This window comes from Mycolicibacterium canariasense (genome assembly GCF_002101555.1).
Taxonomy (GTDB): domain Bacteria; phylum Actinomycetota; class Actinomycetes; order Mycobacteriales; family Mycobacteriaceae; genus Mycobacterium; species Mycobacterium canariasense.
Genome location: NZ_LQOL01000042.1, coordinates 115344 through 172575, shown reverse-complemented (window position 1 = coordinate 172575; position 57232 = coordinate 115344). Strand labels below are relative to the sequence as shown.

Here is a 57232-nt window from a genome sequence, read left to right as displayed (position 1 = left end):
ACGACGTGCTCGGCGCGCTCGACGCCGTGACGGCTCCGCAGCGCTACCGGCGCCTGCAGGTCGCGCTGACCGAGGTGCGGGCGCTGGCGGTGCGTTCCGGGAACGGCGACCTCTGGGCATTGCTGGCCTCCGACCGGGTGGTGCTGGCGGAGATGACGGCGGCGGCCGAGGTGCTGCGCGCCGCCGGGTTGCCGGTCGGTGCGAACGCCGACGCCCGACGTTGGAGCCGTTACGGCCGGGGGCCGCTGAACGCGCTGCACCGCAGCTGCGCGAGCGCGCTGACCAGGGGATCGCTGCGGCTGGCGGCGCGCAGATGACCACCCCGGGGGCCGAGCAGGGCATTCCCGACGGGGTCGACCCGCCGGAGGTGACGCACCGCGACGTCGTGCTGGTCGCCGGCCCGTGGCTGGCCGGGGTGTCGGCGTTGGCCGCCGCCCTGCGGGCCCGGATGCCGGACCGGACCTTCGTCGAAACCGGTGACCTGCCGCCCGACCAGGCGCCCTCGGCGGTCGTCTTCGCGGTGTCCGCGGTCGCACCGCTGACCGAATCGGACGCGGTGTTGCTGGACGCCGCGGCCCGGCACACCGATCTGGTGATCGGGGCGGTGACCAAGACCGACGTCCATCGCGGCTGGCGGGCGGTGCTGGCCGCCGACCGCGATGCGGTGGCCGCCCGGTCGCCGCGCTATGCCGGCATGCCGTGGGTCGGCGTCGCCGCGGCACCCGAGGCGGGCGCACCGTCGCTCGACGAGCTGGTCGACGTGCTGTCCGACGGTCTCGCCGACACCGCTGCACTTCATCGAAACAGATTGCGGGCGTGGGAAACTCACCTCACCGAGCGAATCGGCGAGCTGTCCTGCGCGCACCGGCCGGACGGTCGGGCGGTGCGGCTGCGGGCCGAGCGGGACGAGCTGCTGCGGGCCGGGCGGCTGCAGCGGTCGCAGCGCAACATCGCCCTGCGCAGCCAGGTGCAACAGGCCCGGGTCCAATTGGGTTACTTCGCCAGGAACCGGTGTGCGTCGGTGCGCACCGAACTGTCCGAGGATGTGGCCGACTGGAACGGCCGGCGCGCCGAGCGGCTGGTGTCCTATGTGCAGCGGCGCTGCGCGGAGGTGGTCGGCGAGGTCGACGACGGCATCACCGAGCACCTGACCGACGTCGCCGCCGAGCTCGGCCTGTCCGTACCGGAGGTGCCGCCGGCCGCGTCGGTACCGGACGCCGGCGCCCCGGGACTGCGGTCCAGGACGCTGGAGACCCGACTGATGATGGTGCTCGGCGCGGGCTTCGGGCTGGGCGCCGCGTTCGCGGTCAGCAGGCTGTTCGCCGGGCTGGCGCCCGGGCTCACGGCGCTGGGCGTGGGGGTGGGCGCGGTCGCGGGCCTGCTGCTGACGGTGTGGGTGATCGGGATCCGCAGTGTGCTGCACGACCGGGCGGTGGCGGACCGCTGGATCGGCGAGGTCACCGGACGGCTGCGGGAAGCCACCGAGCAACGCGTCGCGCACCGGGTGCTGATGGCAGAGGTTCGGTTCACCGGGGAGGCCGCCGCCCAGGATGAACGTGCGGCTGCGGAACTGGCGCGCCGTATCGAGGAGATCGACGCCGAACTCCGCGATATCGCGGCGCTCACCGCGCGGTCGGCGGCCGTCGGTGAGCGCGAACTGCCACGGCTGCGCACCGCGCTGGCCAGGGTTTGCGCCGGGTTGGAAAGTGGGTAACAGAAAGAGGCAGTCAACTGGCGTATCTGAATCGTTCTTGTGAGTGATCGGACATTGTTCCGATTCACCACGGGTATGTCACGGGCGTTAACCTCTCCATAGGGACGACCGTGACCTATCAGTTATCGCCGATGCTACCGGCGCGTAACCTACGCAGGAGATATTAGATGACCTCAGCGACCATTCCCGGTCTCGACAGTGCACCGACCAAACATCAGGGGCTGTTGGCCTGGGTCCAGGAGGTTGCGGAACTGACGCAGCCGGACCGGGTGGTTTTCGCCGATGGCTCCGAAGAGGAATACGAACGCCTGACGGCCCAGCTGGTCGAGGTCGGCACCTTCCAGAAGCTCAACCCGGAAAAGCAGCCGAACTCCTACCTGGCGCTGTCCGACCCTTCCGATGTCGCCCGGGTGGAATCGCGCACGTTCATCTGTTCCGAGCGTGAGGTCGACGCCGGCCCCACCAACAACTGGATGGCGCCCGCCGAGATGCGCGGCATCATGACCGAGCTGTACCGCGGCAGCATGCGCGGCCGCACCATGTGGGTCGTGCCGTTCTGTATGGGCCCGCTGGACGCCGAGGATCCCAAGCTCGGCGTCGAGATCACCGACTCCGAGTACGTCGTGGTCTCGATGCGCACCATGACCCGGATGGGCGCGGCGGCGCTGGCCAAGATCGGCGACGACGGGTTCTTCGTCAAGGCACTGCACTCCATCGGCGCCCCGCTGGAGCCGGGCCAGCAGGACGTGCCCTGGCCGTGCAACGACACCAAGTACATCAGCCACTTCCCGGAGACCCGGGAGATCTGGAGCTTCGGGTCCGGCTACGGCGGTAACGCGCTGCTCGGCAAGAAGTGCTACTCGCTGCGGATCGCGTCGGCCATGGCCCACGACGAGGGCTGGCTCGCCGAGCACATGCTGATCCTCAAACTGATCTCGCCGGAGAACAAGGCGTACTACATCGCCGCGGCGTTCCCGTCGGCATGCGGTAAGACCAACCTCGCCATGCTGCAGCCCACCATCCCGGGCTGGCGCGCCGAGACCGTCGGCGACGACATCGCCTGGATGCGGTTCGGCAAGGACGGCCGGCTGTACGCCGTCAATCCCGAGTTCGGCTTCTTCGGCGTCGCGCCGGGCACCAACTGGTCGTCCAACCCGAACGCGATGAAGACCATCGCCGCCGGCAACACCGTCTTCACCAACGTCGCCAAGACCGACGACGGTGACGTCTGGTGGGAGGGCCTGGAGGGGGACCCCGACCACCTGATCGATTGGAAGGGCCAGGACTGGTACCGGGAGTCGGAAGACAAGGCCGCGCACCCGAATTCGCGCTACTGCACACCGATCTCGCAGTGCCCGTCGGTGGCCCCCGAGTGGGACGACCCGCAGGGTGTGCCGATCTCGGCGATCCTGTTCGGCGGCCGCCGCAAGACCACGGTGCCGCTGATCACCCAGGCCCGCGACTGGCAGCACGGGGTGTTCATCGGGGCCACCCTGGGCTCCGAGCAGACCGCCGCGGCCGAGGGCAAGGTCGGCACCGTCCGGCGCGACCCGATGGCCATGCTGCCGTTCCTCGGCTACAACGTGGGCGACTACTTCCAGCACTGGATCAACATCGGCAAGAACGCCGACGAGTCCAAGATGCCGAAGATCTTCTTCGTGAACTGGTTCCGCCGCGGCGACGACGGCCGCTTCCTGTGGCCGGGCTTCGGGGAGAACAGCCGCGTGCTCAAGTGGGCGGTCGAGCGGATCGAGCACAAGGCCGACGGCAAGTCGACCCCGATCGGCATCGTGCCCACCGCGGCCGACCTCGATCTGGCCGGCCTGGACGTGGATGCCGCCGATGTCGACGAGGCGCTGGCGGTCAACACCGAGGAATGGCGGGCGGAGCTGCCGCTGATCGAGGAGTGGTTCGAGTTCGTCGGTGAGAAGCTCCCGACGGGCATCAAGGACGAGTTCGACGCGCTGAAGACCCGGCTGGCCGAGTCGAACTGACGTCGCGACGCGCACACCACGACGCCCCCGGCCCAGGCCGGGGGCGTCGTGTTTGCTACGTTGCGGTCACTGGGTCGCTGTCACCGGTGTGGACCGGTGGCATCGGCGCCAGCGACCGGGAGTCGTTGCTGACCGCCGGTCGAACCGGCGCGATGCGGATGGTCGACAAACTGGCGGCGCTGCTACCTGGTGACCCGCCGTAGCGTGTCGGCGAGGGCGGCTCGATTCAGCGGCCGCGACACGTACCAGTAGAGCTGTCCGGCAAGACCTTTGGGTATGAACGTGGCTCGCTGGCGCACCCGCGTGCCGGACCCCTCCATGGGTTCGACGGTCCGTTCCAGCCATGCCGTGCCCGGTGTGCGGGTCTGCGCCCGCAAGCGCAGGAACTGACGGTCGGTGCTCTTGTCGACACGCCATCGGCTGCGTCCCGGCCCGACGGGGAACCGGCCGAACATGCCGGTGGCGCAACCGGCTAGGAGTTCATCCCAGATCTGGTCGACCGCCTTCGGGCAGTCCGCGCTGTGGGTTTCGGTGTAGATCACCTCACCGGCCCAGCCGGGGTCCGACGGCAGCGGGTCCGACGGCGCGCCCGTCGCGGACGTGGTGGCCCAGGTGGGGCGCCCTTCGCCGGTCGCCGCGAATCGCAGCGCCAATGCCACGGCCTGCCGGTAAGCGGTCGGCCCGCCGGGCGGCGGCGCGATGACGGTGTCGATATCGTGCTCGGTGGCAACGGCATTGGTGCTCAGCGACTCGATCAGGGCGCGCCCGATGCTGCGCGGGACCGGCGTCACCAGGTCGATCCACAAGCCGGCCAGCCGCGGTGTGAGGATGGGCAGCACCAGGATCCGGCGCCGTGCCAGACCGGCCACTTCGGCGTAGATCTGCATCATCTCGCCGTAGCGCAGCACGTCGGGTCCGCCGATGTCGTAGGTGCGACTGCGGGGCAGATCCGCGGTGGCGGCCTCGATCAGGTAGTGCAGCACATCGCGGACCGCAATGGGCTGTATGCGGTTGTTGACCCAGCGCGGTGTGGTCATCACCGGCAGCCGGTCCGTCAGGTGCCGGATCATCTCGAATGACGCCGAGCCGGACCCGATGACCACACCGGCTTGCAGCGCGATGGTGGGGACACCGGAATCGATCAGGATCTGCCCCACCTCGGTGCGTGAGCGCAGATGGGTCGACAGTGCCTCGGAATCGGCGTGCAGGCCACCCAGATACACGATGCGACCGACTCCCGCCCGCCGCGCCGCCTCGGCGACATTGTGGGCGCTGCGACGCTCCTGCTCGATGAATTCGCCGGCGCTGTTCATCGAATGCACCAGGTAGTAGAGGACGTCGACATCGCGCAACGGCGCCGCCAGGGTGGCCGGATCCGTCAGGTCGCCGCGGACGACTTGCACGTCGGCCGCCCACGGCACCGCCCGGACCTTGTCCGGGTCGCGGACCAGCACCCGCACCTGGTGGCCGGCGTCCACGAGCCGCGGCGTGAGGCGAGCGCCGATGTATCCGGTGGTCCCGGTGACCAGCACCCGAAGCGGTCTGTCGTCCGTCACTGGTCTCCTCGCCGGGCTTTCGGATCGAGCAAAGAATCAAGCAAACCGGTATGCCACGGTAACGCCGAACCGAAACCGGCACCTCGCCCGGACCGGGCGCGGTTGTGGTGGAGGCCACCTCTTGACAGGTGTCAAACGCGGCATCGTAGAGTCAGCCCATGCAGATCCGTGAAACCGCGCTCGCGACGCCCGACAAGCCGGCCGTAGTCCTCTACCCGGCCGGCACCGTGGTCACCTTCGGTCAGATGGAGGCCCGGGCGAATCAGCTCGCGCACTACTTCCGCGGCCGCGGCCTGCGGGAGGGCGACGCGGTCGCGATCCTGATGGAGAACACCGAACACATGCACACGATCATGTGGGCGGCGCGCCGGTGCGGCCTGTACTACGTACCGCTGAACACGCATCTGACCGCCGCCGAGGCGGCCTACATCATCGACAACAGCGCGGCCAAGGCGATCGTGGCGTCGGCCGCACTCCGGGACACCTGCGCCGCCCTGGCCGAGCACCTGCCGTCCGGGCTGCCCGACATCCTGCTGACCACCGCCGACGATCTGGACGGCTGGGCGCGCTACCCGCAGGCCGTCGCGGGTCTGCCCGAGACCCCGATCGCCGACGAGATCGAGGGCGATCTGCTGCAGTACTCGTCGGGCACCACCGGCCGCCCGAAGGGCATCAAGCGCGCGTTGCCGCACCTGCCGCCCTCGGAGGTGCCGGGCATGATGGCGATGCTCGTCGAGTACTGGATGGGGCCCGACGCCGTCTACCTCAGTCCGGCGCCGCTGTACCACACCGCCCCGTCGGTGTGGTCGCTCAACGCCCTCGCCGGTGGGTTGACCGTGGTGGTCATGGAGAAGTTCGACCCGGAGGGCACGCTCGAAGCGATCGCGAAACATGGTGTGACACATGGACAATTCGTCCCGGTGATGTTCACCAGGATGCTCAAGTTGCCGGCCTCGGTGCGCGAGTCCTACGACATCTCGTCGCTCAAGCGGGTCATGCACGCAGCGGCCCCGTGCCCGGTGGAGATCAAGAAACAGATGATCGACTGGTGGGGGCCGATCGTCGACGAGTACTACGCCTCCTCGGAAGCCATCGGCTCGACGCTCATCAGCGCCGAGGAGTGGCTCACCCACCCCGGTTCGGTGGGTAAGCCGATGGTCGGTGCCATCCACATCCTGGACGAGGACGGCAACGAGCTGCCGCCAGGACAACCCGGCGAGATCTACTTCGAGGGCGGCAACGACTTCGAATATCTCAACGATCCGGACAAGACGGCGTCCTCGCGCAACACAAACGGCTGGCTCACCGTCGGCGACATCGGCTATGTCGACGACGACGGGTACCTCTACCTGACCGACCGGCGGCACCACATGATCATCTCCGGCGGGGTGAACATCTACCCGCAGGAAGCCGAGAACATGCTCGTCACCCACCCCAAGGTGATGGACGCCGCGGTGTTCGGCATCCCCGACGACGAGATGGGCCAGGCCGTCAAGGGTGTGGTGCAGACCGTCGACCCGGCCGATGCCACCGAGGAATTCGGCCGGGAGCTGCTCGGCTGGCTGCGCGACAAGCTGGCGCACTACAAGTGCCCGCGGTCCATCTCGTTCGAGGCGCAGCTGCCCCGCACCGATACCGGCAAGCTCTACAAGCAGGAGCTGATAGACAAGTACTCGTGACCGAACTGGCGCTGCCCCCAGGCATTCTGGTGGGCATCGGCGCGGCCGCGGATCATCTGACCTTCACGCTCACCGAGCGCCCCTCCGACGACCCGCGGATGGTCACCGTCGCATCCGTGGAGCAGACCGTCGCCGAGTTGCGGCAGCGGTGCGCGCGCTGGCCGCACGCGGCGGCGGTGTGCGACGACGTGCTGCGGGCCCTGGACCCGGCGGCGCCGGCCTTCGGCGGGGTGATCACCGAATCGCTGGCGTACTCGACGCTGCAAGCCGGACCCGAGTTCGCCCGCTGGCTGGCCGAACGCGGCCCGGCGCAGCTGCCCGTGCTGCCGGACCCAGTGCAGGCGGAACGTGACGGCGGCACCCTGTACGTGCGATTCAACCGGGCGCGCCGGCACAACGCCTTCACCACCGACGCCCGCGCCGCCTTGCTGGAGGCACTCGAGGTGGCCCGCCTCGACGACAGCGTCACCGAGGTGGTGCTCTCCGGCAACGGCCGGTCCTTCTGCAGCGGCGGCGATCTGGCCGAGTTCGGCACCTTCGCCGATCCGGCGTCCGCGCACCTGGCCCGCACCCGGCACAGTCCCGCGCTGGTGCTCGACGAACTGACCGCCCGGCTCGGGGTGCGGTGCCGCGCGGTGGTACACGGCCAGGTGCTCGGCAGCGGCCTGGAAATGGCTGCCTACTGCGGTCAGGTGCGTTGTCACCCCGAAGCCGTTCTGGGCCTGCCCGAACTCGCGCTCGGGCTGATCCCCGGCGCGGGTGGCACCGTGAGCATCAGCCGGCGGATCGGCCGCTGGCGCACCGCCTACCTGGTGTTGTCGGGGCGGACCATCGATGCGGGCACGGCGCTGGAGTGGGGCCTGGTCGACGAGATCGGATGAACCTATATGTGCGCAATTGCGCACATATGCGGCATACTGGCCGGATGATCCTGCGCCACCCCGTCTTCCGGCGGCTCTACACCGCACAGGTGACGGCGCTGGCCGGGACCGGGCTGCTGACCGTCGCGCTCGGCCTGCTCGCCTTCGACCTGGCCGGCGGGGCGGCCGGTGCGGTGCTGAGCACCGCGCTGGCCATCAAGATGGTCGCGTACGTCTTCGCGGCTCCCGTCATGTCGGGTCTGACGGCCGGATTGCCCCGCAAGGCCGTGCTGGTCGGGGCCGATATCGTGCGCGCGGTGGTGGCCTTGGCGCTGCCCTGGGTGGATCAGGTGTGGCAGATCTATCTGCTGGTGTTCGTGCTGCAAGCAGCGTCGGCGACGTTCACCCCGACGTTCCAGGCCGTGATCGCCGATGTGCTGCCCGACGAACGCCAGTACACCCGCGCCCTGGCGTTGTCCCGGCTGGCCTATGACCTGGAAGCGCTGCTCAGCCCGCTGCTGGCCGCGGCGCTGCTCACCGTCGTCAGCTACCACGGGTTGTTCGCGGGCACCGGTGCCGGGTTCCTGGTGTCGCTGGTGCTGGTGCTGGGCACCGCGATCCCGCGCCACCCGGCCACCGGCGCCTCCGCGCCGCTATTGTCCCGGATCTCGGTGGGTACCCGGATCATGTTGCGCAGCAGGGAATTACGGTCACTGCTGGCGATGAACGTGGTGGCGGCGTCGGCCACCGGACTGGTGGTGGTCAACACCGTGGTGTACGTGCGCGGCCTGCTCGGCGGCGGAAACGCCGACGTGGCGCTGCTGCTGGCCTGCTACGGCGCCGGGTCGATGACGCTGGCCCTGCTGATTCCGGGCGTGCTGGGGCGGGTGGCCGACCGCACCGTGATGCTCGGCGGCGCGGCGCTGGCGGCAGCCGGGCTGCTCGCGACGGCTCTGGTGCTGGCGACCGGGTCGGTGGGCCGGCCCGTGTTGACGGCGTTGTGGATCGTCCTGGGCGCCGCGACGTCGATGATCACCACGCCGGCAGGTCGGCTGCTGCGCCGCAATGCTGGTGAACACCGCACGGCGGTGTTCACCGCGCAGTTCTCGCTGTCGCATGCCGGGTTCCTGATCACCTATCCGGTGGCCGGGTGGATCGGCGCGGCGGTGGATCAGGCGGCGGCGGCCGGGATTCTCGCTATTCTCGCTACATTCGCGGCGATCGTCGCGGTGCGGATGGCAGGGATGGCACGGAGGGCTGGGACGGCCGATGAGCAGGGATCCACTCCCGCGCGGGCCGAAGCCCTCGCTGGTCCATGAGGCTGCGCCGGACGGGCAGCGGCTCGATATCGCCAGCGAGACCTTCCGCATGCTGGCCGACCGCACCCGCCTGCACCTGTTGTGGCTGCTGGCGCAGGGCGAAGCCGATGTCACCGCGCTGGCCGAGGCGACCGGCGCGTCGCGCACCTCGATCAGTCAACACCTGGCCAAGTTGCGGTTCGCCCGGCTGGTCGAGACGCGCAAGGACGGCCGGCGGGTGTTCTACCGGCTGCGGGACGGGCATCTGAGCCGGCTGGTGCAGGAGGGCCTCAACCATGCCGACCATCGGGTGACCGGGGAGCCGGCACACCCCTGACCTAGAGTGCGAGCGTGAGCGCGCACGCCCCCGGTGGCCCGCATTTCGACGACCTGCACGTGGGCCAGGTCTTCGACACCGCTCCGTCGATGACGCTGACCTCGGGCGCAGCGGCGGCGCACCAGGCCATTGTGGGTGACCGGCTGCGGTTGTCCCTGGACGTCGAGCTCGCCAGGGCCGTCACCGGGCAGAGCGGCCCGCTGGCGCATCCCGCGCTGGTGTGCGATATCGCCATCGGTCAGTCCACCGTTGTCACCCAGCGGGTCAAGGCCAACCTGTTCTACCGCGGGCTGGCCTTTCACCGGTTTCCCGTCATCGGGGACACCTTGACCACCCGCACCGAAGTGGTCGGCCTGCGGCAGAACTCCGCCAAACCCGGCCGTGCCCCCACCGGGCTGGCCGCCCTGCGCATGACCACCGTGGATCAGGCCGGCCGCGCGGTGCTCGACTTCTACCGGTGCGCCATGCTGCCGCTGTCACCGGACGCTGCCGAGACCGGGTATGCCGACGACCTGGCCGCCATCGGCGCCGACCAGCCGGTCGCCCCGGACCCCACCGCCGGCTGGGACATGCGCGCCCTGGGCGGCACCGCGTTCGACACGGCCACGGTGGGCGCCGTCCTGGCGAGCACCGCGGACGTGGTGTCCAGCGCTCCTGAACTGGCCCGGCTGTCCTTGAACATCGCTGCCACACATCATGATCGGCGCCCCGGCGGCCGACGGCTGGTGTACGGCGGACACACCATCGGCCTGGCCTTGGCGCAGACCACCCGGCTGCTGCCGGATCTGGTCGTCGTGCTCGGCTGGGAGTCCTGCGATCACACCGGACCGGTGTACGAGAACGACACCGTCTTCAGCGAGCTGCACATCGAGGCCGCCGAACCGGTCGGGTCCGGCGTCCGGCTGGGTCTGCGTTCGGTGGTGTTCGCCGCCGCCACGGAGCCCGGTGCTCCGGACCGTCAGGTGCTGGACTGGCGTTTCACCGCTCTGCACCCCTGATCCGGCCCGTCGGGGCAAGATGGCGGGATGGTTCCGGTCGGTGCACCGCAGCAGGTCTGCGCGCATGCCCAGGAACAGGCCGATCGTTTCGCGGCGCGCACCGGTGTCGCCGTCGACGCCACGGCGCTGATCACCGGACGCGCGGCGCAGTTCGGTTGGGGGTCGCGGGGGCGCATCTCGGCCGGCGGCGCCACCCGGCTGCTGGGCGGCGCGGGCGGGTGGTGCGCGGTGACCCTGGCCCGCGCCGACGATAACGACGCGGTGCCCGCCCTCGTGGGTGCCGACCACGTCGGCGACCCGTGGGTGGCGCTGGGTACGTGGGTGCAGCGCCACGGTGCGGACGCGACGGTCGAACGGGCGCGGCTGTTGGGCCTGCCCGCCGGGCTGCTCGGCGAAACCGCCGCGGCGGCACCCCGAATCCGGGTGACCGGAGCCGCGTCGGCCCGGCCGCTCGCCGATCTGCTGGTCGCCGACCTGTCCTCGATGTGGGCCGGGCCGCTGTGCGGGCAGTTGCTGGCCTGCGCGGGCGCCACCGTGGTCAAGGTGGAGAGCCTGGCCCGCCCCGACGGCACCAGGGCGGGCCGGCAGGCCTTCTGCGACTGGATGAACGGTGGAAAGCTTTCGTATGCCGTCGATTTCGACGATGTCCGGGCGCTGCACCGACTGCTGTCGGTGGCCGACGTGGTGATCGAGGCGTCCCGGCCGGTTGCGCTGCGCCGACGCGGCCTCGGCCCGGGCACCGTTGCGCCGCGCGCCGGGCGGGTGTGGCTGCACATCACCGGGTACGGCACCGACGCGCCCGGTGCCGACTGGGTGGCCTTCGGCGACGACGCCGCGGTATCCGGCGGCCTGGTCGAATACGACAGCACGGGACCGGTTTTCGTTGGCGACGCCATCGCCGATCCGCTCACCGGCCTGTGCGCGGCGGACGCGGTGACCGAATCGCTGGGTCGGGGCGGCGGCGAGCTGATCGAGGTGTCGATGGCGGCGACGGCGGCCCGCTACACCGGTCTGACCGGTGAACCGTGCCGCGCCCCGGCGCCGCGGCCGGCCGCCCGCGCACCCGCACTCGGTGCCGACAACGCCCGGGTGCAGGCCATGATCGAGGAAAGGTGGTCCGTGTCATGCTGATTCGGCGTGCAACCCTGCTGGACGGCAGCGTCGTCGACATTCGGGTCGGCGCCCGGATCCAGGAGGTGGCGCCCGCATTGGCGCCCGTCGCGGGGGAACGGGTGCTCGATGCGGCGCTGGGACTGGTGCTCCCCGGCCTGCACGATCACCACGTGCACGTGCATTCGGCCGCCGCCGCAGCGGATTCGGTGCGGGTGGGCGTGGGCGAGGTGCACGACCGGGACGACCTCGCGCACGTGCTGGCCAGCGCCGCGGTGGGCGACGACGGCTGGATCAGGGCGGTCGGTTATCACGAGGCGGTGGCCGGTGCGCTGGACCGGCACGTGCTCGACACGCTGTCGCCGCCGGTGCCGGTGCGGATCCAGCATCGCAGCGGCGTGCTGTGGACGCTCAACTCGGTCGGTCTGGCGGCCGTCGGCCTGGCCGACCACCCCGACGGCCGGCTGCGCAGCGCCGACCGGTCCTGGTCGGACACCCTCAAGCGGCGTGACACGTCCGTCGATGTCCTCAGCGCTCGGCTGAGCGGTTACGGTGTCACCGAAATCACGGATGCCACACCGGATCTCGATGTCACCGACATGGTCCTGCTGGCCGAGGTGCACCGCCGTGGTGGCCTGCGCCAGCACGTCCACCATCTCGCCCCGGGTAAACGCATCCTGCACGACGACGACCTGGATCTCGGCGCGCTGACGGCCTGGATCGCGCGCAGGCATGAGCAGGACGCACCGGTGGCGCTGCACTGTGTGACCGCGGCGCAGCTGGTGGTGAGCCTGGCCGCCCTCGGCGACGCAGGCGTGCATCCCGGCGATCGGATCGAGCATGCCGCGGTGGTGCCCGACGACCAGCTCGAGGTGCTGGCCGCCCTCGGCGTCACCGTCGTGACCCAGCCCAACTTCGTTGCCGAGCGCGGTGACCAGTATCTGGCCGATGTGCCGGCCGACGAGCATCACCAGCTGTGGCGACTGGCCTCACTGCTGGAAGCCGGTGTCCCGGTGGCACTTTCCACCGATATGCCGTTCGGGGACGGCGACCCGTGGGCAGCCGTGCGGGCGGCGGTGTACCGCACCACCGCGTCGGGCGCCGTGTTGGGCCCGGGCGAGCGGATCGACGCGCGCACGGCGCTGCAGCTGTTCCTGGGCACGGCGACGGCGCCCACCGCGGCCAGGGTCGTCGCGCCCGGCCAACCCGGCGATCTGTGCGTGCTCAGCGCCCCGCCGGAGGATGTGCTGCGTGATCTGGACGCAAAGCTGGTGGCCGCCACCGTGATCGACGGTGAGGTGATCAGCCCGTCTGGCGTTGCAGCATGATCGAGGCTGGCTCGGCATCGGCCCCGGTCACGCCGCGGCCCTGCGCGGTGACCGCCAGTGCGGTGCGGTCCCCGCGGAACAGGTCGCGGGAGTACTCGTAGGGGGTGCCGTTCTGGTCGTGCGTGACGCGGGTGATGAGCAGCAGTGCGGCCTTGGGTTTGATGCCCAGCAGCGCCGCCTCGTCGTCGGTGGCGCTCACCGCCTCGATGCGTTCGACGGCGCGGCCGGCGGTCAGGCCGTACTCGGACTCCAGGATCTCGTACAGTGAGCCACGCAGCGGTTGTTCGAGCAGACCGGGCACGGTGTCGGCCGGAAATTGGGCGTGCTCCAACGAGATCGGTGATCCGTCGGCCAGCCGTACCCGCTGCACCTCGACGACGTAATCGGTGGACCCGAGCTTGAGGGCATGCTGGGTGACATGGTCGGGGATCCCGATCTTCGTGGACAGCACCCGGGTGCCGGCGACATAGCCCTGATGGGCCAGGAACGCCGGCACGCCCACCACATCGGCCAGGTTGCGTTCCACTTGTCCGTGGCTGATGAAGATACCTCCGGCCCGCCCGATCACCCGGTGTACCAGGCCGGCTTCCTCCAGTGCGGCGAGCACCTGACGCAGACTGGACCGGCTGGTGCCGTAACGCTCGGCCAGATCGCGTTCGCTGCCCAGCTTGGAGCCGGGGGTGCCGGTATTGACGTCTCCCACGATCCGGCGCCGCAACTCTTCGCTGTGAGTTGCCACCGCGCGCCTCCTTGCTCAGCCGTGATATCCCAACGGTCTCATCGGTATAGCCAATTCTAACGGTACGTGTGTCAGAGTTCGGCGATAGCGAGGCGCGATTCGGGCAGTATCTGGCCGCCACCGACCACCGGCAGGCGGTGCGCAGACCATGTGGTGCACCGGCCGGACAGGATCCGCGGCCGGCACCGCTACGGACCGATCGACTGGATCATGTTCGAGGACAGCGCAGTTCGGGACCAGCGGCGAACGCGCGCCGCAGTGTCGCCACCTGGCTTTCGAAGAATCCTTGCGACACTGCGGTTTTGGGGGCTATCGCGTCGAAGCCGTGGAAGGCCCTATCCACCACCTGCACCTCGACCGGTACCCCGGCCTCGCGCGGTCGCCGGCACAACCGGTCGTCCTGGGCGGGATTGCCCAACACGTAGCCGCCGCCGTGGATCCACAACAAGGCCGGGCCGGGCCGGGACGCCTGCTGCGGGCGATGCAACCGCACCCGCACGCCGGAACTCAGCATCAACACCTCGACCCCATTGGGCGCGGTGCGCCCCAACCGGCGGGACAGGTATTGCATCACCGGAGTGGTGCGGGCGGTGACCGGTTGGCGCGGTATGAGCCGCGCGATACGGGCCAGATCGGGGTGATACACGGCAGCGGGTACGAGGCTCGGCACCCGCTCAGTATTACGACAGGGTCGTTTCGAACGCGATCCGGTCGCCGCGGTAGAGCGCACGAACCGTCTCGATCGGCACCCCGTCGGTATCCAGCGAGCGCCGGTTGAGCAACAACATCGGCATGGCCGTGGTGGTGTCCAGCAGCTCGGCCTCGCGGGGCGAGGCCAGTGCGGTCTCGATGCGCTCGGTGGCGGTGCCGAACACCACGCCGGTGGCCCGGATCGCCGCATACAGCGAGGTGGCCGGGTCGAATGTGGTGCGCAGTGACCGGAACCGCTTGGCGGCCAGGTAGGTGCTCTCCAACCCGATCCGGCGACCGTCGGCCAACAGGACGCGCTCTAGCCGCATGACGGTCGCGCCGGGACGGATCGCCAGCGCCGCGGCCAGTTCGGCGTCGGCCTCGATATCGGTCCAGTCCACCAGGAGGCGCCCGGGCACGCGGCCGCGTTCGGCGGCGCCCTCGGTGTAGGACCGCAACGACAGCGGCTGCACCAGTTTGGGGGCGGCCACGACGGTGCCCCGGCCCCGTCGTTCGATGCGGCCCTCCACCAGCAGTTCGTGGAGGGCCTGCCGGACGGTTTCCCGGGCCACCCCGAAGCGCAGGGCCAGCTCGCGTTCCGGGGGAACCGCGTCACCCTCGTGCAGGGCGGCCAGGATCCGGTCGAGGCCGGTGCGCACCATGTGTGGTTTGGGCACCGGCCTGGATGCCGGCCTCGATGCCGGCCTCGATACGGGGGTCATCGCTGCAGCACCCGCCGGGCCACGGCCACCACGTCGTCGACGGATGCGCCCCGGCCGTCCGGATCCTTGGCGGCGTCGTCATAACGGCGCAGCCGCAAGGCGTCCGGCCACCACGGATGCGTGGTGAAGGCGGGGTCGACGCCCGGGCCGCCCTGCTCCTGCAGCGACAGCGCCGACACTTCCGACAGTGCGTAGGACGGATCGGTGGCGGCCAGATAGCGCTTGGCTGCCACGTGCGCGCCGGCCAGCCAGCCCACCCGCGCACCGAATCGTGGGGTGAGCCAGTCCCTGGCCACCCGATCGTGCTCGGCGCCGGCCGCGACGAGGGGACTGTGCGCCAGGTCGTGCAGGGCGGCGGCGAGGACCAGCTCGTCGTCCGCGCCGTCGTCGAGCGCCCGGGCGGCGGCCTGTAATGCGTGGTCGAACTCGTCGACCGACTCCTCGTCCCACACCCCGCGCATCGAATGCAACACGGCGGTGACCTCATCGAGAATCCGCATGGCGCAACGATACCCCACTTTGGTCTATACCAATTGTTCACTCAGTATTCGCGCCGCCAACATGATCAGGTCGGGCACAGGTCGCGCGCGCAGGTCAGGGTCGACCACCATGCGCGTGACGATCATCGGCGGCGGCATCCTGGGCACCGCCCACGCCCTGGAAGCGGTGCAGCGCGGCCACACGGTGCTGCAGTTGGAGCGGGAGGTGCAGGCGCGCGGCGCGACCGTCCGCAATTTCGGCCTGGTGTGGGTGTCCGGGCGTTCGACCGCCGAGCTGGACGCGGCGCTGCGCTCGCGTGAACTGTGGGAGAAGCTCGGTGCCGAGATCCCCGGAATCGGTTTCCGGCCCACGGGTTCCATGACGTTGCTGCGTACCGAGGCGGAGCTGGCGGTGGCTCGGGCGGCCGCCGACCGGGGCGACGCCGAATATCGCGGGTTCACCCTGCTGGACCCGGACCGGGTCCGGGCGCTGAACCCGGCCCTGCGCGGCACCTTCCTGGGTGCGCTGCACTGCGCGCTCGATGCTGCCGTCGAATCGCGGCAGGCACTGCCGGCCATCCGCGAATACCTTTCCCGCACCGGGCGATACACCTTTGTACCCGGTGTGGAGGCGCGTTCGGTGGACAACCTGACGGTGCGTGACGACCGCGGCGAGCGGCACGGCGCCGACGTGGTGATGGTGTGTGCGGGTGCGGCACATGCCGGCCTGGTCCGCGAGCTCGCCGGCGACCTTCCCGTCCGCCGGGTGCGGCTGCAGATGATGCAGACCGAGCCGCTGGGGGAGCCCCTGACCACCGCGATCGCCGACGCCGACAGCTTCCGTTACTACCCCGGATTTGCCGGTCCGGCGCTGGATGCGCTGCGGCGCAGCGAACCTCAGCTTCCGGTGGCGGCCGCCGAGCACATGCAACTGCTGTGCGTGCAGCGCCAGCACGGGGGCCTGACCATCGGCGACACCCATGAATACGACGAACCATTCGCCTTCGACGTCACCGAGGCGCCGTACGCCTACCTGGCCGCGCGGGTCGAGGAGTTCCTCGGCCGGCCGCTGCCGGCCGTCCGGCAGCGCTGGGCCGGCGTCTACAGCCAGTGCGTCGACCCGCACCAACTGGTGTGCCGGACATCGCCCGAGGACAACGTGTGGGTGGTGACCGGGCCCGGCGGCCGGGGCATGACGCTGGGCCCCGCCATCGCCGAACAAACCGCCGATCTCATCGGACTGTAGGAGAACGTATGTCGGACAACCCGATCCAGGTCGCCGTGCTCGACATGGCCGGCACCACCGTGGCCGACGACGGCCTGGTGGTCCGGGCCTTCGAGGCGGCCGCCTCCGCGGCAGGCCTGCCCGCCGAGGGGCCCGAACGCGAACAGGCCCGCCGCTACGTGCTGGACACCATGGGGCAGTCCAAGATCGTGGTGTTCCGCGCGCTGTTCGGCACCGAGGAACGAGCGCAACGCGCCAACGCCGAATTCGAGCGCGCCTACGCCGAACTGATCGACAACGGCCACGCCACGCCGATCGACGGCGCCGCCGACGCCATCACCGACCTCCGCGCGGCCGGCATCAAGGTCGCGCTCACCACCGGCTTCTCCGGCACCACCCAGGACAAGCTGTTGGCGGCGCTGGGCTGGCAGCACCTGGCCGACCTCGCCCTGGCGCCGGGCGGCGGCATCCGCAGCCGCCCGTACCCGGACCTGGTCCTCACCGCCTTGATGCGACTCGATGCCGACGGCGTCGGCAACGTCGCCGTGCTCGGGGACACCAGCACCGATGTCGACAGCGCACTGCGGGCCGGCGCCGCCATCGCCGCCGGCACCCTCACCGGTGCCCACAGCGAGGAAGAACTGCGCGCCGCCGGCGCCACCCATGTGGTCGGCTCCGTCGTCGACTTCGCCGATCTGCTCCTGGCCACCCACCAATCGGAAGACCAATGATGAAACTGCGCAGTATCTTTCGCACCGCTGCGGTCACGATGACCGTCGCCGCCGCCACCCTGACCACCGCCTGCGGCGGCACCGGATCCAGCGGCTCGGCCGGCGGCACCACCCTGACCGTGTACAGCGCCGACGGGTTGGCCACCTGGTACAAGGGCCAGTTCGACAAGTTCACCAAGGACACCGGCATCGCGGTCAACCTGGTCGAGGCCGGATCCGGCGAAGTGGTCTCCCGGGTGGAGAAGGAACAGTCCAACCCGCAAGCCGACCTCCTGGTGACCCTCCCGCCGTTCATCCAGAAGGCCGACAAGTCTGGCCTGCTGGTGCCGAGCGGTGCCGACACGGCGGGAATCGCCGCGGATCAGGTGGGACCGGACGCCCGGTACGTGCCGATCGTCGACAACGCGTTGAGCTTCATCGCCAACCCGGCCTCCGATCCCGCCCCGGTCACCTGGGACGACCTGCTCAAGCCGGAGTTCAAGGGCAAGCTGCAGTACTCGACGCCGGGCCAGGCCGGTGACGGCACCGCCGTGCTGGTGTTGTTGCAGCACCTGCTCGGCAAGCCGGGAGCCCTGGACTACCTGAGCAAGTTGCAGGTCAACAACGTCGGCCCGTCGTCGTCCACCGGCAAGCTGCAGCCCAAGGTCAGCAACGGAGAACTGTTGGTGGCCAACGGCGATGTGCAGATGAATCTCGGATCGATCAAGGATGACGGGTCGAAATTCACCATCTTCATCCCGGCGCACAACGGCACCCGCACCACCGTCTCGCTGCCGTATGTGGCGGGCGTGACGAAGGGTGCACCGCACGCCGCGGACGCCAAGAAACTGCTCGGCTACCTGCTGTCCGACGAGGTGCAGAAGACCGTCGAACCCGACGCGTTGGGCATCCCGGTGCGCGACACCATCCGCACCGTCGCCGGCCAGACACCCGCACCGAACACCCCGGCCGCCGTGCTCAAGGACGTGCAGATCTGGGTGCCCGACTGGGACAGTGTGCTGGCCGACCTGGACGCCGACGTCGCGGCCTACCAGAAGGCGACCGGCAACTGATATGGCGCAGATCAAGGCGGCGGGACGGCACACCACCCGCGCCTCCGAGACCGCCGTCCCGGCGATCGTGTTCGACCGGGTCGGCGTGCGGTACGGCCGCGGTTCCGATGCCGCCCATGCGCTGATCGACTTCAACCTGCGGGTGGCTCCCGGCGAGACGGTGGCGCTGCTGGGACCCAGCGGGTCCGGGAAGTCGACCGCCCTGGGCGCGCTGGCCGGATTCGTCCGGCCGTCCTCCGGCGCCGTGCGCCTCGACGGGCGCGACATCACCGACCTGCCACCGGCCAAGCGCGGCATCGGGGTGGTGCTGCAGTCCTATGCCTTGTTCCCGCACATGCGCGTCGCCGACAACGTCGCGTTCGGGCTGCGGGCACAGCGCGTGCCGCGCGCCCAGATCGCCGACCGGGTCACCGAGGTGCTCGAGATGGTCGGCATGGCGGGGTACGGAAAGCGGCTGCCGCGTGAGCTTTCCGGCGGCCAACAGCAACGCGTCGCGATCGCCAGGGCGTTGGCCATCCGGCCCAGGGTGCTGCTGCTCGACGAACCACTGGCCGCCCTGGACGCGCAACTGCGCCAGTCGATGCTGGCCGAGCTGCAGCAGCTCAAGGAGTCGCTGCCCGACACCGCCATGCTGTATGTCACCCACGACCAGTCCGAGGCGCTGGCCCTGGCCGACCGCATCGTGGTGATGAACAACGCCCGGCTGATGGACGTGGACACCGCCGAGAACCTGTGGAGGCGGCCGCCCACCAGCTTCACCGCGGCCTTCCTCGGTGGGGCCAACCTGATTCCGTGCACCGTCGGCCGCGTCATCGGGACGTCGGCGTTGGTGACGGTGTCGCACAAGACGGTCAGCGCCGAAGCGCCGCAACCCGCCGCCGGCAGGATCGACTGGGCGCCGGGCACCGAGGCACTGTTGTGCATCCGTCCGCACGCGCTGCGCGTGGTCTCACTCGGTGAGCGGGATGCGTTGCGCGCCACAGTGAACGCGGTGGTGTGGCGGGGTGCGGTCACCCGGCTGGTGCTGGCCATCACCAGCATGCCCGATCAGCTCATCGAGATCGACGTGCCCGGGCACGCCCGGTTCCAGGTGGGCTCCGAAGTGGGCGTGCGGATTCCGGAGCCGGCCGGGGTGCTGGTGCAGGCCGGCTCGTGACCGCACATGCCGCAGAGCTGTCGGCGGAGCCGGTCGGGGTGCCGGCCACCCCCGCACCGGCACGCAACCGCGCGCACTGGTGGGTGCTGCCGCCCCTGCTGCTGGTGGTGCTGGTCGCGGTGTATCCGCTGCTGCGGGTGCTGGGGGAGTCGACCCGGCCCGGGACCTGGGCGCAGGTGCTGGGCTCGGCGCAGTTCCGTGATGCGTTGTGGCGCACCGTCGCGATAGCGGTGACCTCGACGCTGGGCTGTGTGGTGCTGGGTGCCTTCCTGGCCGTCGTGCTGGCGTTCGTGCCGTTTCCCGGCGCGCGGTTGGTCGGTCGACTCATCGACACCGTGCTGGCATTGCCCTCGTTCCTGATCACGTTGGCCTTCACCTTCCTGTACGGCACCGCGGGAGTGCTCAACACCGCGCTGGGCCTCGAGCTGAATGTCCTGTACACCCCGGCCGGGGTGATCGCCGCGGAGATCACCTTCTTCACCCCGTTCGTGGTGCGACCACTGCTGGCGGCGTTCGCCCTGATCCCGCCGGCACAGCTGAACATCGCGGCCAGCCTCGGGGCGTCACCGTGGCGGGTGCTGCGGGCGGTGGTGCTACCGGAAGCCAGGCCCGCGCTGATGGCCGGTGGCAGCCTGGTGTTGTTGTTGAGCCTCAACGAATTCGGCATCGTGCTGTTCACCGGCGCCAAGGGTGTGCTCACGCTACCCGTGCTCATCTACACGCGGGGCATCGTGACCTTCGACTTGCCCGGTGCGGCGGTGATCGCGACCGTCCAGGTGGTGCTCTCGCTGACGCTCTACCTCGCCTACCGAAAGGTCTTCGCGCGCATGACATCCGGAAGGGGCGGCCCCGATGCTGCTGTGGAACAGGCGAAGTAAGGGTGTGACGCTGGCCGTCTTCGGCGCGGTGGTGCTGGTGGTGTTCGTCGCCCCGCTGGCCACCGTGCTGGCGGCCGGGCTGGCAGGTTCGTGGACCGGTGCGCTGCCGTCGAGTCTGGGCGTCGCCCGGTTCGGCGCCGCGCTCAGCGGTGACAACCTGGCCAGCTTGTCGGTCAGCCTGCAGACCGCATTCGTCGCCGGTGCCGTCGCGCTGCTGGTCGGCACGTGGGCCGCGCTGGCCGCCCGGGACTGCCCGATGTGGTTGCGCCGCTGGACCGATGCGGTGTTCCACCTGCCGATCGCGGTACCGTCGGTGGCCATCGGTCTGGGCCTGCTCATCGCGTTCAACTCGCGGCCCCTGTTGTTGGGCGGCACCCGCTGGATCGTCATCGTGGCGCACGCGGTACTGGTGCTGGCCTTTGCGTTCAGCTCGGTGTCGGCGGCGCTGGAGCGGCTGGACCCGAGCTACCGGCAGGCCGCCGAGTCGCTGGGCGCCGGACCCGTCCGGGTGCTGGTGCAGGTGACGCTGCCGTTGTTGCTGCCGGCGCTCGGGGCCGCCGCCGGCCTGGCGGTGGCGTTGTCGATGGGCGAACTCGGAGCCACCATCATGGTGTACCCCGCGACGTGGAAGACGTTGCCGGTGACCATCTTCGGGCTCACCGACCGCGGCCAGGCGCTGCAGGCCGCCGCCTCGACCACCATCCTGCTGGTGGTGACGCTGCTGGCGCTGGTGCTGCTGGGCCGGATCCGCGGCCGCGCCGCACTGCGGTGACCCGTTTGTCAGGCGAGCGGCCGCGTCTGCACAGCGACGCGCCGCCAAATGCGAACATTTGGGGGCGCCCGCCTGCGGTCGATTACTTCAGCAGCGGATCGCGTGGCAGGCCGAGAATGCGTTCGGCGATGGTGTTGCGGGTGATCTCCGACGTGCCACCGGCGATCGTCATGGCCCGATTACCCAGATAGGCCCGGGCCAGCCGCGCCTCGGCACCCACAACCGCGGCCGGTCCGGCCAGTTCCATGCCGAGTTCGGTCAGCCGCTGGGTGTGCTCGGCCAACAGCAGTTTGGTGACATTACCTTCGGGCCCCGGCCCGGCGCCGACGATAGCGCGGCTCACCCGGCGCAGATTCAGCAGCGGCAGGGTGTGCGCCTCGGCGATCACCGCACCGGCCTGGCGCACATATTGGGCGGCAACCAACGGTGTTGCGGTGTCCAGCAATTCGATCAGGTCGTCGGGCGTGAAACCGGTAGGCGCGGACGAGCCGCCGCCGATCGAGATGCGTTCGTTGCCCAGCGTGGCCCGGGCCACCAGCCAGCCCTTGTTCACGTCACCGACCACATCGGCGTCCGGGACGAACACGTCGTCGAAGAACACCTCGTTGAAGTGCGCATCCCCGGTCAGGCCGCGCAGCGGATTGACCGTCACGCCGGGGGCGTTCATGTCGATCGCCATCATGGTGACACCGGCGTGCTTGGGTGCGGCCGGATCGGTGCGCACCGTGGCCAGACCCCACTGGCAGTGCTGCGCCAGGCTGGTCCACACCTTCTGGCCGGTGACCCGCCAACCGCCGTCCACCTTCTTGGCGGCCGTGCGCACGGCGGCGGCATCGGAGCCGGCCCCTGGTTCGGAGAACAGCTGGCACCACATCACCTGCCCGCGCAGCACCGGTTCCACCCAACGCTGCCGCTGTTCGTCCGTGCCGGCCTGGGCGATGGTCAGCGTCACCCAACCGGTGATGCCCATGTCCGGGATGTCGATATCCCGGAACTCTTCCTCGATCACCAGCTGTTCCAGCACGTCGGCCGCTCGGCCCCACGGTTTGGGCCAGTGCGGCACCAGGTATCCGGAGTCGACGAGGTGGTCGCGCTGGCGTTCGGCGGGCAGCGCCCGCACCGTGGCGGCGGTTTCGGCGGCCGCCGGGCGGAACCGCTCGGCCTCGGGTGGCACGCGCAGCGACGCGGAGCGGGCGGCGCCGCTGCGCTGGGCATCGACGATGTCGAGGAGGGGATCGGCGCCGTCACCGAGCAGCGTCGCCAGCGTGCGGGCCCGTCGCAGGTACAGATGTGCGTCGTGTTCCCAGGTGAAGCCGATACCGCCGTGCAGCTGAATATTGTTCTGCGCGTTGAACACCTGCGCGCGGATGGCGTGGGAGGCCGCGATGGCCGCCGGGAACCAGGCGGCGTCCAGGTCATCGGTGCGCGCTGCCGCCCAGGTGGCCGCGGTGGCCTGCTCGGCCTCGACGAGCATGTTCGCCGCGTGGTGTTTGACGGCCTGGAAGGTGCCGATGGTCCGGCCGAACTGTTCACGAACCTTCGCGTACTCGACCGCCATGTCCAACGTCGCCCAGCTGAGCCCGACCGCCTCGGCCGAGGCCAGGATTCTGAACACCGTGCGGGCCCGCCGGCCGGCACCGCGCAGCACCCGGTCGGCGGGGATCTCGGCCCCGCGCATCGACACCGCACCCACCGAGCGGGTGGTGTCCATCGGGTCGAGGGCGGTGACCGCGACACCGGCGGCGTCGGCGCGCACGATGACCAGGTCCGCGCCGGCCGCCAGGACCAGGATGTCGGCGTCGGGGGCGCCCAGCACGGCGGGCCAGGTGGCGGTGGCGGTGTGGTCGCCGCCCATCGACACCTTGATGTTCAGCCCGAGCGCGGCCGTCAGGCTACCGTCGGCGAGTCCCGGAATTAGTTGCCCGCGAACGGAATCCGGTGCACACCGGTCGATGACGACGGCCGCGGAGACGGTGGGCAGAAACGGCCCCGGCATCAGTGTGCGGCCGGCCACCTCGGCGACCACCGCCAGTTCGGCCAGCCCGTAACCCGAACCACCGAACTCCTCGGACAGCGCCAGCCCATTCCATCCGAGGTCCGCCCCGGCCGACCAGATATCGGTCGGGTGCGTGCCGGGAGCCTGCAGGGTCGCGCGGGCCGCCGCAAGACTGTGCGAGCGCGCCAGCTGACCCGCGGTCGCGTCGGCCAGCTCGCGGTGCTCGTCGGTGATGGCCAGCGCAGATCTGCTCATGATCAGCGAAGTTACTCCGGCGGCCGAAACCGACGAAAGTGACTCAGCTCACAATCGGGCACCGGGGTAGACAAGTCTGGCAAGTTGTCGCTTGGCTGCGGCGACGCGGGGGTACTCTCGCGCCATGACGGCACCTTCCGGTCCACGACGCCCAACTCCCAGCATGTGGAGCCGCGCGCGGTGGATGATGACCGCCAGCCCCGCCGATCACATGCTGGCGCTGACCGTCGCCTCGGCCTCGCTCCCGCTGGTCGGCAAGCGCCTGGAGCCGCTCGGTGCGGTCGCCGCGATGGGCGTGTGGGGTTTCCGGCATATGCCGGACTTCTTCGCCTCGTCGGCCAAGGCCTGGATGGCCCCCGGCGGCGCCGCGATCCGCAAAGCACAGCGCGACCAGACCGACGCCGTCGTCCGCGACGGGCTGCGCGAGGTGGTGCCCGCCGCCGACCTGGCGGCCGTCGACTTTCCCGCGCCCGAACAGCTGCCGCCGCTGTGGAACACCGTTGCCTACCGGCGCAGCGTCTACCGCACGTCGGTGCGCTACGGCGACAGCCCCACCCAGTTGATGGACGTATGGCGGCCCAAGGATCTGCCGTCCGAGCCAGCGCCGGTGCTGTTGTTCGTGCCGGGCGGGGCGTGGGTGCACGGCAGTCGGACGCTGCAGGGCTACGCACTGATGGCCCACCTGGCGGCGCAAGGCTGGGTGTGTCTGTCCATCGACTACCGGGTGGCCCCGCACCACCGGTGGCCCCGGCACATCCACGACGTCAAGGCGGCGATCGCGTGGGCGCGGGCCAATGTCGACAAATTCGGTGGTGATCGGGACTTCGTGGCCATCGCGGGCTGCTCGGCGGGCGGGCATCTGGCCGCGCTGGCCGGGCTGACCGCCGGTGATCCCGAGTTGCAGGGCGACCTACCCGAAGGGTCGGACACCTCGGTCGACGCGGTGATCGGGATCTACGGACGCTACGACTGGGAGGACCGCTCCACCACGGAACGGCTGCGCTTCGTCGACTTCCTGGAACGCGTGGTGGTCAAGCGCAAGATCGATCGGCACCCCGAGATCTTCCGCAAGGCCTCGCCGATCGCCCAGATCCACCGCGATGCACCGCCGTTCCTGGTGATCCACGGCAGCGGTGACACGGTCATCCCGGTGGAGCAGGCCCGCAGCTTCGTGGAACGGCTGCGTGGGGCGTCCCGCGCCGCGGTCGGTTATATCGAGTTGCCCGGGGCCGGGCATGCCTTCGATATGACCGACGGCGCCCGGACGGGGCCGATCGCCACGGCCATCGGCGTGTTCCTGTACCAGATACACCGAAACTCCCCGACAAGGCAGGCCAAAGCGGTTATATAGACGCCTCACGCGGGGAGGACGCCGGTGAAGAGGCTCAGTGGGTGGGACGCATTCCTGCTCTATACAGAAGCGCCGAATGTGCACATGCACACACTGAAGATCGCGGTGATCGCGCTCGACGACATCGGCGACCGCACGTTCGGGGTGCAGGAATTCCGCCAGGTCCTGCACGGCAGGCTCTACAAGCTGGACCCGTTCCGGTATCAGCTGGTGGACATCCCCTTCAAGTTCCACCACCCGATGTGGCGGGAGAACTGTGATGTCGACCTCGAGTACCACGTCCGTCCCTGGCGGGTGGCCGCCCCCGGCGGGCGGCGCGAACTCGACGAGGCCATCGGCCAGATCGCGAGCACCCCGCTGGACCGCAGCCGTCCGCTGTGGGAGATGTATTTCGTCGAGGGGCTCGCGAACGGGCGCATCGCGGTGGTCGGCAAGATCCATCACGCGCTGGCCGACGGCGTCGCCTCGGCGAATCTGCTGGCCCGCGGCATGGACCTGCAGGACGGACCGCAGCGGGACCGTGATTCGTATGCCACCGACCCGGCTCCGTCCCGGTCCGAGTTGGTGCGCTCGGCGTTCACCGACCACCTCCGCCAGATCGGCCGGCTGCCCGGTCTGATCAAGTACACCGCCGACGGGGTGGGTCGGGTTCGCCGCAGCAATCGCAAGTTCGGGCCGAAGCTGACCCGCCCGTTCACGCCGCCGCCGAGTTTCATGAACCACGTCCTCACCCCGGAGCGTCGCTTCGCCACCGCGACCTTGGCCCTCGCCGACGTCAAGTCGACCGGAAAGATGTTGGGCGCCACCATCAACGACATGGTGCTGGCCATGTCGTCGGGGGCGCTGCGGGCCTTGCAACTGCGCTACGAGGGCAAGGCCGATCATCCGCTGCTGGCCTCGGTGCCGATGAGTTTCGACTTCTCACCGGAGCGGATTTCGGGCAACAGGTTCACCGGCGTGTTGATGGCGCTGCCGGTGGACGTCGACGATCCGCTGGAACGGGTGCGGCGGGCCAGTGCGGACGCCGCGCTGGCGAAGGAGAGCAGTCAGCTCATCGGACCCGAACTGGTGGCGCGCTGGGCGTCGTACGTGCCGCCGGCCGCGGTCGAGGCGCTTTTCCGGCGGTTGTCGGACAAGGACGGCCAGAACAAGGTGCTCAATCTGAACATCTCGAACGTGCCAGGACCGCGGCAGCAGGGCAAGGTGGGTGGCGCGACCGTCACCGAAATCTATTCGGTCGGGCCGCTGACGGCGGCCAGCGGGCTGAACATCACGGTGTGGAGTTACGTGGATCAGCTCAACATCTCGGTGCTGTCGGATACCGCGACGGTGCACGATCCGCATGAGGTCACCGAGGCGATGGTGCAGGACTTTCGCGAGATACGCCGTGCGGCAGGTATTTCCGACAGTCTGACGGTCATCGAGACCGCCATGGTGTGAGCCGGCACTGCGCATACGCCAGAATGACTGCCATGGAACGGCTGATAATGCTGCGCGCCGGCGCCGCGACCGCGGTCATCATGGCGTCGATGGTGGCCGGCTGTTCGTACGGGCCCGCCAGTCCGCCGATGGCCGAGAGCAAGCCGGCCAACACCAGCACCGGTCCGGCGCTGGTATCGATCTTCCCCGGTACCGCCGCGCTGGGCACCCCGCTCACGGCGAAGGGGGCCACCGTGACGCCGCACGCCGACAACCTCACGGTGCTGCCCCTGGGCGGCGGTGACGACCTCGAGCTCGGCATCCAGGTGTCGATCACCGGTGTCACCGCGCCGATCGACACCATCGGACCCGACGGCGGGTTCCGGCTGTATGTCAGCAGTGGTGAGCAGATTCCGGCCACCCCGGCCGCTGTCCTCAAGCAGCCACCGCTGGCCTCGCCGGTCACCGCCGACGCGGACGGATGGGTGTTCTTCCGCATCAAGCCCGATACGCACGCGACCCAGCTGCAACTGCAGGCCGCGCCGGCTGGATACGGTCTGGCACCGCAGTCGATCGCGGTCTGGCTCATGCCGGACACGTTGCCCGGTGTCTCGCCGCCGCCGCCACCGCCACCGCCCGCCGTGGTCTGTCAACACACGTCGCTGTGCTGAACGCCGGCCGGGCGAGCACGTCGCCGGTCATGGTGCCCGACGCGGTCTCGACCCGGTCCGCCGTGTCGTCGTAGCACCCGAGGGATGGGCCGCGGTGGCGTCGGCGTTGGTGCTATCGGTGATCGGGTGCGCGTGCACCCGGCCGACGTCACCACGACAGAAACAGAGACGACAGAGACAATGACGACCACGTCGAACGTGAACCGCCCGGCCATTCTCGTCATCGGCACCGGAGAGCTCGGCGCCAGTGTGCTCGCCGCGCTCAACCGCCGTGTCAGCGAAGACCCGGGTATCGCATCGATTGCTGTGCTGTTGCGACCGTCCACGGCAACCCCGGACCCGCGCACCGAGGAGATGACCACGCTGGGCATCACCGTCGAGCACGCGGACGTCGCGACCGCATCCGTGGCCGAACTGGCCGCGGTCATGCGGCGCTATCACACCGTGATCAGCTGCGTGGGCTTCGCGGCCGGCCCGGGCACGCAGCGCAAACTCGCCCAAGCCGCCCTCACCGCGGGCGTATCGCGCTATTTCCCATGGCAATTCGGCGTCGATTACGACGAGATCGGCCGCGGCAGCGCCCAGCCCCTGTTCGACGAACAGCTCGACGTCCGCGACTTGCTGCGCCGTCAGAACGCCACCGAATGGGTGATCGTGTCGACCGGCATGTTCACCAGTTTCCTGTTCGAGCCGGCGTTCGGCGTGGTCGACTTGGCGGCGAATACCGTGCACGCGCTGGGCAGTTGGGACAACGAAGTCACCCTCACCACACCGGAGGACATCGGTGTGCTCACCGCCGATATCGTGTTCGCCGAACCCCGGATCCATGATGCGGTGGTCTACCTGGCCGGCGACACGATCAGTTATCGGGAACTGGCCGACATCGTCGAGCGGGTGCGCGGAGCGGCCGTCACCCGCCAGGTGTGGACGACGGGATTCCTCGCCGACCAGTTGCGCCGGCAGCCCGACGACACCATGCGCAAGTATCGCGCGGTGTTCGCCAGGAGCACCGGCGTCGCCTGGCCGAAAGCCCAGTCCTACAACGCCGCCCGGGGCATCGGCACCATCACCGCCGAGGAGTGGGCGAAGGCCAATCTGACGTGATGGGCGGGGTCGACCGTACGCCCTACCGCGCCGTCACCGGATCCAGGTGCTTGGACCAGCCCGACGCGCACGCCAGGGTGCACGTCGCCGCCAAGATTCCGACGGCGGTCAGCATCACCGGGTAGCTGAAGAAGTGCGCCAGCATCGCCAATGCCGCGGGGAGCAGGAAGCCGACGTAGGCCAGCGAGTAGTACACCCCGGAGATGCCGGCCAGCTCGTCGGGTTCGGCGATGCGCTGGATCTCCAACAGACCCGACACGATGGCGATGCCGTAGGCGCTGCCCAGCAGCATGGCCACCACCAGCGCGATGATCGGGGAGCGGGTGATCGCGGTGGCCACGGCGGCGAAGACGCCCGCGGCCATCAGCACCATGGACACCACGACTGCGCGGGCGCTGGATCGGTCGTCGAGTCGGCGCGCGATCGGTTGCACCAGCACACCGCACACCAGCGTCAGCGTGGTCAGTCCCGAGGTGTACAGCAGCGCCCACTGCCCGAGCCGCTCACTGACCAGTGCCGGCACGATGGCGTAGGCGATGGCGGCCGACCCGAAAATCCACGGCGCCATCGGAACGACGACGCGCAGGAATCTGCGATGAGCGGCGGCCGGCACCCGCAATCGGCTGGCCAGGGACGCGCCGGCACCGCTGGGCTCATGCCGGGTCTCCACCGCGCACCGGATCACCACGACCAGTCCGCCGACACAGAGCAGCGCCTGCGCGATGTAGGTCAGCACCAACGGCAGTGGGGCGAAGGCGGTGAGTACCCCGGCGCACAGCGGCCCGATACCCAGCCCCAGCGACAGCCAGATCGACGCCCGGCGGGCACCGGTCCCGGCGGAAGCCGAATCATAAGGCGGACGGGATAATTCAGTGATCCAGGCCGAGCCCACGGCCATCGCGATGCCCACCGCCAAACCACTGAGCAGCCGACCGCCGAACAGTGCCGCGAAACCCGCGTAGTCGCCGACGGCCAGGATGACGCTGCCCAGCGCCGAACTGACCAAACCCGCCACCATCACCGGCCGGCGGCCGTGCCGGTCCGACAGCGCCGAAGCGATCAGCAGTCCGGGCACCAGACCCAGCACATAGGCACCGAGCAGGATGTCGACGTCCACCCTGGTGTAGCCCGAGCGCTGCGCGTACGCGATGAGCAGCGGCGTGAACTGGTTGCCGCCCCAGCCGATACAGAAGACGGCCAGCGCGACGGCACGCCACGGTTTGATGTCGGCGCCGGAGCGCCTCCGGGGCTTGATGTCGGCGCCGGAGCGCCTCGGGGGCTTGATGTCGGCGCCGGAGCGCCTCGGGGGCTTGATGTCGGCGCCGGAGCGCCTCGGGGGTGCAATGCTCACAGCACCACCCCGTACGTCGTCTGCAGGTGTGCCAGCAGCAGCATCTCGAACTCGCCCAGGTCGCGCCGCCGGACCGCGTCGGCCAGTCGGGCGTGCTCGTCGATCAGCCGCGCCGCGCGTGCGGTATCGGAGCGCACCACCGATGCCATCATCCGGCGCTGCCGGTCCCGCAATGACCCGTAGAAGCGTTGTGCGATCGCGTTGCCGGCCGCCTCGACGATGCGGTGATGGAAGGCGTCGTCGGCGGCGGCGAACCGGTGTTCATCCCCGGCCGCGGCGCCCTCGCGCTGGGCGCTGATCAGGTCGGTCAACTCGGCGAACAATGCATCGACGGTGTCGGACGTCCGGCACAGGCGGCGCACCGCCGACGACTCCAGCGCCAGACGCATCTCCAGCAGATCGGTGGCTTCTCGCGGCGGCACCGGCACCACCACCGCGCCCCGGCGCGGCAGCAGTTCCAGCAGATCCTCGGCGGCCAGCCGCAGGAATGCCTCGTGTACGGGCGTCCGGCTCACCCCGAGGGCGGCGGCGACCTCCACCTCACTGAGCAGCTGTCCACCACGTACCGCACCGGACAGGATCTGGTCCTTGGTGGCCTGGTAGGCACGCTGCCCGCTGGAGTCTCCATCGCTCACGGGGACCCACCCTACCCTCCTTGCATGCAACCTTGCATGCAAGGAGGGTGTGATCTGGCGCGCGTGGCCGCGGTGGGCGCCCGGACGTCACTCGGGGCGGGTGGCCCGCGCCCAGTCCAGGAACCGCTCCACGGCCGAGGCGGTGTAGTGCCCGCGGGCCGACCCGAAGACGTCGAACGCATGCTGTGCATACGGAATCTCGGCGTAGATCACCGGCGCCTGCGACACCGCGCGCAACTTTTCGACGAACTCGCGCGCCTCCTCCACCGGGATCAGCGTGTCGTGGGTACCGTGCAGGACGAAGAACGGCGGGGCTTCCGGCCCGACATGGGTGATCGGAGAGGCGTCGAGATACAGTTGTCGGTTGTCGGTGAACGGCAGCTTGACGATCAGCCGCTCCAGCACCGACCCGAACTGCCGCCGCTCCGGGAACCCCTCGGTGATCCAGTCGTAGCGCCCGTAGATGGGCACGGCACCGGCCACCGAGGTGTCGGCGTCCTCGAAACCCGGTTGGTACGCCGGATCATTCGGGGTCAGCGCCGCCAGTGAGCTCAGGTGCCCGCCCGCCGAACCACCGGTGATGTACACGGCGTCCGGATCACCGCCGTAGGCGCCGATATTGGCCTTCACCCACGCCAGCGCGCGTTTGACGTCGACGATGTGCGCCGGCCACGCGTGCTTCGGGCTGATCCGGTAGCCGATGGACACGCAGATCCAGCCGTGGTCGGCCAGTTGGGACATCAGCGGATAGGCCTGCGGCCGGTTCATCCCGATCATCCATGCCCCGCCGGGGACCTGCAGCAGCACCGGCGCTTTCGCGTCCTTGGGGAGGTCCGTGCGCACCCAGATGTCCGCGACGTTGGAGCGGTAGGGGCCGTAGCGGACCGTCTTCTCCACGAACCGGCGCCGGGTCCGGCCGGTAGCCCACACCCCGCCCGGCCGCGGCGGTATCGGAGGGAACTGCGGGCCGAGCACCTCGCTGAGGGGGTCTTCGAAATACGGCCGGGACGTCACCGCGCGGCGATGCACCACCGCCAGCAGTACCCACGAAACAACCTTGAGCAGCAATGAAATCCGTCCCGAGGTCGATCGGTACTCGCCGCGCAGCGCGCGTCGCAGCGCACCGAGCGCCGATCCGGCGATCACCAGGGGCGCGTTCTCCGAAGTGGGCCAGCCGAAGGCGAACACCCCGATCGCAGGGTAGCCATGACGGGTCAGCGGGGTGAAGGCGTTGGTCGCGTTGACCAATTCGGCGACGGCGCCGAGCAGGGGGCGGCGGTTACCCACCGGCACGCTCCTGGAGTTCACGGCGCACGATCTTGCCGGTGCTGTTACGCGGCAATTCGTCGAGCAGCGTGATCTCGCGCGGCACCTTGTAGTTGGCCAGGTTGTCGCGCACGTATTGCTTCAGGTCCTCGGCCGTGACGCGACTGTCCCCGGACGGCACCACGAACGCCGCCAGTCGCTGGCCGAACTGTTCGTCGTCGACCCCGATCACCGCCGCCTCGGCGATGTCGGGATGCGCAACCAGCATCTTCTCCACCTCGATCGGATACACGTTCTCCCCGCCGGACACGATCATCTCGTCGTCGCGGCCCACCACGAACAGTCGGCCCGCGCCGTCGAGATACCCGATGTCACCGGAGTTCATGTATCCGTCGTGAAATGCCTTGGTGCTCCCGGAGGTGTAGCCGTCGAATTGGGTCGAATTGCGCACGTAGATGGTGCCCACCTCGCCGGTCGGCAGCTCCCGCAGATCGGCATCGAGGATGCGGATCGCGGTGCCCTCGGCGGGCTTACCCGCGGTGTCCGGGGCGGCGCGCAGGTCGGCCGGAGTGGCGGTGGCGATCATGCCGGCCTCGGTGGCGTTGTAGTTGTTGTAGATCACGTCACCGAACTGATCCATGAACTTGATGACGACATCGGGGCGCATCCGGGAACCCGACGCCGCGGCGAATCGCAGCGTGCGCCCGCTGTAGCGGTTGCGGATCTCGTCGGGCAGTTCGACGATACGGTCGAACATCACCGGCACCACGCACAATCCGGTGGCCCGGTGGGTGTCGATCAGGGCCAGGGTGGCCTCCGGGTCGAACTTGCGCCGGGTGACGATGGTGCAGGCCATCGACGCCGCGAAGGCCAGTTGGGAGAAGCCCCAGGCGTGGAACATCGGCGCCACGATGACGACGGTCTCCTCGGTGCGCCACGGCGTGCGATCCAGGATGGCCTTGAGCACCTCCGGTCCGCCGCCGGAATGCTTGGCGCCCTTCGGACTTCCGGTGGTGCCCGAGGTCAGCAGGATCACCTTGCTCTTCTCCTTGGCGCGCACCGGCGTCTTGCCGGCGTGGTCGCGGATCAGCTTCTCGACGGTGAGCGAGGGCTCGGCGGTGTCGGTCCAGGCGATCACGCGTGTGACATCCGGAGCCTGGGCCAGCGCCCGGTCCACGGTCGCGGTGAACTCCTCGTCGTAGATGACGGCATCGACGCGTTCCCGTGTCACCACCTCGGCCATGGCCGGGCCGGCGAACGAGGTGTTCAACAACAACACGTCGGCGCCGATCCGGTTGGCGGCGATCAGCGACTCGACGAAGCCACGGTGGTTGCGGGCCATGATGCCGACCACCTCGGGGTCGCCGATGGCCTGTAGCCCGGCGGCCAAAGCGTCCGCACGTCGGTCGATTTCACGCCAGGTGAGCGCCCCCAGCTCGTCGACCAAGCCGACCCGGTCCGGGCAGCGCTGCGCGGCGGCCGCGAATCCCGACGTGATGCTCATGTTCTCGCGGGCCATGGCCGCGGCGATGCGCAGGTATTTGTCCGGGCGCAGCGGGGCGATGACGCCGGCCCGCGCCATGGTGCCGAGCAGGCCGACGGTGTTGGTGAGGGGGTCGAGGAGGCCCATCCCGGTGGCCCTCTAGCCGATCACCGGCAAGCGGCGCTCGGCGGCCAGCCCGTCCAGCGCACGCTGCATCACGCGGCGGACGTGGGAATCCACCTCGTCGATGTCCGGGTGCTCGCCGAACTCCTGGTCGATGTGCACCGGTGGCAGCACCTGCATGACGATCTTGGAGGGCAGCGGCACGTTCAGCGGCAGCACCGCCGACAGGCCGAACGGGAAGCCGAAGGACAGCGGCACGACCTTGGCGCGCGCCAGCCGGGCGATGGGGCCCAGCGCCTTGGCGATCCCGGCGCCGCGGGTCAGGTACAGCTGGGTTTCCTGGCCGCCGATGCCGACCATCGGCACGATCGGGACGCCGGCGTTGATGGCGGCCCGCACGTAGCCCTGCCTGCCGTCGAAGTCGATCTTGGTGGCCGCGGAGGTCGGGCGGTAGACGTCGTAGTCCCCACCGGGGAACACCACCACGACCCCGCCGGACCGCAGCGCCGCGTCGGCGTTCTCATGGCTGGCCAGGATGAAGCCGGTCTTCTTGAAGAAGTCGGCGGTGGGCCCGATCATCATCATCGCGTGGCTGAGGGTGTACACCGGCCGTCCGTAGCCGAACCGCTCGTAGAAGTCCGCTGCGAAAACGGGCACATCCATGGGGAACAGGCCGCCCGAATGGTTGGACACCACCAGCGCGCCGCCCTCGGGGAAGTGCTCCAGGCCGCGCACCTCGAACCGGTGGTAGGCCTTCAGGAACGGCCGCAGCCAGCCCATCACCTTCGCGGTGAGGCCGGGATCGAACTTCGTGGTCTCGGTGGGATCGATATCCGTCGAGCTCATGAGGATCCTCCGCCGTCGCTGGCTGAAATTAGAACGTGTTCTAGTTTTGCATGAACGATGTCGGGCGGTCAAAGTCCAGCGGCGCCGAGCACCCGGTTCGGCTGTCCCGATCGTCACGTCCCACCATGAGAACATGGACGGAATCGACACCGCCGGTTACTTCGCCCGGATCAAGCTCGCCACCCCCGCGGCGCCCACCCTGGACGCGCTGCGCGACATCGTGGCCGCGCACAACCGGTCCATCCCGTTCGAGAACCTGGACCCGTTGATGGGCATCCCCGTGCACGATCTCAGCGCCGCAGCGCTCACGGCCAAGTTGGTGCACCGCCGCCGTGGCGGCTACTGCTACGAGAACAACGGCCTGCTGGCCTACGTGCTGGCGGACCTCGGATACGGGGTGGACCGGCTGGCCGGCCGGGTGGTGTGGATGCGGCCCCCGGATGCGCCGCTGACCGGGCTCACCCACAACGTGCTGGCGGTGACGGTGCCGGGGGAGACAGACCGCTTCCTGGTCGATGTCGGGTTCGGTGGGCAGACACTGTCCTCGCCGATCCGGCTGGTGGCCGGCCCCGTGCAGCAGACCCGCCACGAGCCGTACCGGCTGCTGGAACACCCCGAGGGATTCCAGTTGCAGACCCGGATCCGCGGCGAGTGGCTGCCGCTCTACCAATTCGGCCTGCGCCCGCAACCACTGATCGACCTGACGATCGGCAGTTGGTATTCGTCGACGTATCCGACCGCCGTGTTCGTCGTCGGGCTGTCCGCGGCGCTGGTCACCGACACCGCGCGATGGGGCCTGCGCGGCCGCCACCTGGCCATCCACCAGGGCGGCGACACCGAGAAGATCCGGCTGGCCACCGCGGCCGACGTGCTCGAGCAGCTCACCGGCCGCTTCGGGATCGACCTGTCCGGTCTCGGTGACGTCGAGGCGCGGGTCGCGCAGGTGTTGGACGACTGAAGCGCCGACCTCACGGGCAGCTGATCAGCACGTCCCACGGATCGTCGGCCGCCAGCGTCAACCGGCCCAGCCGCCGGGCCTGGGACGCGGTGCTACCGAACTCGTCGCTCCAAATGCGGGCCCGCATGGTGGCCGACCACAACTGGTGTTCGACGGTGACGCCGATGGCTCCGTGCAGCTGGTGGGCGATGGTGGTCACCGGGGTGACCGCACGCCCGACGGCGACCTTGGCGGCGGTCACCGCGTAGTCGGCCTGCGCTGCTGCGAAACCGTACTCGGTGACCGCCGCGGTCGCCAGATCGGTTGCCGCCCTGGCTCGTTCGATCTCACCGGCCATCGCGGCCAGGGAATGCTGGACGGCCTGGAACTTGCTGAGCGGGCGGCCGAACTGCACCCGCTGCGACGTGTGCGCGACGGTGAGTTCCAGTGCCGCGTCGAAGGTGCCGATGATCTGCACGCAGCGAGCCCACGCCCCGCGGCGCATCAGTTCGTCACCGACGGCGGCGTCCAGTCGGACCAGTGCAGCGGTGTCGTAGCGGACGGTGCCGCGCGGCTCGCCGGCCAGGTTGTACCCGACGTCGCCGATCTGCGGATCAGCGGGCAGCCCAACCGAAATCCCGTCACCGGACCGGTCGGCCACCACCATCGCAGAGTCCCGCGGCCACGGCACCTCGGCCGCGGTGCCGCCGGTACCGATCGCCAGCGTCAGCGGACCCGCTGCGGGCACCTCGATGCCGGCGCGTCCCGCCAACCAGCAAGCCAGCAGGTCGGTCTCGGCGATGGGCACCGCCGCGGCGCGGCGGGCCAGCCCGGCCAGCACCACCGCGGATTCGCCGGGGCCGGCTTCCTGCTGGGTGGTCAGCCGGGTGAGCCCGGTCTCCTCCAGGTTCTGCCACAGCTCGGCATCGAAAACCTCGGGGAGCCTGCGCTTCCCGAAATTCGCGTCATAGGACCGGCGGCCGATGTCATCGACCAGCTGCCGTAGTTCGTCGTCAGCCATCACGTCTTTCTGTTCTTCGCGCAGGCGCTCATCACGTCTTTCTGTTCTTCGCGCAGGCGCTCATCACGTCTTTCTGTTCTTCGCGCAGGCGCTCATCACCGCATCCCTAGGCCGCGGGCGATCACACCGCGCAGCACCTCGTTGGTTCCGCCGCGCAACGTGAACATCGGCGCATGCTGGCGCGCGGTGGCCAGTACCGAACGCAACCCGCCCGGATCGTCGACCGTCTCCAGCAGATCGGCGCACAGCTCCACCGACTCCTGCTCGAACCGCGTACCCAGGTCTTTCACCAGCGCGGCGCGGGTGGCCGCGTCACGGCCGGCGGCCAGATCACGCGCCACCGCCACCGACAGCTGCCGCAGCGACATCGCCCGGCCCATCAGATCGCCGACCGCGGCCGCGGTGCGGTCATCCACCTCGGGGCCCAGCGCGCGGAGCACCCCGAAGATCAGGACCGCCGTCGACAGGATCCGTTCGGGTCCACTGCGTTCGAAACCGAGCTCCGCGGTCACCTGATGCCAGCCGTCGCCCACCTCGCCCAGCACATCGTCGTCGCCGACGGCCACGTCCTCGAACGTCACCTCGTTGAAGTGGTGATGCCCGTCCAGCGTGATGATCGGGCTGATGGTCACCCCGGGCGCGTCGAGCATGACGATGAACTGGCTGAACCCGGCGTGCCGGTGGTCGGGGTCCGGCGGGCTGGTGCGAGCCAGCACGATGGCGAAATGCGCCCGGTGCCCGCCACTGGTCCACACCTTGGTGCCGTTGAGCCGCCACCCGTCCGCGGTGCGGGTGGCCTTCGTCGCGGTGGCCGCCAGATCGGAGCCGGCACCGTGCTCGCTCATCCCGATCGCTGAGTACAACCGGCCCGCCGCGATCCGCGGCAGCAACCGGCGGCGCTGCTCCTCGGATCCATAGGACAGCAGTGCCGGCGCCACCTGCCGGTCGGCGAACCAATGCGCGGCCACCGGGGCGCCCTGGCCGAGCAGCTCCTCGGTCACCACATACCTGTGCAGGAAACCCCGACCATGCCCGCCATATGCGGGTGGGATCGTCAGGCCGACGAAACCGGCGTCGGCCAGCCGCTCGCTGAAGGCGGCGTCCCAACTGGTCAACCAGGAGTCGATGGCGGGCACCCAGCCGTGGGTGGCCCGGTCGGAGGTGATGAAGTGCCGGACCGAAGCCCGCAGCTCGGCCAGCTCACCGTCGTTGGCGCACAGCGCATCGAATTCGCTCACTGGCACCGGAGTGTAGCCAACACGGTTGCGCAGAAAACGTCATGTCGCCCCGGCGGGTGGGACGGCCATACTCGGAAACCGTGAACGCACCTGGACGGGACCGGCTCCGCGAACTGCTCGACGCGGTGGTGGACGAGGCCAACGACGGGGTCGCGGGAATGGCCCGGGCCAGCTTCGTCTCGGAGTTTCACTTCTCCCGCGAGATCAGCAGGCTCACCGGGGAACCACCGGCGACCATGCGCCGGCGCATCATGCTGGAGCGGGCGGCCTGGCGGCTGCAACGTGGTCAGGGCGTGGCCGCGGTGGCGCTGGACGAGGGCTGGTCATCGCCCGAGGTGTTCTCCCGGGCCTTCCGCCGTGCGTTCGGCGTTCCCCCATCACAGGCCATCGAGGTCGGTTTCCGGCTGCCCGCGCCCAACGGCATGCACTTCCATCCACCGGCATCCCTGTGGCTGGACGCCCCGGCCGACACGCAGCCGCCGGCCGTGTCGGCCTTGATGGTGGCGCATGACATTGCCGATACCGCATACCTGATCGGGCAGGCCGGACACTTGACGGAAGAGCAATGGACGCATGAACTTTCACCGCAACAGGTGGTGCTGCCCTGGGACGGGGAGGAACCCAGCGTGGGTGCGGTGCTCGGTGCGGTGGTGTGGGCCAAACAGATGTGGCTGGCCAGCGTCGAGGGTGCCGACCTGCCGGATCGGCCCGCGCTGCGTTCGGCCGAGGAACTCGCCGCCGACCACGACGATATCGCCACCCGCTGGGCGGAGATGGTGCGTGACTACACCGCGCAGGGCCGGCTTGCCGATACCGTGATCGACGCGCTGTGCGACCCACCGGAGTCCTTCCAGCTGTACGGGATCATCGCGCACGTGCTCACCTACGCGGCGCATCGTCGGGAACTGGTGCGCGCCATGCTGGCTCGGATCGGTGTGAGCGTGCGCAGCGGCGATCCACTGGATTGGATGAGGAGGTAACCGAGGTGAAGACGATCTATTACACGGCATCCAGTCTGGACGGATTCGTCGTCGACGAGCGGGACAGCCTGGATTGGTTGACCAGCCGTGCCATCGACTCCGACGGTCCCTTCGGTTACGAGGCGTTCGCGAAATCCGTTGGGGCGCTGGTGATGGGATCGACAACCTACGAGTGGATCGTGCGTAATCACCCGGGCGGGTGGATGTACGAGCAACCCTCGTGGGTGCTGACCAGCCGCCCCGGCCGTGTCGTCGAGGGGCATCCGGTGCAGGTGTTCGACGGCGATGTCGCCGAGCTGCACCCCCAACTGCTGGCTGCGGCCGGAGATCTCGACGTGTGGGTGGTCGGCGGCGGCGTGGTGGCGGCGCAGTTCGTCGACGCCGGGCTGGTGGACGAGATGATCGTGAGCTACGCCCCATGCACGCTGGGGCGTGGTGCCCCGGTCCTGCCGCTGCGGTCGGAGTGGCGCCTGGTGGAGTCGGGCGTCAACGGCGACTTCGTCTGCACGCGCTTGGAGAAGGCCGGCTAGCGGCCAGGTACCCCGTATAGCCGGACGAATTCCCTTGACTTGAGCAGGAATTCGAGCTGCTGTCCAACCTGGTGCAGCGGTTCGGCGTTGCCCGCCGACCGGCACAATGCCACCGCCCCCTCCAGCGCGGCGATGCACATCACCGCCAGCGACTCGGCGTCGGCGAATTCGAATCCGTCGTTGCGGAAGGTCTGGGCCAGCGCGTCACGCCACCGCGCAAAGATTTCCCCTGCCGCCGAAGCCAGGACGGCCTGGTCCTCGGTGGTGCTGATCGCCGCCGCCATGACCGGGCAGCCCGCGGTGTAGGCACTGCCGGCCAGCGCACGTTCCCAGAAAGCGACGAACTGGCGCACCAGCGCCATCCCGCCACGGTCTGCGGCCGCGTCGATGACCTCGGTGATCGAGTCGCCCGCGTAGTTCAGCGCCTCGATGAGCAGCTGGTTACGGCCTTGCGGGAAGTGGTAGTAGACCGAGCCGCGAGGGGCACCGCTGCGGGCCAGCACCTCGTCGATGGTCAACCCGGCCGCTCCGCGTTCGCGCAGCACGTCGACCGCGGCGACCAGCATGGCGCGTCGGGTCGAACCGCGTTTGCGGGTCAGGCCGCCCGCTGCGGACGCCACTGCATGCCGCGCGGGTACAGCCGAGCCCGCACCCGGTTGAAGGTGTGACGAGGGCCGCCCACCTGATGTGCGCACCGGTGGCCGGCGACGTTGAGCTCGATGAGCAACATCGGTTGCCTCCAATCTATGGTCATGAGCATAGAAGACGACCACCACCGCGACAATCGCTGCCATGGGAAAAACGCCTGGTAGTGGGTTAACAATGCGTGAACACCTGTCAAGTCACATGACAGGCAGCAGCCAAGAATATGGTGCTGTGCATAATCGATGGGTGGCTCGCCGTTTGCCGGGGCATCTGGCGCGCGGGCCGTTAGGCTCGCGGCATGGGGCACTATCGCAGCAACGTGCGGGATGTCGAGTTCAACCTCTTCGAGGTGTACGAACTCGAAAAGGTATTGGCCACTGGCGAGTTCGGCGATCTTGATGGTGCGTCGGTGCGCGAGATGCTCGACGAGGCGGCCAGGCTCGCCGAAGGGCCATTGGCCGAAGCTTTCGCCGAGACCGACCGCCATCCCCCCACCTTCGACCCCGAATCACATGTGGTGAGCATCCCCGAGCCGTTCAAGAAGTCGCTGCGGGCCTGGCGGGACGGTGAATGGTTCCGGATCGGCCTGGACGAGGGTGTCGGGGGCGTCCCGGCCCCCGCGATGCTCTCCTGGGCGGTCGGCGAATTCGCCCTCGGCGCGCAGCCGGCGGCGTTCATGTACCTGGCCGGTCCGGTGCTGGCGAACATCCTCTTCGGTTTGGGCAACGAGCAGCAGCGCCGTTGGGCCGTGCAAGCCATGGAACGCAATTGGGGCGCCACCATGGTGCTCACCGAGCCCGATGCCGGATCCGACGTCGGTGCCGGCCGCACCAAGGCCGTTGCGCAGCCGGACGGCACCTGGCACCTGGACGGCGTGAAGCGGTTCATCACCAACGGTGATGCCGACGACCTGTTCGAGAACATGCTGCACATGGTGCTGGCCCGGCCCGAGGGGGCGGGGCCGGGTACCAAGGGACTGTCGTTGTTCGTCGTGCCGAAGTTCATCCCGGACCCGGAGACCGGCGCGCCGGGCGAACGCAACGGAGTCTTCGTCACCGGGCTTGAGCACAAGATGGGGCTGAAGGCATCGGCGACGTGCGAGCTGACCTTCGGGCAGCACGGTGTGCCCGCGGTCGGTTGGCTGGTGGGCGACACCCACAGCGGTATCGCGCAGATGTTCAAGATCATCGAGTACGCCCGAATGATGGTCGGCACCAAGGCGATATCCACCCTGTCCACCGGATACCTGAACGCGCTGGAATACGCCAAGACTCGCGTCCAGGGTGCCGATATGACGGAGATGACGAACAAGGCGGCGCCGCGCGTGACCATCGTGCACCATCCCGATGTGCGCCGGGCGTTGCTGACGCAGAAGGCCTATGCCGAGGGACTGCGCGCGCTGTACCTGTTCACCGCGGCGCACCAGGATCCCGCGGCGGCGGCCATCGTCTCCGGTGCCGATCCGTCGATGGCCGACCGGGTCAACGATCTGCTCCTGCCCATCGTCAAGGGGGTCGGGTCCGAGCGGGCTTACCAGTGCCTCACCGAATCGCTGCAAACCTTCGGCGGCTCAGGCTTTTTGCAGGATTACCCGATAGAGCAGTACATCCGGGATGCCAAGATCGACTCGCTGTACGAGGGCACCACGGCCATTCAGGCGCAGGACTTCTTCTTCCGCAAGATCGCCCGCGACCAGGGCGGTGCGCTGGCCCACGTCGTGGGCCGCATCCAGGCGTTCCTGGACCGGGACACCGCGCGCCCTGAGCTTGCGGACTGTCGGGCCCGGCTGCGGTCGGCATTGGCGGACGCGTCGGCGATGGTGACCGCGATGACCGGCTATCTGATGTCTTCCCAACAGAATTCGAGTGAGCTCTACCGGGTCGGCCTGTCCTCGGTGCCGTTCCTGCTGGCCGCCGGTGACCTGTTCATCGGGTGGCTGCTGTTGGAGCAGGCCGAGATTGCACTGAACGCGTTGGACACCGCCGGAGACCGGGACCGCGACTTCTACCTCGGCAAGGTCGGTGCGGCCGACTTCTTCGCCCGGCATGTGCTGCCGCGGTTGGCCGCGGACCGGGCGGTCATCGAGACGATGGAGCTGGCCCCGATGGAGCTGCCGGAGGGGGCGTTCTAGGCGCGATGACCCGATGAGCAAGTGGCTATCCAAGACGGCGGCCGGCGCGCTGACCGCCGCACTGCTCGCCACCGCGTGCGCGCACGAGAACGCGGCGGCGCCAACGACATCGACGACACCCGCCACCACGACAACCACGACGACGGACCAGACGGTCCTGCCCGGCGTCCCCGCCTTCCTGCCGCAGCCGCCGGCCAACCGCGGCCGACTCGACCTGATCGGTTACCGCACCGCGCCAGGACCGGACGGCAGCACCATCGCCACGGTGTACTTTCGCGCGCCGGCGGTGACCTCACAGCTGCCGCCGGGAATGACCGGCCCGCCGCCCTGCGATATCGCCCCGCACGTCACCGGTGCGGACACCGATCACGTCACCGTCGATATCGATCTGACGTTCTCGGCGAATTCGACTGCGGCCAACGCGATCATGGCCGACTGCTGGACCGGAGATGCGCACCAGCCGGTGGTGCGTTCGTACATGGTGGGTCCGGTGCCGGCCACGGCGAAACTGTTCACCGGGGCGCCGGCACCGGACACCCCGCTGCCGAAACTGACCGAACCGCCGCGGTAACAGGCCCGTCGAGAGTTACTCGGGGGTGTACCCGAACGGCAGCAGCACGCTCTTGGCCTGGGTGTAGGCCTCGATCCCTTCCGGGCCGTTCTCGCGGCCGATACCGGAGTTCTTGTACCCACCGAACGGTGCGCCCGGGTCGAATGCGTACATGTTCACCGCGTACGTCCCGGTGCGGATCTTCGACGCGATCTCGACCGCCTTGGCGAAATCCTGGGTGTAGACGCTGCCCGCCAGCCCGTACGGCGAATCGTTGGCGATGCGGACCGCGTCGTCCTCGGTGTCGTAGGCGATGACGGCCAGCACCGGCCCGAAGATCTCCTCCTGGGCGATGGTCATCGAGTTGTCGACATCGGCGAACACCGTCGGCTGCACGAACCAACCGGAATCCAGGCCCTCGGGGCGGCCGCCGCCGGCGACGATCCGGGCGCCCTCCTCGACGCCCTTCTTGATGTAGCCCTCGACCCGCTCGCGCTGCTTCTCGCTGATCAGGGGGCCGATCATGGACGCCGGATCATCGGGCATACCCACCTGCATGGCGCCGACCGCGGCGGCGAGCTTTTCCACCACCTCGTCGTAGCGCGAGCGCGGCGCCAGGATGCGGGTCTGGCCCACACAGGCCTGCCCGCAGTTCATCAGACCGGAGAACACCAGCATCGGCAGGGTCGAGTCCAGGTCGGCGTCCTCGAGGATGATCGCGGCGGACTTGCCGCCGAGTTCCAGCGTGCACGGCTTGAGTTTCTCGGCGGCGATCTTGCCGATCTCCTTGCCGACGGCACTGGACCCGGTGAAGGTCAACTTGTCCAACTCGGGGTTGTTGGTCAGCGCGCGTCCGGTGTCCGGCCCGCCCGGGACCACCGACAGGACCCCTTCCGGCAGACCGGCTTCGGCGAACACCTCGGCGAACAGGTTGGTGGTCAACGGGGTTTCGGCGGCGGGCTTGAGCACCACGGTGCAGCCGGCCAGCAGGGCGGGCCCCAACTTGTTACACGCCAGGAAGAACGGCACGTTCCAGGCGATGACGGCGCCGACCACCCCGACCGGCTCCTTGACCACCAGGGTCTGCCCGTAGACGCCGTCCCGGATGTCCTTCCACGCGAACTTGTCGGCCGCGCCGGCGAAGTACTGCAGCCCGGTCACGCCGGCGCCGAACTGCATCATGTCGACGATGGTCGGCGGCTGACCCGTCTCCAGCTTGAGCAGTTCCTTGAACTCCTCGGCACGCTCGTTGACCAGCTCCACGACCTTGGCCAGCACCGCCTGCCGCTCCTGGGGGGTCAGCCGCGGCCACGGGCCGTCGTCGAAGGCCTTGCGCGCCGCGGCGCACGCGGCGTTGACGTCGGCTTCGGCGGCCAGCGGAACCTGGCCGACCTTCTCGCCGGTGGCGGGCGAGAAGACCTCGATGATCTCGGAGGTCGACGGCTCGACCCACTGGCCGCCGATGAACAGCTTGTCCCAGTCGGTCCGGGCCAAGGTTGCGGTGCCCGCGGTAGTAGTGCTCTGTGTCATGGCCGTCACATTACCCAGTTCCGGGCCAAACGAGAACACGTTGCAATGGCGTTCTCAGGGCGCGCGCAACACCAGCACCAGATTGCTCACGGTGAATTCCCGCCAACCCGGGACCGCGGTCATCCACCACGCCCATCGTGGGTGGTAGCGGGGAAATGCGGCGACCAGCGCGCCCGTCGAACGAGCCCACGCCAACCCGTCCGCGGCGGACACCGCGAACAACGACGATCCGTAGTCGTTCTTCGGTCGATGCCCGTGTTTACGGGTGTACCGCTCGGCGGCGCGGCGGCCGCCCAGGTAATGCGTGAGGCCCATCTCGTGCCCCCCGAACGGGCCCAGCCACACCGTGTACGACAACACCACCAATCCGCCGGGGCGGGTCACCCGCAGCATCTCGTTGCCCAGCCGCCACGGATGCCGTACGTGCTCGGCGACGTTGGACGACAGACAGATGTCGACGCTGCCGTCGGCGAACGGCAGCGCCAGGCCCGACGCCCGGACGAACAGGCCGGTCCCAGGCTGGGCCGCCGGACCGGCGTGCATCTCCCGCGGGTCCGGCTCGACGCCGATATACGTCATCCCGGCGGCGTCGAACGCGGCCGAGAAGTAGCCCGGACCGCCACCGACGTCGCACACCGTGCGCCCGGCGGCAGGCGAACCGGTGCTGCCCGTCCACAGCTCGGCCACCATGGCGGCCGTGTCCGCGGCCAGCGCGCCGTAGAACCGGGCCGGATCGCTCTGCTCGAACCGGAACGCACCCAACAACCGCACCGACCGCCGCAGGGTGGCCCGCTCAGCGAACACATCGGTAGGACGCACCCGCTCAAACTACTCACCGGTACTCTCGACACGATGTCCGCGCGCCCACCCGTCCGTTCAGTACTGCTCTTGTGCTGGCGCGACACCGGTCACCCGCAAGGCGGCGGCAGCGAGGCCTATCTGCAGCGGATCGGCACCCAACTGGCCGCCGACGGAGTCGCGGTCACCATGCGCACGGCGCGCTATCCGGGCGCCCGGCGCCGCGAAGTGCTGGACGGGGTCACCGTCAGCCGCGGCGGTGGGCCCTACTCCGTCTACATCTGGGCCGGACTTGCCATGGTCTTGGCGCGAATCGGGCTGGGCCCGCTGCGCCGCGCGCGGCCCGACGTCGTCATCGACACCCAGAACGGCATCCCGTTCCTGGCCAGGCTCGCCTACGGCCGGCGATCGGTGGTGCTGGTACACCACTGCCACCGCGAACAGTGGCCGGTCGCCGGGCGCCGCACCGGCAGGTTCGGCTGGTTCGTCGAGTCGCGGCTCTCACCACGGCTGCACCGGCGCAATCAGTACGTCACCGTGTCGCTGCCCTCGGCCCGCGAACTCGTCGAACTGGGTGTCGGGAAGCACCGCATCGCGGTGGTACGCAACGGGCTGGACGCGGCCCCGCAGGGCAGCCTGGAGCAACCGCGGTCCGCGACGCCACGGGTGGCGGTGCTGTCGCGGCTGGTGCCGCACAAGCAGATCGAAGACGCGCTCGACGCGGTGGCCGCGCTACGGGCACGGATACCGGATCTGCACCTGGACATCGTCGGCGGCGGCTGGTGGCAGGACCGCCTGGTGCGCCACGCCACCCAGCTCGGCATCGCCGACGCCGTGACCTTCCACGGACACATTGCCGACGACGCCAAACATCAAGTGGTCCAACAATGTTGGGTACACCTGATGCCGTCGCGCAAGGAAGGCTGGGGGCTGGCCGTGGTCGAGGCGGCCCAGCACGGCGTCCCGACCATCGGGTACCGGTCCTCCGGCGGACTGACCGACTCGATCGTCGACGGCGTCACCGGCCTGCTGGTCGACGGCCCCGCCGAACTCACCGACGCCCTGGCCCGGCTGCTCACCGACCCGGTGCTGCGGATCGAGCTCGGCGCCAAGGCGCAGGTGCGCAGCACCGAGTTCTCCTGGAAGCAGAGCGCGGACGCGATGCGCGTGGTGCTGGAGTCGGTGCGTGCCGGCACCTACGTCAGCGGCGTGGTGTAGCGCCCTACTTCGGCGAGTTGCCGGGCAGGTTGCCGGGAGCCGCCGTCTGCGGGCCGGGCGCCTTCACCGTCGGTGTGAACAGGTTGCCGCCCGTCGGGCTGATGCTCTTCTCGGTCGGCTCCACCGGCGGCGCGCTGGTCGGCGCGGGAGTGGTGGTCGTGGTCGTCGTGGTGGTCGTGCTGGTGCTCGGTGCTTCCTTCTCACTGGTCGAGCACGCCACGCCAACGGTGGCCAGCGACGCCAGCAGCAGGCCGGCCGCGGTGCGGCGGATGATCGTCGCGTTCATGTGGAGCTCCTGTCGTCGTGCAGTGGATCGCGCTTGAACCTTAAACTGTGCAAACGCTGCGCGCGGACTGAAACTATCCCGGCCGCCGTGATGGCTCCGCGAGAGGCGTTTCGGGTCACCACAACCCCGCAGTCCGGGAGCGGCCATCGGGACACCGTCGACCGAAACGTGATATCGCCGGCGATGTCACGTTCTGGAATCGTCAGGCGCCTGCGATCGCCGCACGAGCGCAGACACTGCCACCACCCCGGCCCCCACCAGCAGCCCCAACCAGGCCAGGTGCGCGCCGATCAACAGCCCGCGCCCGGACGCGACAGGCGCGGTGCCGCCCACCCGGTACAGCGTGATATCGCCGTCGCGGTAGGCGACCGGCAGATTCAAAGCCGGCGATCCGGATTCGACCACCACCCAGCCGACACCGGCCGCGGCCAGCCGCTCCCGCGACGCGCCGCCGGCCAGCAGCGCGGTAATCGCCCGGCCGCGGGTGCCCTCCCCGGGCACGGTCCGCCCGCCGATCAGCAGGTCACCGCTGGACAGCACGTCGGCGGAGACCCAGCGCGGCAAGGGATCGAGCACCGGCGCGGGACCGGCCCACCCGAACTGCCGCATGCTGTCGGCCGGTAGCACCGCGACCGGACGGGGATCGGCGTTGATCAGCCGGGCTACCGCGGACCAGCCCGGCGGATAGTGCACCGCCCGCAGCTGCCCCGCCACCCCCCACCCCAGGTCGGGCAGCACGCCGATCAGCGCGGCGGCGCACACCACGGCCACCGCGCGGCCGTACCTGGCCACCCCCGCCCCCGCCAGCACGTAACCGGGCAACGCCAGTGCCACCCACTTCTGGCCGTCGCGCAGCACCCCCAACCCGGGGACCGCCCGGATCACCGTCTCGAGCAACGCCAGACCGGGCCCGGTCGCCGCCAGCGCCGGCAGCACCACCGCGACCACGGCCAGCACCAGCAGTGGTCGGGCCGCCCGGACCCGCAGCACCACCGGAAGCCCGACCGCGACCACCGCAACCAGTACGACCGTCGCCACCACGGCGAAAAGCGTTGTCCGCGAACCGGGCATCGCCTGCCCGTTCCAGATTCCGCCGAGACCGGCCAAGCTGCCCAGCGTCCCCAACCCGGGCTCGGCGCGCGCGGCGAACGCCCGAACCCCGCCACTGGCCGAGCCCGACAGCGACCCGGCCACCACCGACGCCGTCAGCCACGGCAGCGCGGCACCCGCCGACGCGGCCAGCGTCACCCCCACCGAGCGCCATCCCCGCGCGCACACCAGCGCCACCACCGCCGCCAGCATCAGCCCCGTCGGGGTCAGGCCCGCCAGGGCCAGCCAGAACACCAGCGCGGGCCAACTCTTCCGCAGGGCCGCCGACGCCACCCAGGGCAGGCAGCCGTACCCGACCAGCAGGCTCCAGTGCCCCTGCAACAAGCGTTCGGCGACATAGGGATTCCAGATCGCCAGCGTCACCGCCACGCCCTGACCGGCCACCCCGGTCGCCGGCAGCAGCACCGCCACCAGGCGGGCCGCACCCCAGCCGGCCAGCCACAGCCCGGCCACCAGCAGGACCTTGACCAGCACCCCGCCATCGATCACGGTCGACACGACGGCGACCAGGAAGTCCTGCGGCAGCGCGCGCGGGGCGGCCTCGGACAAACCGAGCGCGGCATCGGACAGATACGACCGCGGGGTGGACACCGCGTCGCGCAGCAGCAGATAACCCGGTCCCAGCAGCGGACCGGTGACGAGCAGGGCCAGCGCCAGCGCGTACGCCGGCACTACCGCATGCCGGGCTTTCAGACCGGTCGGTCCGGCGGCAGGTCGGTCGGTCGCCGGGTGGGGATCTTCTCGGTTTGCGCCTCGGCGGCCGGCATCGGACCGGATTCGTCGTCACGGCGGCTGAAGAACCCGCGATCCGATCCGTCCAGGCCGGGATCGATCAGGGCGGACTCGGCCCGCAACCCGAACGACCCGAGCAGCACGCCACCCACCAGCATCACCAAGCCCAGGCCGGCGAACGTGATCGGCAGGATCCGACTCCACAAGGCCAGGTTGTCGGCCTCGTCGCGCGCGGCGGAGACCTGGTTCTCCACCGTCGCCTCGGTGGAGGTCACGGTGTAGTCGGCGAACGTCACCTCCGGTTTGAGGGCGTCGCGTGAGTAGTAGTGAAAGGCGTGCTCTTTGGACTTGACGATGGTGCCGGTCACCGGGTCGACCCAGAACGTCCGCTGGGCGGCGTAGTAGCGGGTCATGGTGATGGGCGCGTAGGGATCCTCGGACGGCACGCCCCACTGCTGCGCGAGAGCGGTCACGGTGCTGTCGATGTCGTTGTCGTACAGCGACGCGTACTTGATCGGCTCGGCGAGCTTGCCGTCGGCGTCATAGCCCACGTTCTGGGTGAACCGGTAGGCGGTCAGCCCGTTGATGTCCTCTTCGCCGTCGTAGTTGGCGTCGAAGGCCTTCTGCGCGATCGGGTCGAAGTACGGGTAGGTCTTCTTCTCGGTGTCGAACGGGAAGCGGTAGGCCAGCCCCTCGTGCGGCAGCGCGATGTTGGTCGGCGGGTTCTGCTCCTCGATGGTGCGCGGCTTCTGCACGGCGCCGCCGGGGTTGGTGTCACTGGAGACCGCCTCGGCCGTGGTCCGGTTCAGTGTCACGGTGTCCACCATGGCCAGCAGCAGACCCTTGTCCTGCTGCTTGTCGGTGCGCCGCAGCGAGGTGCCGACCTGCAGGGTGACCACATCGGCGTTCGCCGGGGCCTCCACGCTGAGCTGCTGCTGCAACGCCACCGGAACGTTCTTGTTGATGACGAAATGTTCCGGCTGGGCCAGCGACGCCGGGTCCAGAGCGGTCCCGGTGCCCTCGCTGATCAGGTCGGCTTCGAGATCCAGCGGAATCTTGGCGATCTTGCCCTTGGTGTACGTCGACAACAGCAACGCGGCGATGAGCAGGGCAGCGCCGAGCCCCATCAGTCCGCACGCTGCAATTCGCAGGGCCACTGCGCGGTTCAACCCGTGCTCCCTTCGGTCGGACTTGACCCTAACAGCACACCGTAAGGGGGATGTTCAGGACAACTCCACCTCTGTGACTACCCGGTCGGTGCGCGGTATCCCGCTCGACCGGCAGACTGTTGGCCATGGGCACTTCCGAGATCGGCGGGACGCGTAGTTTCCTGCCCGCGGTCGAGGGGATGCGGGCCTGCGCGGCCATCGGCGTCGTCGTCACCCATGTGGCGTTCCAGACCGGGCACACCGGCGGTGTCGGCGGCCGGCTGTTGGGCCGATTCGACCTGGCGGTGGCGGTGTTCTTCGCGCTGTCCGGCTTCCTACTGTGGCGTGGTCACGCGGCCGCCGCCCGTGGCCTGCGTCAACGCCCCCCGACCGGGCACTATCTGCGGTCGCGGCTGGTGCGCATCATGCCCGGCTATCTGGTGGCCGTCGTGGTGGTGCTCACCCTGCTGCCGGATGCCGATGCCAACTTCACCGTGTGGCTGGCCAACCTCACGCTCACCCAGATCTACGTCCCGCTGACGCTGACCGCCGGGCTCACCCAGATGTGGAGCCTGTCGGTGGAGGTCAGTTTCTACCTGGCGCTGCCGCTGCTGGCGCTGCTGGCCCGCCGGCTGCCGGTGCGGGCACGGATCCCGGCCATCGCCGCGGTGGCCCTCGCGAGTCTGGCGTGGGGGCTGCTGCCGCTGCACCCGCCGGCCGGCGTGAACCCGCTGAACTGGCCGCCGGCCTTCTTCTCCTGGTTCGCTGCCGGCATGCTGCTGGCCGAGTTGACCGTCAGCCCGGTGGGCCTGCCGCACCGGCTGGCCCGCAACCGCGTGGTGATGGCCGCGGTGGCGGGCATCGCGTTCGTCGTCGCCGCGTCGCCGCTGGCCGGTCCGGAAGGCCTGACGCCGGGCACCGTGGGCCAGTTCGTGGTGAAGGTGACGATGGGCGCGGTGGTCGCCGGCGCCCTGCTGGCGCCGCTGGTGCTGGACCGGCCCGAGACACCGCACCGGCTACTGGGCAGCCGGCCCATGGTGACGCTGGGCCGCTGGTCCTACGGGCTGTTCGTCTGGCACCTAGCGGCCCTGGCCATGGTCTTCCCGATCATCGGGCAGTTCCCGTTCAACGGGCACATGCCCACGGTGCTGGTGCTCACGCTGATCTTCGGCTTCGCGATCGCGGCGGTCAGCTACGCCCTGGTCGAATCGCCGTGCCGCAACGCGCTGCGCCGCTGGGAGTACCGCAGGGGGCCGGCGCCGCCCCCGCTGGACAGTTCGGTCACCGAAGACCCCGAGCCCGCCATCGCGCGGTGACGGGCCGGGATCGACTTTATCCGGTACCGCGGGTACCGTTACGCCGATGGAGCTGTTGGATACCGACACCCCGGACGGCACCGCCATCGCCTTGCATGCCCGTCCCGTGCAGTTCGACCTGACCGACGTCCCGGCGCATTACGTCTACGGATATCCCGTCGCCACGCACCTCTACAACGGCCTGAGCCTGCTGCTGCCGGCCGGCGAGGAGTGGTTCATCACCGTCCTGAAAGAGGCGCTGCCGCACATCCAGGACGAGAAGCTGCGTGAGGACGTCATCGGCTTCATGGGCCAGGAGTCCATGCACGCCAACGCCCACGTCGGGCTCAACGAGTACCTGACCCGGCACGGTATCGACCCCGCACCGATGCTCGACCGCGCCAACTGGGTGTTCGGCCACCTGCTCGGTCCGCGCCAGACGACGGGGGAGGAAGCGCACAACTACCTGGTCGAGCGGCTGGCGGTGATCGCCGCGCTGGAGCACATCTTCGCCTTCCTCGGCGACTGGGTGCTCAACGCGGATCGGCTCAACGACACCACCGTCCACCCGGTGGTGCTCGACCTGCTGCGCTGGCACGGGGCCGAGGAGGTCGAGCACCGCATGGTCTCGCATGACGTGCTGCACTACTTCGACGGCAGCTACGTCCGCCGGGCGCGCGCCCAGGTGGTCGTCGCCCCGGTCCTGCTGTACCTGATCTGGCAGGGCATCCGCTATCTGATGCGCGTCGACCCGAATGTCACGATGTCACGTCGGCAGCGGAAGGTGGTGTGGCGCAACCTGTTCCGGTCCGCCCGTCGCGGCGTGACGCCGCCCATCCGGCACCTGGTGCTGCGCGCCCTGCAGTACTTCTCGCCCTGGTATCACCCCGGCGACGTCGGCGACACCGCGCAGGCGGTGGCCTATCTGGCGTCCTCGCCGGCCACCCGGCCCGCCGCGCAGTGAAACACGTCCCGCCGGTCGGCGCGCCCATCGACGACCGGGCCATCAATGTGGTGGCCACGGTGCTGGACAAGTTCTGGCTGCGTCCGGTGACCCGCAAGGGTTACACCGATCACCGCGCGGTGCGCAGCCCCGACGACCCGATGACGTTGGTGCTCACCGACCGTGTCGTGGTCGCCAGCGACAACGACGTGGTGGCACTGACTTTCGCCGATCCCGGTGGCGGGCCGTTGCCGGCCTGGCAGCCGGGTTCGCACCTCGATCTGCACCTGCCGTCCGGCCGGCGACGGCAGTACTCGCTGTGCGGTGACCCGCAGGACCGGTCCCGTTACCGCATCGCGGTACGCAAGATCCCCACCGGCGGTGGGGGTTCGCTGGAGATGCACGCGCTGGCCGAAGGGGACACCGTCACGGTGCGCGGGCCGCGCAACGGCTTTCCGTTCATCCCGCATCCGCGCGTGCTCTACCTGGCCGGTGGCATCGGCATCACGCCGATCCTGCCGATGGTGCGGGCCGCCCAGCGGTTGGGTCTGGACTGGCATTTCGTGTACTGCGGCCGCAGCGCCGACACCATCCCGTTCCTCGACGAGATGTGGCAGTGGGATCCGGCCCGGGTCACCATCCGCCTCGACGACGAGCACGGCATCCCCACGGCCGACGACCTGCTGCGCCACGCGCCCCGGGCCGGTGCGGTGTACGTGTGCGGGCCCCCGCCGATGATCGAGACCGTGCGCCACGGGTTCGGCCGAACCGATTCCAGCGCACTGTATTTCGAGCGTTTCAGCGCACCTCCGGTTGTCGACGGCAGCCCGTTCGAGGTCGAGTTGGCCGGCACCGGTGAGGTGGTCTCCGTCGCGGCCGACGAGACGCTGCTGCAGGCGCTGACCCGGGTCCGACCCGACATCGCGTACTCGTGCCGACAGGGTTTCTGCGGTACCTGCAAGATCGGGGTGCTGGCCGGCGCGCCCGACCACCGGGACAACCGGCTGACCGACGACGAACGTCAGTCCTCGATGCTCACCTGCGTATCACGTTCGCTCTCACCGCGTCTGGTGCTCGACGCATAGACCACCGTCGACGCGGCGAGCATGGCCACCGCGGTCAGTGCCGGCAGTTGCACCCACGGGGAATGGCCGACATAACCGTCCACCGACCGCCACGGATACCGCGACAGCGCCGCCCCGGCCAGGATCAGGCCCGCGGCGCAGGTGCCGACGGTGACCGTCTCCAGCGGTCGGGGCCGGTGCCGCAGCAGATGCCGCGCGCCGAGCGCCGCCGCGACCACCACCGCGCCGGCCACCCCGCTGATCACCGCGCCGGCCGCCAAGGCCAGGACCCCCAGCAGGACCGGCCGCGGCTTCCAGGTGCGCACGGGCTCACCGGCGCGTGGACGCCGGATCGGCAGCAGCGCAAGCAGCGCCAGGATCGGCAGCAGGGCCAACCCACCGAACAGCCCGACGCGGTAGGCCGCGTTCGAGGGGAAGGTCAGGGTGATCGGACCCGACGTGTCCGCCGGGACCACCCACCCCTGCTGCCAGCCGTTGACGGTGACCGGCCGCAGTGCGGCACCGCCGGCGGTATGGGCCACCCAGCCCGGGTTGCGGCTCTCGGGCACCACCAGGATCCGATCCTGGCCGGACGCCGTGACGTCGACCTCCCGACGGTCCGGTCCCCACTGCCCGCGGTGAACCGGATCCATTGGAGCGGAATGCAATTCGCGTGATGCCGGTGCCGACAGCGCGATCCCGTCGACGAAGAACGACGGCCCCGGACTGATCAGCAGTTCCTGCTGCCCGGCGGGCAGCGCGATCGGCCGGTTCTGGCAGGGGCTGGCGGCGATCGGCGCACCGTCGAGCAGTGCGCCGACGGTGGTGGTGATCGAGGTCTGCACGAACTGGCCGGCCACCCCGATGATCGGCCCCTGCCCGCAGGGCAACGTGATGGCGCGCGTGCGGTTGGCCGCGCCGTCGGCGGCGGCGACGGGCCGGTGGGCCCGGTCCAGCGCCGTCACCTCCGCCAGCCCTGGCGGCTTGAGCTGGTCGAAACCCAGTGCGTTGCGGTCGATCACGTCACGCCAGTCCAGGATGGACACGGTGATGGTGTCGGTCACCCGCGGTTTGAGGTCGACGGTCTGGGTCTTGGTGCCGGTCAGCGGGCGTACCTGCGGGCCGTCGCCGAGATCGATGGCCACCATGGTCGGATGCGCGGGCAGCTCCGAGCTGCTCGGCGCCAGCATCAGCGCCGCCACCTCCGCGGGTCTGGGCAGTTTGACCGTGAGGCTGGGGGCCGTCTTGAACTGCACCACGTTCTGCGGTGCGGTCCACGCCGTGTGCGGATCACCGTCGGCGGCGGCGTACGCCGAACCGAGCACGTCGATCGGGTCGGCGTCACCGGTGGCACGCGCGGTGTCGGGCATCGCGATCAGGTCCGCCAGGCGCGGGCCCTGACGGGCCCGGACCCAGACGGTCGGGGTGACCGACATGGCCGCGGGCACGGCCAACGTGCGGCTCAGGTTCACCGGCTCCTCGGGGGCCAGCGCCATCGCCGCGGCGCACCGCACCCCGTCCGGCGCCGTCGCGCATCCGGGCTGTCCCTGCAATTCCGTGCCGAGATCCCATTGCGCCACTTCCGATCCCGCGGGCGGGCCGGGTACCTCGACGGTGTGGCGCAGATTGACCGGATGGGCGAAACCGGAGGCGTCGTACTGGGTGACCGTGAAGTCGGTGATGCCGAACTGGACGCCGGGAGAGCCGTCGTTGGTGCCGACCGCGGTGATGCGCATCCACGGCGTCTCGCCGTAGGGCAGCGCCACCGACAGCGGCTTGCCCGGCTGGTCGAACCGCAAGGTGGTGGTGCCGTTGGCGGTCGACACCTCGATCCTGCGCACCTGGGCCCCGACGGCCGTGGCGCTCGGGGTGATGGTGAGTGAGGCGTTGGTGATCGGGTGGTCGAAGTCGACCTGCAGCCACTGCCCCACCGCGGTCTGCAACGCGTTGGAGACCCAGCTGGTCGACGAGTCCCCGTCGATCGCGGCGGCCGGGCCGGTCGACGGCGAGACATTGGGCAGTGCGGTGGAATCCGCTGCCGAACTGGACGCGGTGATCCGGCCGCCGGACCATCGGCCGTAGACCGGATCGGTGCCGGCGGGATAGTCCATCACCCGGTTGAAGGTGTGCCGCAGATCATCGGGGGTACGCACGGCCGACGAGTGGTTGTCCACCCGGCCGTAGTCGGTCTCGCGAGCCAACGGGGTGTCGGTGACGGTGACCAGCGGGGCAGGCAGTCCGGCACGTTCGGCGTCGGCCGCCAGCAACATCGGGCCCAGCGGCTCTCTGCCCAGCAGTCGGCGCCGTTCGTTGAGGCGCAACAACGCTTCCGGGCCGCCGTCCACACGGGCCATCGCGTCGGCGTCCACCAGATACGGTCCGGTGACGGCGTTGCGCACGCGGTAGATCTCCACCGCCGGATACCGGGGTCGCAACCCGCTGTCGGCGACGAATCCCTCCAGCAGGCCGGCCCCGACAGGCTCCCCGAAGGAGGCCACCTTCGTCAGGCCGGGGGAGTGGTCCACGGCACGGTGCACCAGCAGTGGCCGCGCCGACCGGGACGTCTCGGGATCCAGGTCGTTGCGCACCACCAGATAGGAAATGCCTTGCTGGGCAAGGGTGTCGGCGAGCCCGGCGGACGGCCGGCCGGCCGCGAACAGGCGCTGCACCGAATCCAGCGCGCGGATGGTCTCCGGCGGGGTGAGCGGAATGGAATCCCGTACCCCCCATGGGCTGTCGCCGAGGACCTGCAGCGGTTCGTCGTGGGTGTTGCCCCAGGTCTGGGTGGCGAACGGGGCGCCGGGCGCCACCAGCACCCGGCCCCGGTCGGTGTTGTGCTCGTCGAGCCAGCGGGCCGTGTCGTGCCAGTACTGCGGAATCGCGCTGAAGCTGCCGGGCGGGGTGAGCCGGCCGGTCCACGCCAGCGACGACCCCGCGGCCAACGCGGCCAGCACGACGATGGCCACCGCCACGCGCCGATCCTTCTCCGGGTGCGTCCACACCGGGAGCCACACCGCGCGGGGCGCGCTGCCCGGCAGCGGAACCCGGCCCAGCAGATGCGCCAGCCCCAGCGTCAGCGGCAGCCGGATCAAGGGTTCGAGCTTGTGCACGTTGCGCAGCGGGGTGCCGGCGGCATCCAGGAACAGCTGCACCTGGTGGGCGATCGGCGAACCCAGCCCGCCGGAGTAGCCCGCCGCCAGCGCGACGATCCCGATCAGCAGGATGGTGATGAGCCGGCCGCGGGCCGGCATGGTGCGCATCGCCAGCCCGGCCAGCCCGGCGGCCGCGACGAGGGTGGTGGCCAGCACCGCCACCGAACCGGTCACCAGGGAGGAGCCGGCGGTCGCCGTGGTGGCCACGAACGGTGTCCAGCTGTCGGTGCCCCGCAACACCTCGGTCAGCGACAGCCAGCTGGTGGTGACGCCCGAGGATTCGATGTAGTCCAGGAACGGCGGGCTGATCCGGCCCAGCAGTACCAGCGCCACCGCCCACCAGGTAACGGCCAGCACCGTACAGACCGCCCACCACGCGGTGAACCGCCACCACTGCCGGTTCGGCCGGTGTGCGGCCCACCAGATGACCGCTGCCAGGCAACCGGTCAGGGTGGCCACGGCGTTCACGGCGCCCATCAGGGCGACGGCCACCGCGGAACGGGCGGCCAACGTCCGGACCCTGGGGTCGCCGCGCATCACCAGGATCACCGGCAGCAGCACCCAGGGCGCCAGCATCATCGGCAGCGTCTCCGACGAGATGGCGCCCAGGGTGGTCAGCACCCGCGGGGACAGGGCGAACGCCGTCGCCGCGATGATCCGGGACGTCGGATTCCCGATCCGCAGCGCCTCGGCCACCCGCAGCAGGCCCCAGAACCCGGCCGTCAGCAGCAACGCCCACCACAGCCGCTGGGTCACCCAGCCAGGCAGCCCGATCAGGTCACCGAGCAGGAAGAAGGCCCCGTGCGGGAACAGATAGCCGTACGCCTGGTTCTGCGCCTGGCCGAACGGCAGGTCGCTGTTCCACAGGTTGGCCGCGCGGGCCAGAAACCGCAGCGGGTTGGCGGTGAGATCCAGTTTGGTGTCGGGCGAGACGCGGCCCGGGGACTGCGCGAGGCACAGGATCAGCGAGAGGAGGCCGACCAGCCACAACCAGCGGCGGGACAGCGGGGCGAGCGCAGCGACGGGGTCGGTTTCCGATGCGAGCGCGGCGACGGGGTCGGATTCCGAGGCGGTTGCCCCGGGGTTAGGCCCGGTCGCCGTATTCAACGCGGTTGAGCACGGATGACGCCGGGTCACCCGACTGCACCGGCGGCTTGGTGTCCTGCTGGATCATCAGCGTCACACCGAAGATCGCGGCCGCACCCAGCAAAAGGCCGACGACGATGCTGGCCGCGGCGGGCACGACGAACCGATCCATGCCGTCAACCTAGCACGGGACAATATGAGCGTGATGAGTCCGGAATGGGTGTTCCGGCGTCGCGCCGAACACCGGCCTTCGGGTGTTCCCCGGCCGATGCTGTGCGCCGACTAAGGTCACTTGGCATGCCGATGTCCCGCACCCTGGGTGCCCTGACAGCGCTGTCCGGACTGTTGCTGGGCTGCTCCCACGCCGAACCCGCCGCGTCGCCGGTGACCAGCAGCGTCACCCCGGCATCGACCAGCGCCCCGCTGGCGCCGGCTCCGGCCGAGGCGCTGCCGCTGTGCGGCGACGTCACCGCCATCCCGCTGCGCGAGAAACTGGCCCAGCTGCTCATGGTCGGCGTCACCGACGCCGCCGACGCCAAGGCCGTGGTGACCGATTACCACGTCGGCGGCATCTTCATCGGCAGCTGGACCGACAAGGCGATCTTCGGTGACCTCAAGGGCATCACCGACGCCGCGTCCGCGCTGCCGTTGGGGGTCAGCGTCGACGAGGAGGGCGGCCGGGTGTCGCGGCTGGCGGACCTGATCGGAGCGCAGCCCTCGCCGCGGGTGCTGGCCCAGACCAAGACACCCGACGAGGTGTATCAGATTGCGCTGCAACGCGGTCAGGCGTTGCGTGGGCTCGGCATCACCGTCGACTTCGCCCCCGTCGTCGACGTCACCGAGGAAGCCGACGACGAGGTGATCGGGGATCGGTCCTTCGGTTCGGACCCGGCCAAGGTGACCGAATACGCCGGCGCCTACGCCCGCGGGTTGCGCGACGGCGGCGTCACGCCGGTGCTCAAGCATTTCCCCGGGCACGGCCACGGCTCGGGCGATTCGCACACCGGCGCGGTCACCACC

Annotated in this window: 52 protein-coding genes (2 of these 52 only partly in view); 30 read left to right on the top strand and 22 right to left on the bottom strand. The window is 69.8% G+C overall.

What is annotated here, in order from left to right:
- The 3 genes from AWB94_RS10100 to AWB94_RS10090 form a co-directional block, all read left to right on the top strand.
- On the top strand, window positions 1-317 hold the end of the coding sequence (locus AWB94_RS10100; RefSeq protein WP_062660349.1) for a hypothetical protein. 589 nt of this gene lie to the left of the window's left edge; the window shows 317 of its 906 coding nt (coding positions 590-906); its start codon lies beyond the left edge, outside the window; its stop codon occupies window positions 315-317.
- On the top strand, window positions 314-1714 hold the full coding sequence (locus AWB94_RS10095) for a hypothetical protein (RefSeq protein WP_062660348.1): 1401 nt from the start codon (window positions 314-316) through the stop codon (window positions 1712-1714). Before AWB94_RS10100 ends, AWB94_RS10095 begins: the two co-directional genes overlap by 4 nt.
- Before the next feature lie 167 nt (window positions 1715-1881).
- Entirely contained in the window at window positions 1882-3708 is a 1827-nt protein-coding gene (locus tag AWB94_RS10090) for a phosphoenolpyruvate carboxykinase (GTP) (RefSeq protein WP_062660347.1), read from the top strand.
- A gap of 182 nt (window positions 3709-3890) precedes the next feature.
- Here the strand turns inward: AWB94_RS10090 and AWB94_RS10085 are convergent, their stop codons facing one another.
- Window positions 3891-5264, bottom strand: coding sequence for a DUF2867 domain-containing protein (locus AWB94_RS10085; protein ID WP_062660346.1), 1374 nt, complete (start codon window positions 5262-5264; stop codon window positions 3891-3893).
- A gap of 158 nt (window positions 5265-5422) precedes the next feature.
- On the opposite strand from AWB94_RS10085, the gene fadD4 reads away from it, so the two are divergent.
- The 7 genes from fadD4 to AWB94_RS10050 all read left to right on the top strand — a co-directional run bounded on the left by fadD4 (window position 5423) and on the right by AWB94_RS10050 (window position 12874).
- Complete coding sequence (gene fadD4 / locus AWB94_RS10080; protein WP_062660345.1) at window positions 5423-6943, top strand: fatty-acid--CoA ligase FadD4; 1521 nt, start codon at window positions 5423-5425, stop codon at window positions 6941-6943.
- Window positions 6940-7824, top strand: a complete 885-nt coding sequence (locus tag AWB94_RS10075) for an enoyl-CoA hydratase/isomerase family protein (RefSeq protein ID WP_062660344.1) — start codon at window positions 6940-6942, stop codon at window positions 7822-7824. The genes fadD4 and AWB94_RS10075 overlap by 4 nt, the downstream gene beginning before the upstream one ends.
- 44 nt (window positions 7825-7868) lie before the next feature.
- Window positions 7869-9122: an MFS transporter gene (locus tag AWB94_RS10070; protein WP_062660343.1), complete on the top strand. Its 1254-nt coding sequence runs from the start codon at window positions 7869-7871 to the stop codon at window positions 9120-9122.
- Window positions 9073-9438, top strand: a complete 366-nt coding sequence (locus AWB94_RS10065) for an ArsR/SmtB family transcription factor (protein ID WP_062660342.1) — start codon at window positions 9073-9075, stop codon at window positions 9436-9438. Before AWB94_RS10070 ends, AWB94_RS10065 begins: the two co-directional genes overlap by 50 nt.
- Before the next feature lie 89 nt (window positions 9439-9527).
- Window positions 9528-10436, top strand: a complete 909-nt coding sequence (locus tag AWB94_RS10060) for a hotdog family protein (protein WP_276054108.1) — start codon at window positions 9528-9530, stop codon at window positions 10434-10436.
- Window positions 10437-10463: 27 nt separating this feature from the next.
- Window positions 10464-11567 (top strand): CoA transferase, encoded by a 1104-nt coding sequence (locus AWB94_RS10055; protein WP_062660340.1) that lies wholly within the window; start codon window positions 10464-10466, stop codon window positions 11565-11567.
- The gene (locus AWB94_RS10050; RefSeq protein WP_062660474.1) at window positions 11561-12874 is read left to right on the top strand and encodes an amidohydrolase family protein; all 1314 of its coding nucleotides are present in this window, start codon (window positions 11561-11563) and stop codon (window positions 12872-12874) included. The genes AWB94_RS10055 and AWB94_RS10050 overlap by 7 nt, the downstream gene beginning before the upstream one ends.
- On the opposite strand, the gene AWB94_RS10045 is transcribed toward AWB94_RS10050, so the two are convergent.
- The 4 genes from AWB94_RS10045 to AWB94_RS10030 form a co-directional block, all read right to left on the bottom strand.
- Window positions 12849-13613, bottom strand: a complete 765-nt coding sequence (locus AWB94_RS10045) for a GntR family transcriptional regulator (RefSeq protein ID WP_062660339.1) — start codon at window positions 13611-13613, stop codon at window positions 12849-12851. The two genes, AWB94_RS10050 and AWB94_RS10045, sit on opposite strands and share 26 nt — an antisense overlap.
- 208 nt (window positions 13614-13821) lie before the next feature.
- Window positions 13822-14283 carry an alpha/beta hydrolase family protein gene (locus AWB94_RS10040; protein ID WP_062660338.1) on the bottom strand — a complete coding sequence of 154 codons (462 nt, stop codon included), beginning with the start codon at window positions 14281-14283 and terminating at the stop codon, window positions 13822-13824.
- Between the two features lie 10 nt (window positions 14284-14293).
- The gene (locus tag AWB94_RS10035; protein WP_062660337.1) at window positions 14294-15025 is read right to left on the bottom strand and encodes a GntR family transcriptional regulator; all 732 of its coding nucleotides are present in this window, start codon (window positions 15023-15025) and stop codon (window positions 14294-14296) included.
- Complete coding sequence (locus tag AWB94_RS10030; protein WP_062660336.1) at window positions 15022-15525, bottom strand: hypothetical protein; 504 nt, start codon at window positions 15523-15525, stop codon at window positions 15022-15024. Before AWB94_RS10030 ends, AWB94_RS10035 begins: the two co-directional genes overlap by 4 nt.
- Before the next feature lie 109 nt (window positions 15526-15634).
- Here AWB94_RS10030 and AWB94_RS10025 point away from each other — a divergent pair, with 109 nt between their 5' ends.
- From AWB94_RS10025 to AWB94_RS10000, 6 genes are read left to right on the top strand one after another with little or no spacing between them, the layout of a single operon-like run.
- Window positions 15635-16750 carry a TIGR03364 family FAD-dependent oxidoreductase gene (locus AWB94_RS10025; RefSeq protein ID WP_062660335.1) on the top strand — a complete coding sequence of 372 codons (1116 nt, stop codon included), beginning with the start codon at window positions 15635-15637 and terminating at the stop codon, window positions 16748-16750.
- An 8-nt stretch (window positions 16751-16758) separates the two neighbouring features.
- Window positions 16759-17460, top strand: coding sequence for a phosphonatase-like hydrolase (locus AWB94_RS10020; RefSeq protein WP_062660334.1), 702 nt, complete (start codon window positions 16759-16761; stop codon window positions 17458-17460).
- A complete protein-coding gene (locus tag AWB94_RS10015) occupies window positions 17460-18512 on the top strand; it encodes a 2-aminoethylphosphonate ABC transporter substrate-binding protein (RefSeq protein ID WP_062660473.1) in 1053 nt (350 codons plus the stop codon). The genes AWB94_RS10020 and AWB94_RS10015 overlap by 1 nt, the downstream gene beginning before the upstream one ends.
- A gap of 1 nt (window position 18513) precedes the next feature.
- Entirely contained in the window at window positions 18514-19668 is a 1155-nt protein-coding gene (locus AWB94_RS10010) for an ABC transporter ATP-binding protein (RefSeq protein WP_062660333.1), read from the top strand.
- On the top strand, window positions 19665-20546 hold the full coding sequence (locus tag AWB94_RS10005) for a 2-aminoethylphosphonate ABC transporter permease subunit (RefSeq protein ID WP_409366004.1): 882 nt from the start codon (window positions 19665-19667) through the stop codon (window positions 20544-20546). Before AWB94_RS10010 ends, AWB94_RS10005 begins: the two co-directional genes overlap by 4 nt.
- Window positions 20521-21318 carry an ABC transporter permease gene (locus AWB94_RS10000; RefSeq protein ID WP_062660332.1) on the top strand — a complete coding sequence of 266 codons (798 nt, stop codon included), beginning with the start codon at window positions 20521-20523 and terminating at the stop codon, window positions 21316-21318. Before AWB94_RS10005 ends, AWB94_RS10000 begins: the two co-directional genes overlap by 26 nt.
- Window positions 21319-21400: 82 nt before the next feature.
- On the opposite strand, the gene AWB94_RS09995 is transcribed toward AWB94_RS10000, so the two are convergent.
- Entirely contained in the window at window positions 21401-23569 is a 2169-nt protein-coding gene (locus AWB94_RS09995) for an acyl-CoA dehydrogenase family protein (protein WP_062660331.1), read from the bottom strand.
- Between the two features lie 124 nt (window positions 23570-23693).
- On the opposite strand from AWB94_RS09995, the gene AWB94_RS09990 reads away from it, so the two are divergent.
- The 4 genes from AWB94_RS09990 (at window position 23694) to AWB94_RS09975 (ending at window position 28114) form a co-directional block, all read left to right on the top strand.
- Window positions 23694-24920 carry an alpha/beta hydrolase gene (locus AWB94_RS09990; RefSeq protein ID WP_272937611.1) on the top strand — a complete coding sequence of 409 codons (1227 nt, stop codon included), beginning with the start codon at window positions 23694-23696 and terminating at the stop codon, window positions 24918-24920.
- Window positions 24921-24944: 24 nt separating this feature from the next.
- Window positions 24945-26360: a WS/DGAT/MGAT family O-acyltransferase gene (locus AWB94_RS09985; RefSeq protein WP_062660329.1), complete on the top strand. Its 1416-nt coding sequence runs from the start codon at window positions 24945-24947 to the stop codon at window positions 26358-26360.
- 32 nt (window positions 26361-26392) lie between these two features.
- A complete protein-coding gene (locus tag AWB94_RS09980; protein ID WP_085122421.1) occupies window positions 26393-27010 on the top strand; it encodes a hypothetical protein in 618 nt (205 codons plus the stop codon).
- A 180-nt stretch (window positions 27011-27190) separates the two neighbouring features.
- Window positions 27191-28114: an aromatic alcohol reductase gene (locus tag AWB94_RS09975; protein WP_062660327.1), complete on the top strand. Its 924-nt coding sequence runs from the start codon at window positions 27191-27193 to the stop codon at window positions 28112-28114.
- A gap of 22 nt (window positions 28115-28136) precedes the next feature.
- On the opposite strand, the gene AWB94_RS09970 is transcribed toward AWB94_RS09975, so the two are convergent.
- From AWB94_RS09970 to AWB94_RS09950, 5 genes are all read right to left on the bottom strand, one after another.
- Window positions 28137-29339 carry an MFS transporter gene (locus AWB94_RS09970; protein WP_084395568.1) on the bottom strand — a complete coding sequence of 401 codons (1203 nt, stop codon included), beginning with the start codon at window positions 29337-29339 and terminating at the stop codon, window positions 28137-28139.
- A 122-nt stretch (window positions 29340-29461) separates the two neighbouring features.
- Complete coding sequence (locus AWB94_RS09965) at window positions 29462-30100, bottom strand: GntR family transcriptional regulator (RefSeq protein WP_062660326.1); 639 nt, start codon at window positions 30098-30100, stop codon at window positions 29462-29464.
- Between the two features lie 87 nt (window positions 30101-30187).
- Window positions 30188-31387 carry an alpha/beta hydrolase gene (locus tag AWB94_RS09960; protein ID WP_062660470.1) on the bottom strand — a complete coding sequence of 400 codons (1200 nt, stop codon included), beginning with the start codon at window positions 31385-31387 and terminating at the stop codon, window positions 30188-30190.
- Window positions 31380-32996 carry an acyl-CoA ligase FadD12 gene (fadD12, locus tag AWB94_RS09955; protein ID WP_062660325.1) on the bottom strand — a complete coding sequence of 539 codons (1617 nt, stop codon included), beginning with the start codon at window positions 32994-32996 and terminating at the stop codon, window positions 31380-31382. Before fadD12 ends, AWB94_RS09960 begins: the two co-directional genes overlap by 8 nt.
- 12 nt (window positions 32997-33008) lie before the next feature.
- The gene (locus AWB94_RS09950; protein WP_062660324.1) at window positions 33009-33818 is read right to left on the bottom strand and encodes a 1-acyl-sn-glycerol-3-phosphate acyltransferase; all 810 of its coding nucleotides are present in this window, start codon (window positions 33816-33818) and stop codon (window positions 33009-33011) included.
- Between the two features lie 133 nt (window positions 33819-33951).
- Here AWB94_RS09950 and AWB94_RS09945 point away from each other — a divergent pair, with 133 nt between their 5' ends.
- A complete protein-coding gene (locus AWB94_RS09945) occupies window positions 33952-34776 on the top strand; it encodes an arylamine N-acetyltransferase family protein (RefSeq protein ID WP_062660323.1) in 825 nt (274 codons plus the stop codon).
- A 10-nt stretch (window positions 34777-34786) separates the two neighbouring features.
- On the opposite strand, the gene AWB94_RS09940 is transcribed toward AWB94_RS09945, so the two are convergent.
- Both AWB94_RS09940 and AWB94_RS09935 read right to left on the bottom strand, forming a co-directional pair.
- Complete coding sequence (locus tag AWB94_RS09940; protein ID WP_062660322.1) at window positions 34787-35776, bottom strand: acyl-CoA dehydrogenase family protein; 990 nt, start codon at window positions 35774-35776, stop codon at window positions 34787-34789.
- A gap of 95 nt (window positions 35777-35871) precedes the next feature.
- Entirely contained in the window at window positions 35872-37014 is a 1143-nt protein-coding gene (locus AWB94_RS09935) for an acyl-CoA dehydrogenase family protein (RefSeq protein ID WP_062660321.1), read from the bottom strand.
- Between the two features lie 41 nt (window positions 37015-37055).
- Between AWB94_RS09935 and AWB94_RS09930 the strand changes: the two genes are divergently transcribed.
- Together AWB94_RS09930 and AWB94_RS09925 are read left to right on the top strand one after the other, a co-directional pair.
- A complete protein-coding gene (locus tag AWB94_RS09930; protein ID WP_062660320.1) occupies window positions 37056-37994 on the top strand; it encodes a helix-turn-helix domain-containing protein in 939 nt (312 codons plus the stop codon).
- A 5-nt stretch (window positions 37995-37999) separates the two neighbouring features.
- A complete protein-coding gene (locus AWB94_RS09925; protein ID WP_062660319.1) occupies window positions 38000-38524 on the top strand; it encodes a dihydrofolate reductase family protein in 525 nt (174 codons plus the stop codon).
- Here AWB94_RS09925 and AWB94_RS09920 read toward each other — a convergent pair.
- Both AWB94_RS09920 and AWB94_RS36090 read right to left on the bottom strand, forming a co-directional pair.
- Window positions 38521-39090, bottom strand: a complete 570-nt coding sequence (locus AWB94_RS09920; RefSeq protein WP_062660469.1) for a TetR/AcrR family transcriptional regulator — start codon at window positions 39088-39090, stop codon at window positions 38521-38523. The two genes, AWB94_RS09925 and AWB94_RS09920, sit on opposite strands and share 4 nt — an antisense overlap.
- Before the next feature lie 29 nt (window positions 39091-39119).
- Window positions 39120-39254 carry a hypothetical protein gene (locus tag AWB94_RS36090; RefSeq protein ID WP_264020998.1) on the bottom strand — a complete coding sequence of 45 codons (135 nt, stop codon included), beginning with the start codon at window positions 39252-39254 and terminating at the stop codon, window positions 39120-39122.
- A gap of 213 nt (window positions 39255-39467) precedes the next feature.
- On the opposite strand from AWB94_RS36090, the gene AWB94_RS09915 reads away from it, so the two are divergent.
- On the top strand, window positions 39468-41300 hold the full coding sequence (locus tag AWB94_RS09915) for an acyl-CoA dehydrogenase (protein ID WP_062660318.1): 1833 nt from the start codon (window positions 39468-39470) through the stop codon (window positions 41298-41300).
- A gap of 13 nt (window positions 41301-41313) precedes the next feature.
- Window positions 41314-41871: a hypothetical protein gene (locus tag AWB94_RS09910; RefSeq protein ID WP_062660317.1), complete on the top strand. Its 558-nt coding sequence runs from the start codon at window positions 41314-41316 to the stop codon at window positions 41869-41871.
- Between the two features lie 15 nt (window positions 41872-41886).
- Here the strand turns inward: AWB94_RS09910 and AWB94_RS09905 are convergent, their stop codons facing one another.
- Window positions 41887-43380 (bottom strand): aldehyde dehydrogenase, encoded by a 1494-nt coding sequence (locus AWB94_RS09905; protein ID WP_062660316.1) that lies wholly within the window; start codon window positions 43378-43380, stop codon window positions 41887-41889.
- A 54-nt stretch (window positions 43381-43434) separates the two neighbouring features.
- Window positions 43435-44199, bottom strand: coding sequence for a class I SAM-dependent methyltransferase (locus AWB94_RS09900; protein WP_062660315.1), 765 nt, complete (start codon window positions 44197-44199; stop codon window positions 43435-43437).
- A 33-nt stretch (window positions 44200-44232) separates the two neighbouring features.
- On the opposite strand from AWB94_RS09900, the gene AWB94_RS09895 reads away from it, so the two are divergent.
- A complete protein-coding gene (locus AWB94_RS09895; protein ID WP_062660314.1) occupies window positions 44233-45396 on the top strand; it encodes a glycosyltransferase family 4 protein in 1164 nt (387 codons plus the stop codon).
- Window positions 45397-45400: 4 nt separating this feature from the next.
- Here AWB94_RS09895 and AWB94_RS09890 read toward each other — a convergent pair whose 3' ends face one another.
- From AWB94_RS09890 to pgfA, 3 genes are all read right to left on the bottom strand, one after another.
- Complete coding sequence (locus tag AWB94_RS09890; RefSeq protein WP_062660313.1) at window positions 45401-45682, bottom strand: hypothetical protein; 282 nt, start codon at window positions 45680-45682, stop codon at window positions 45401-45403.
- Window positions 45683-45868: 186 nt separating this feature from the next.
- A complete protein-coding gene (locus tag AWB94_RS09885) occupies window positions 45869-47464 on the bottom strand; it encodes an MmpA family trehalose lipid delivery protein (RefSeq protein WP_201029646.1) in 1596 nt (531 codons plus the stop codon).
- A gap of 17 nt (window positions 47465-47481) precedes the next feature.
- Window positions 47482-48693 (bottom strand): cell envelope lipid trafficking protein PgfA, encoded by a 1212-nt coding sequence (pgfA, locus tag AWB94_RS09880; protein ID WP_024450310.1) that lies wholly within the window; start codon window positions 48691-48693, stop codon window positions 47482-47484.
- A gap of 125 nt (window positions 48694-48818) precedes the next feature.
- On the opposite strand from pgfA, the gene AWB94_RS09875 reads away from it, so the two are divergent.
- Genes AWB94_RS09875 through AWB94_RS09865 form a run of 3 tightly spaced genes read left to right on the top strand, consistent with a single transcriptional unit; the run spans window position 48819 to window position 51995 of the window.
- The gene (locus AWB94_RS09875; protein WP_062660312.1) at window positions 48819-49988 is read left to right on the top strand and encodes an acyltransferase family protein; all 1170 of its coding nucleotides are present in this window, start codon (window positions 48819-48821) and stop codon (window positions 49986-49988) included.
- Between the two features lie 46 nt (window positions 49989-50034).
- Entirely contained in the window at window positions 50035-50931 is an 897-nt protein-coding gene (locus tag AWB94_RS09870) for a metal-dependent hydrolase (RefSeq protein WP_024450308.1), read from the top strand.
- Window positions 50928-51995 carry a PDR/VanB family oxidoreductase gene (locus AWB94_RS09865; protein WP_051562063.1) on the top strand — a complete coding sequence of 356 codons (1068 nt, stop codon included), beginning with the start codon at window positions 50928-50930 and terminating at the stop codon, window positions 51993-51995. The genes AWB94_RS09870 and AWB94_RS09865 overlap by 4 nt, the downstream gene beginning before the upstream one ends.
- Here the strand turns inward: AWB94_RS09865 and AWB94_RS09860 are convergent.
- Together AWB94_RS09860 and AWB94_RS09855 are read right to left on the bottom strand one after the other, a co-directional pair.
- Window positions 51932-56131: an alpha-(1->3)-arabinofuranosyltransferase gene (locus AWB94_RS09860; protein ID WP_201029649.1), complete on the bottom strand. Its 4200-nt coding sequence runs from the start codon at window positions 56129-56131 to the stop codon at window positions 51932-51934. The genes AWB94_RS09865 and AWB94_RS09860 overlap by 64 nt on opposite strands.
- Before the next feature lie 79 nt (window positions 56132-56210).
- Window positions 56211-56384 carry a DUF2613 domain-containing protein gene (locus AWB94_RS09855; RefSeq protein WP_064961435.1) on the bottom strand — a complete coding sequence of 58 codons (174 nt, stop codon included), beginning with the start codon at window positions 56382-56384 and terminating at the stop codon, window positions 56211-56213.
- Between the two features lie 125 nt (window positions 56385-56509).
- Between AWB94_RS09855 and AWB94_RS09850 the strand changes: the two genes are divergently transcribed.
- Window positions 56510-57232 carry the 5' portion of a glycoside hydrolase family 3 N-terminal domain-containing protein gene (locus tag AWB94_RS09850; RefSeq protein WP_062660311.1) on the top strand. 420 nt of this gene lie beyond the right edge of the window, so only the first 723 of its 1143 coding nucleotides appear in the window; its start codon is at window positions 56510-56512; its stop codon lies beyond the right edge, outside the window.

Bases quoted from the DNA above. Each gene is read 5' to 3' on its own strand.
- AWB94_RS10010 (WP_062660333.1), top strand. From the start codon at position 18,514: ATGGCGCAGATCAAGGCGGCGGGACGGCACACCACCCGCGCCTCCGAG.
- AWB94_RS09980 (WP_085122421.1), top strand. From the start codon at position 26,393: ATGGAACGGCTGATAATGCTGCGCGCCGGCGCCGCGACCGCGGTCATC.
- AWB94_RS09930 (WP_062660320.1), top strand. From the start codon at position 37,056: ATGTCGCCCCGGCGGGTGGGACGGCCATACTCGGAAACCGTGAACGCA.
- AWB94_RS09940 (WP_062660322.1), bottom strand. From the start codon at position 35,776: ATGGCTGACGACGAACTACGGCAGCTGGTCGATGACATCGGCCGCCGG.
- AWB94_RS10020 (WP_062660334.1), top strand. From the start codon at position 16,759: ATGTCGGACAACCCGATCCAGGTCGCCGTGCTCGACATGGCCGGCACC.
- AWB94_RS09875 (WP_062660312.1), top strand. From the start codon at position 48,819: ATGGGCACTTCCGAGATCGGCGGGACGCGTAGTTTCCTGCCCGCGGTC.
- AWB94_RS10065 (WP_062660342.1), top strand. From the start codon at position 9,073: ATGAGCAGGGATCCACTCCCGCGCGGGCCGAAGCCCTCGCTGGTCCAT.
- AWB94_RS10050 (WP_062660474.1), top strand. From the start codon at position 11,561: ATGCTGATTCGGCGTGCAACCCTGCTGGACGGCAGCGTCGTCGACATT.
- AWB94_RS10015 (WP_062660473.1), top strand. From the start codon at position 17,460: ATGAAACTGCGCAGTATCTTTCGCACCGCTGCGGTCACGATGACCGTC.
- AWB94_RS10025 (WP_062660335.1), top strand. From the start codon at position 15,635: ATGCGCGTGACGATCATCGGCGGCGGCATCCTGGGCACCGCCCACGCC.
- AWB94_RS09870 (WP_024450308.1), top strand. From the start codon at position 50,035: ATGGAGCTGTTGGATACCGACACCCCGGACGGCACCGCCATCGCCTTG.
- AWB94_RS10030 (WP_062660336.1), bottom strand. From the start codon at position 15,525: ATGCGGATTCTCGATGAGGTCACCGCCGTGTTGCATTCGATGCGCGGG.
- AWB94_RS09990 (WP_272937611.1), top strand. From the start codon at position 23,694: ATGACGGCACCTTCCGGTCCACGACGCCCAACTCCCAGCATGTGGAGC.
- AWB94_RS09950 (WP_062660324.1), bottom strand. From the start codon at position 33,818: ATGAGCTCGACGGATATCGATCCCACCGAGACCACGAAGTTCGATCCC.
- AWB94_RS09905 (WP_062660316.1), bottom strand. From the start codon at position 43,380: ATGACACAGAGCACTACTACCGCGGGCACCGCAACCTTGGCCCGGACC.
- AWB94_RS09890 (WP_062660313.1), bottom strand. From the start codon at position 45,682: ATGAACGCGACGATCATCCGCCGCACCGCGGCCGGCCTGCTGCTGGCG.
- AWB94_RS10035 (WP_062660337.1), bottom strand. From the start codon at position 15,025: ATGACCCCCGTATCGAGGCCGGCATCGAGGCCGGCATCCAGGCCGGTG.
- fadD4 (WP_062660345.1), top strand. From the start codon at position 5,423: ATGCAGATCCGTGAAACCGCGCTCGCGACGCCCGACAAGCCGGCCGTA.
- AWB94_RS36090 (WP_264020998.1), bottom strand. From the start codon at position 39,254: ATGTTGCTCATCGAGCTCAACGTCGCCGGCCACCGGTGCGCACATCAG.
- AWB94_RS09855 (WP_064961435.1), bottom strand. From the start codon at position 56,384: ATGGATCGGTTCGTCGTGCCCGCCGCGGCCAGCATCGTCGTCGGCCTT.
- AWB94_RS10095 (WP_062660348.1), top strand. From the start codon at position 314: ATGACCACCCCGGGGGCCGAGCAGGGCATTCCCGACGGGGTCGACCCG.
- AWB94_RS09995 (WP_062660331.1), bottom strand. From the start codon at position 23,569: ATGAGCAGATCTGCGCTGGCCATCACCGACGAGCACCGCGAGCTGGCC.
- AWB94_RS09975 (WP_062660327.1), top strand. From the start codon at position 27,191: ATGACGACCACGTCGAACGTGAACCGCCCGGCCATTCTCGTCATCGGC.
- AWB94_RS09910 (WP_062660317.1), top strand. From the start codon at position 41,314: ATGAGCAAGTGGCTATCCAAGACGGCGGCCGGCGCGCTGACCGCCGCA.
- AWB94_RS09895 (WP_062660314.1), top strand. From the start codon at position 44,233: ATGTCCGCGCGCCCACCCGTCCGTTCAGTACTGCTCTTGTGCTGGCGC.
- AWB94_RS09915 (WP_062660318.1), top strand. From the start codon at position 39,468: ATGGGGCACTATCGCAGCAACGTGCGGGATGTCGAGTTCAACCTCTTC.
- AWB94_RS09945 (WP_062660323.1), top strand. From the start codon at position 33,952: ATGGACGGAATCGACACCGCCGGTTACTTCGCCCGGATCAAGCTCGCC.
- AWB94_RS10070 (WP_062660343.1), top strand. From the start codon at position 7,869: ATGATCCTGCGCCACCCCGTCTTCCGGCGGCTCTACACCGCACAGGTG.
- AWB94_RS10060 (WP_276054108.1), top strand. From the start codon at position 9,528: ATGACGCTGACCTCGGGCGCAGCGGCGGCGCACCAGGCCATTGTGGGT.
- AWB94_RS09920 (WP_062660469.1), bottom strand. From the start codon at position 39,090: ATGCTGGTCGCCGCGGTCGACGTGCTGCGCGAACGCGGAGCGGCCGGG.
- fadD12 (WP_062660325.1), bottom strand. From the start codon at position 32,996: ATGGGCCTCCTCGACCCCCTCACCAACACCGTCGGCCTGCTCGGCACC.
- AWB94_RS10000 (WP_062660332.1), top strand. From the start codon at position 20,521: ATGCTGCTGTGGAACAGGCGAAGTAAGGGTGTGACGCTGGCCGTCTTC.
- AWB94_RS10090 (WP_062660347.1), top strand. From the start codon at position 1,882: ATGACCTCAGCGACCATTCCCGGTCTCGACAGTGCACCGACCAAACAT.
- AWB94_RS10055 (WP_062660340.1), top strand. From the start codon at position 10,464: ATGGTTCCGGTCGGTGCACCGCAGCAGGTCTGCGCGCATGCCCAGGAA.